We start from the raw sequence: 55,971 nt of genomic DNA on the forward strand, positions 1-55,971 counted from the left end.
TCAATGGCCGCTTCTCGAGGCCGTATACATGACCGCTCCCCGATCCGTTGCCGAAGCACCAAAAAGCCCTTGCCGAGAGGGGGCCGTCCATACATGACGTGGACACAGTTTCGCATTCTCGCGACACAATGCGCCCGAGCTTTTGCAAATCATCCGCCCTCAATAATGAGAGGGCGCAGGGAATGCCGGGTGCCGGCTAGCACCCGCGGTCTCGTGTGCAAGATGCACTCAAGAATGCGCACACGAGCATACAGGTACAGCCGGAGCATCCCGGCATTCCCTGCGCAATGGTTTGACGGCTTATGCCGCGCTCTCCCTGGAGACGAATTCCTCTTGCCTCCATCGCCGACGAATTGACGGTTCGCATGACCCGGTTGGGTATCTGCAAACCTCCGCCAGCTTGACACCAGCCACGGGTGCCAGGACCACACGTCTATATTTTGGCACTCGGTGAAACACGCCGAAACGAAGAAAAGCCTTTAAAACGAGTACTTTTCGCCTAGCCTGCTTCGAGGTGCTTCGGCGGGTTTCGCCAAAACTAGGGCCCGGCCCTAAGCCTTTCAGTGCCCTCGCAACAGAAAGCCTCAAAGCCGAGCCCCTTTGGTCTTAACCCTTAGGAGCCGAAACCGAAATGGATACTACCATCACCACCGAGCCCACCGGCAAGCGCGCGCGCAATGGCAGCGTCGTTCTGACTGATCGCCTTTGCGAGAGGCGGGTCGCCAAGCGGGTCAAGATTTACGACCGCAAATGCCCGGGCCTCTATGTCAGCGTTATTCCGGCCGGCGTCGCGACCTTCTTCTTCAAGTTCACCGACCGCACCACTGGCAAGCAACGGTCCAAATGGCTGGGCGTCTATACCCCCGAAACCTTCACGGTCGAGCATGCCCGCACCGAGGTCTATGCGCTGAAAACCCGGATCGGCAACGGCGAGAACCTGGCAGAGGGCTTACGGCAGCAGAAGGCGCAGAGATTGAAGCGGGGCAAGACCGTCGACGAGATTATCGAGGAGCGGATCGAGTGGATGAAAGCGCCGGTTCGCAAGCCGGACGGGGAAATGCGACCCCGGCTGGAAAGCTGGGAAAATACCGCCAGCCACTTGCGGCGCTTCATCAGCCCAAGGCTCGGCAAAAAGCTACCGGGCGAAGTTACCAAGCACGACATTGCGACGCTCTCGAATGATATCGTCGAGGGCAAGTTCGGGCTTCCCTCGGTCAGCAATGCGCGGCATATGCGCAAGGCGGCCTCGGGCCTGTTCAACTGGGCAGCGGAGGCCGGCCGCGACTATGTAACCGCCAGTCCTTGCGTAAACCTGCCGAAGCTCGACCCAGAGCATCCGCGCACGCGCGTCCTTTCCGAGGACGAGATCAGGATTTTCTGGCACGGCCTCGATCGTGACGATCTGCCGTGGGATCGCCGGACGAGGCTCGCGCTCAAATTCGAGTTGGTCAGTATGTTGCGGTCGGCTGAACTGCTCGGCGCACACCGAGACGAACTGTTCGACCTGGACGGCGACAATCCGCGCTTCGACGTCCCGCTCAGGCGCGTCAAGAAGCGGCGGGTAATCCAACAGCCTCTTTCCGATCTGGCGGTGGAGATTATCAAGGAGGCCCAGCGCGGCAGCAACAAGCAGTTCGTGTTCGCAAGCCCGCTGGGCGATATGCCGATGAACCGCAAGGTGATGGCAACGGCGCTGCGCGGCACGAAGATCAAGGGCAAGGTCAAAACGCCCGGCATCTGCGCGCTGCTCGGCCTAAAGCCATTCACGCCGCACGATCTGCGCCGGACGGCGGCCACGTTGGCTGGCGATCTGGGCTTTGATGATGCTTGGATCGCAAAGTGTCTCGACCATGCCGCGAGCAAGAAATCGGAGCAGATCGTGCCCACCGTCACCGGCAAGGTCTACAACCACTCCAAGCGGATGAAGGAGAAGCGCGCAGTGCTGGACGGCGTCGCGGCCGAACTGCGGCGCATCATCGGCAAGCCCACAGCGATGAAACAGGCAGAAACCGAACTGCGTCTCATCGCCTGATCTTTTGAGCCCGATCCCGTTTTGGGGTCGGGCTGTTCTCTTGAAACATGGTAAGCCGGCGTCTCTCTTGAAACATGGTAGGCCGGCGTCGGGAAAGGCGCCCCGCTCCATCCAGGCGGCGGATCGGCTGGAAGGTTCCGGCGAGGAAGCCCTTCAAAACTTTTGAAGAAGGATGAAGCGGGGCTTTTATGCTACTGTCATTCCGCAGCAACGAAGTGGCCTTCCCATGTCGCGTAAAGACGTCCTCTTGGAACAGATCGCCCGCGCGAAACGCTTCGTAGCAGCGATGAATACCGAGGCCGATCGAGAAAAGTTCGAAGGCTTGGCGGCTAGTTATCAAAGCGAGTTCGACACATTAGAAGCGGCGGAGGGCCAGTCGTCTCCTGTTGCCGCCGCCCCGACGTCCCAAACTGCCTCCCTCAGGAATGAGCCTGTCGCGGCGATGGACCAGACCGGCACCTCGGAACGCAGTTGGACCCCAACTTCCGCAAGCGATCAGGCGCCGACCACCGACTGAAACCACCGGCCCCCGGGGTTGCACGGCCGCCGGAATTAACCGTCTCTTAGCGGCAGTCATGCCGAACTAAGGTCGGGCTGTTGTTAGAGGGTTCCTTGGCATGCTTCGAGACGGCACGTATGCAGCGTGGTTCAAGACCCCGCTAGGCCAAGGCACCGGCATCGCCCATGTCCAAGACGGCAAAATCTGGGGCGGTGATAGCATCATGAGCTACAGTGGGTCTTGCGAGGTGGACGGAGATCGGTTCACCGCGATCATAACGACTAAACGGCACACCGAAGGGCACGCAACGGTCTTTGGCGCTGATGACCTCACGATGAAGCTTGAAGGAACGTGCGACGGCAAGATAGCCAGGTACGTAGGAACGGCCGAGCAGGTGCCGGGAGTGCTTCTAGAGGGAACCCTCATTCTGAGTGAGCAATCGTTGCCAGCGCCCGAGCCGACCGGCCCGCCGCCAACATTCAACCCTGACAGACTTCCGAAGCTTCCGAAGCGCTCCCGCTGATTGATTAGGTTGTGGCCGACGAGTTACCGGGAAAACGCGACACCGACCCATTTGGATCATTGCAAGATTTGGATTTCGTGCCTCATTCGCGATTGAAGGATTCGCTCTTCGGCGGCAGCCGGCGCGTTGGTAGCGAGCACCCGCTCGATCATCTTGAGGAATGCGAGCCGGTTCCTGATCACGGCCACTTGGCGCTCGATGCTCTCACCCACGGCTTACGCACTCGCAATACGACTTGGACATAAGATCACCTGTATCTAAAGCGTGACCTTGCACCCGGATCTATCCGGGAAAATGCGGAAAGGGAAAGGCCAAGCGCATTCGTTAACGGCCGGGATCGAGCGCGGCCGGCTTGCCGTTGTGGTTCGCGCCCGCTGATCACGATGGGCGATGCTTGTCGCGGAGCGGCACCCTTACGCCTTACATAGATCAGTGGCCCGATGCATGCTTGGCCTCGGAGCGCGAGAGATGTCCGTTTTTAGCACCAATTTTGAGCTGTTGTTAGGAGTACGACATGAGTAACGAGAATTTTGCTCGGCTTCGAACACATCACACCGCTCGCTTAATGTCTAATAATGGCTATTCCCGGACACTGGCCTAAGTCAGGCCGATAGCCCGTTAATCATTTTGCTGTTGAGCGAGGAATTCCTCGATAGTATCGCCCCATTTCTCTCGAGCAGCGAGAGAGCATGGCGCGATGGCTAGCAATTTTCGTATTGTCGAGTTTCCTTCAGAGCCCGTGTTCGCCCAAGCACAGACGTCCCGATTTGAGTCCAATCCTTGCTCCGGAACGCGCCTACCGAACGTTCATGATGGAGACAACTTAACGCTTGCTCCAGTTATACGAGCAATCACCTATCAAATACTCGTATTGTTTCGAAATAAATGCGTAAGCTGCAGTAGCGACTACTACCTGGAGAACCTGTCCAAATGTCCAATCACTTGCAAGGCCGCGCGGAGCAGCACCAAGCAGTTTGTTGACGGCCATACCGCAGAGCCTATCGAACCGATTAATGGAGCGGTTTGGAACGCTGCAATAAGGCCACCTAGTTTGACGAATTTTTTCATTTTGAATGTCGGCTGTTCGCACCTTTGAGACACGCCGACGGACGACCAGAACGTCTGCTTACCTAGGTAAACCGGAAGTGATCCGCCGGCGGGTCAGAATGACGCGAATGATGTGGTGGACGACGCCCGCTCCCGGTATCGAATGTTCGAACCGAAGCCGCTCAGTACCACAGGCGGGGACTGGAACAACAATGCGAGGAAGTATGGCGAAGGCCAAGAAGGTGATGCGGCGTGAGTACACCCGCGAGGACGTGAAGGCTCTGAAGGCGCACTCGAAGGCCAAGACGCCGATCGCCAAGATCTCCAGGCAGATGAAGAGGTCGGTCCCCGCGCTGAGGGCGAAGGCGCACCAGCTCGGCATCGGGCTCGGTCACCAGCGCTGAGGCCTGATTTGCAAACGGATCACCAAGGCGGCCGATAGTCTGTTTACAGATCAGCGCGAAGCGCTCGCCATCCACAAACGGAATGGCCGCAGATCGCTCTGCGGCCCACCGGTCAAAAGTATGCTTGTCCGTGCTGAAATAATGCCCCGGCTCTCGACTAACGACACCACCGAACCGGCCGTTTTCCCTCCCGGAATACTACGGTCACGGGACGTTCGTGTCCGGAAAGTCTTTTCCGGAAAAGGGCAACCTCTTTCCCGATCGGAACAGACCGTCAACGGCGGCAGCCGAGAGTGTTCTCTGAGCGCGGAGCGCTCGCCGGCTATACCCAAGTATGCTGGAACGAAAGCGACTGCCGTTTCATTTGGTGATCATGGATCGGATATTGTTCACGGTGATCGCGGCGGCCCTGCTGATACTCATCGGGTCGGCCACCATGCTGATCTACAGCACTGGGCATTCGGTCGCTCTACCGTCAGTGACGCAATGTGGCTTCTGGGGCCAGATAAGCGACGGGATGTCTTGCCGATGAAGCCCCGAGGTTCGAGGTCGACCAATCGCGGAGAGTAGCCATGTTGGCACTTGAGGTACTCGCGATCTATATAACGCCCTTTTGCTCTTGGGAGCGGCCATCAAATTCCTGATGAAGCGCTAGGCGTCGATCTATCGGACGTCCAATCGCAGGCCGGGCCGCAACCGCAGAGCACGCAAGGTGTTTCTGTTGGGTGGATGGAGGACCGATAAATAGGAGCGCGGATCACGGGATGATCCTTATCCAGGGCTCTCCTGGGATGGCTCGGGATGCAGGCCGCTCGTTTCTCCCGCAGCTCTGCGACGAGCCTCGCCAGGCCGTCGATGGTCTTCTGGTCGGTGATGTTCCTGGCGCTCCTCTTGTAGTGCTCGATCTGGGCCTTGCACTGCTCGCACATGGCCGTCTCCGCTGGCATTCACCACGCGTAACGCGCCCGGCAGCACCTCGGTTCATATCTCAGCGCGAAGCGCTCGCCGACTATAGGCCAAACCCGATAAACGGCGGTTATGGGGCTAAATCATGTAGCGAGAAGCGCTGGCCGCACATGCCCGGCTCCGTCATTCCCGAGCGGGAAGTTTCCCGCGGCGCGCGGTGTCCCAATTCCAATTCTCAACGATCCTTTGTTCGGATAGCCCAATGTCCGATCGGCTCAGAGACTGGGCCCGTTCCCTCAAGCGCGATGCTCACGCGATCTACCTTGCGGCCCGAGACCTCGCACCCCTTGGTACGCCAGCGTGCTCGCTATTTGCGTCGCTGGGTACGCTCTGTCACCCATCAACCTGATCCCGGACTTCGTCCCAGTGCTGGATACCTTGATGAGTTAGTGATTCTGCCGCTCGGCATCTTGGCGGTAGTGAGGCTGATACCTTCGGAGGTCATGGCCGAGAGCCGGGCCGCCGCTGCCGCGGCAGTAGACAAACCCGTCAGGCGCACCGCCGCATCTATGATCGCCCTGATCTGGGTGGCATCCATCGCACTGACCTACCGCTATTTTCGGACGCTCGATTTCAAACTGAGACACTACCCTGCGGCGGCATCCGGTTTGTCCCGAGTGGGAAAGTGACCGGGCGCCACGGTCGGGTGGCCTGCCATCAGGTCCTCCAGGACGAACGAGATGACTTCGATCAGCTCGACGTTGGTCATCAGCTTGATCTCGGCGTCTGGGCTATAAGGGACGGGAACCCGTTCTGTCTGGAAACGCACTTTTCTAACTGTGACTGATGCTGCGCGATGTCCGTGGATCGAGATGGAGCGGACATCAACCAGGCTGCGCCCCCCACGAAATACTGACCGGCACCAATGCGCGCGACCCAGCCGCCATCGTGCACAGGGCGGCGAAACACGAAAAGGCCAGAGCCCCGCAATTCGGAATCCCTGCTCTGTGTTAGCAGCTGGAACGGAAGGCGGTCGGATTCGTCTGCGGCAGGAGTCACTCCGATGTTCATGACGAAGGACCGGCGGCCCGCGATCCGGACGTGCGAGGATGGGCGATCTCAGTACTATGGGAAACCGGTGCAATCCGCGAATGCGAGGAGCACGGTTGGATGCAGGACCGCGCCGACCCGCACGCCCGAGAGCGCGCGCCCCCATTATCGCCCGAGAGAATCCTCCGCCCGGCGTCTCTCCGCAGGCGGCCGTCGCCGAAGGTCGGGACGTCCTGGACTCGCTCGGCGACACCTGCCCCGAGTCTCTGCCAACCTGATTGCGCTTGCTGCGATCGGCAGACGACCGGCGATTGCGATGGAATGTTCTTCTTGAAAGTCCGTGAGGTCAGTCGGATACTGGAGCAGGTCCTTGCCACCAGCAATCCCAGGAGGACGATCATGCCGATCCAGATCGTGATGGACCGCAGCGGCGACCGCCGTCACCCCTTCAATTCGGATGACGCACAAGAACTGGCGAAGGCGGAGCAGCGGTTCTACGAGCTGACCAATGCCGGCTTCACCCCGGCAGTTAGGACGGGTCCGGGTCAGATCTCGCAGCTACGATCGTTCGACCCCACTGCGGAAGAAACTGTCTTCTTCCCCAGGCTGGTCGGCGGGTAACCGGCCCGGCCATGTTCGGCTTTCGACTGTGGCGGCCGCCAGGCGGCCGCTCCCGCATAAGCGCGACGCGAGCCCTCTTCATCTGGCACGGCGCCGAGGGCACGCCCGAGGGCCGCTCGCTGCGGCTCTTGCGAGAATGGCTGTCGCCGGCGCAGCGAGAGCAGTTCGCCAGGAAGGGCTACTTCGAGGTCGTCGGAAGCGACAGCGGAAAGCGGTACAGGATCCACGCCGGGGCCTCGGTGAATGTGTGCGAGATCGACCAAAGAGGTCGCCTGCAGGAGGGGCTGTGTTTCATGCCGATCGGCGCTTTGCCGATCGGAGACGTCATGCTTGCCCAGAAGATCGCGCTGGAGACATGCGAGGGCCAGGCGCGCGCCGTGGCCAAGAGGTTCACTCCGAACAATTTCCATTTCAGGCAAAGCCGACCTCTCGGCTGAGAGCGCAAATCGGCGTCGCCATGTGGCGGAGCCGCTCTATGCCGACTTACGTTTGTGTTTGGCGGTGGGTTTATTCGCGGTTGCTTCCTTTGCTGGCTCCTTGCCGGCGATCGGTAGCAGCATCTCCTTCTGTCCGATGGTCGCCTTCTTGGGCTTCTTCGCGGGCTTGGAGCCTGCTCCGACCCCACGCTCCGGCGCAACGCCTTTATCAAATCGACCACATTGCCGGCGGCCGGCCGGTCCTTCGAGGTGATCGGTTTGGCGGCGCGCTTCCGATTGATGAGGTCAATCAGGGCCGTTTCGCACTGGACTTCGAACTTCTCGGGTTCGAATCGTCCGGACTTTTGGTTCACGATGTGCTTGGCGAGATCGAGCATGTCCTTGGTGGCTTTGACGTCCTGGATCTCATCGAAATACTCTTCCTCTGAGCGGACTTCATATGGGTACCGCAGCAACGTGCCGACGAGCCCCTTCTCCAGTGGCTCGAGCGCGATGATGTGCTCGCGGTTGGTCAGCACGACCCGTCCGATCGCGACCTTGTCCATCTCTCGAATGGTCTCGCGGATCACGGCGAAGGCGTCGTGGCCGACCCTGCCATCGGTCCGCAAATAGTAGGGCCGGATCAGATAGCGCGGGTCGATCTCGCTGTGGTCAACGAGTTCGTCGATCTCAAGGTGAAGTCGGTCGGAATACTAACTGGGCTGGCGACTTGAAGCGCGGCACCGTTCTTCGATAAATTCCTTACGGTGCAGTCTATGGCGCCGCCGCCGAATTCGATCGTTCCGGCCTTCAACACGCGCCGACGAGTAGTAGTCCGTTTTTCAACCATGACGTGGCGCCTGTCGGTTACCAAATGAACGGTGACGCTAGTCCGAACGGGTTCACTGAGCGTTGTGCCTCTTGACCCTTCTCATCTGGCTGCGCTGTTTTTTGAGAGACCTTCGTCTGTCTTCCCCCAATCAATACGACGCCTAGTTAGCTTCGACTGCAGACACTGCAGACGCTTCCGTCGCGAGCATAGATGACGGAGTGGCAGGCAGAAAGAGCCGGCAGAGCACTGGAATAACCAGCAAACTGCAGAACGGGGAAAGTAGCATGCCGCCAACGATTACACATGCAAGCGGCTGCTGTACTTGTGAGCCGATACCGGTTGAGAAAGCCGCCGGCACCAGGCCGATGCAGGCGGAAAGGCCAGTCATGAAGACCTGCCGCATTCGCGTCTCGCCTGCGGAAATGATCGCCTGATCACTGCTCATGCCCTGCTCTTCGAGATTTTTGCGGACGTAGGAGACGAGGAGGATGCCATCCATCGCGGCGACGCCGAACAGCGAGATGAAGCCGACAGCGGCGGACACACTAAAGTTCAGGCCGGCAATGTAGAGGCCCCAGATGCCGCCTGCGACGGCGAACGGAATCCCTGATAGCGCCAACAAGCTGTCCCGCACCGAATTGAACAGGCTGTAGAGCAGCATCAGGATCAGCACGAGGCTGAGCGGCACGATAATCAGCAGGCGTTGCTTTGCCTCCTGAAGTGCGCCGAACTCACCTGACCACTCCAGTGAATAGCCTTGCGACACAGGCACGTTCTTGCCGACGCGCTCCTGCGCCTCGGCAACCGTCGAGCCGAGGTCGCGCTCGCGAACACTGTACTTAAGCGGAATGAAGCGCTGGCTGTTTTCGCGGTAGATGTAGGCCGCGCCCGGCTCTAGTCGAATTTCGCCAAGGTCGCCGAGGGGCACGTAAGCGGGTGGCGACTTGTTGTCGGCGCTCGGCAGTGCAACCGGAATGGCGCGGATCGCATCAACGTTCGTACGGAACTCTGGCGCAAGCCGCACGGTGAGACCGAAATTCATTTCGCCTTCATAGACCCGCGACACCTCTTGCCCGCCGATCGCCGCCTGCACCACTGTGTTGATGTCGCCGACCGAGAAGCCGTAGCGGGCGGCGGTCTCGCGGTTGATCTTGATCACCAGGTTGGGCTGGCCCAGGAGATTGAATGCGCCTGGATCGCGCACGCCCTGCACCCTCCCGATCTCCTCCTTAACCGATTTCGACAACCGCTCCAGCTCGGCGAGATCACGGCCAAATATCTTGATTGAGTTCTCCCCTTTGACGCCGGAGACAGCTTCCTCGATGTTGTCCTGGATGTACTGGGAGAAGTTGAAGTCTACACCAACGAACTCGCGATTGAGTCGCGCGCTAAGCTCGTTGACCAGTTTCTCCTTTGTCAACCCGCTCGGCCACTGATTGAAAGGCTTCAAGGGAACGAAGAACTCAGCCAGGAATGCGCCGTCTGGATCAGTGCCCTCCTCGCCTCGCCCCTGCTCCGACACAACGGTCGCGACAGGAGGATAGCTGCGGATCACGTCGCGGATTCTTGCAACGGTATCCATGCCAGCCTCAAGCGCAATTGTCGGCGGCATCGACGCGCGGATCCACATATTGCCTTCCTCGAGCTTGGGCAGGAATTCGGTACCAAGACGTGTCCCGGCGAATAGCGTCAGCGTCAGGAAGATGCCAGCAATGGTTATCGAGCGCTTTCCATTCTTGATCGCCCGCGGCAGCAGTTTCTCATAGCCGCTGCGCATGCAGCGAACGAGAAACGTTTCGATCTCCTGGACCTTCGTGGGCAGCAAGATCGAGGCCATCACCGGCGTTACAGTGAACGTGGCGATCACCGCGCCGAGCAGCGCATAAGCGTAGGTACGCGCCATCGGCGAGAAGATTTGCCCCTCCACGCCCTGCATGGCAAACAGCGGAATGAAAGCCGCGATGGTGATCACCACGGAGAAGAGAATAGCCTTATCAACCTCGACCGCAGCGGTTAGGATTCGGTTCAACCGACCTGTGAAACGAGCGTCCTCACTTTCTGCATGTGGATCATAGTGCGCTAGATGGCGGAAGATGTTCTCCACCATGATAACCGTGCCATCGACTATGATGCCGAGATCGATAGCGCCGACCGACAGCAGGTTGGCCGACTCGCCGCGCGCGACGGTGATCATGACGGCCAGAAACAAGGCCACTGGAATGGTCGCGGCGACAATCAGCGCACAGCGGAGATTGCCAAGGAATACCCACTGAATAAGAAAGATCAGCGCGATACCGAATAACAGATTGTGCAGCACTGTCTCGACCGTGATCGCCACCAGATCGCCACGATCGTAAAACGGCACGATCTTGACGCCTACGGGTAAGCTGCCATCCGCGTTGATCCGGGCGACTGCAGCGCGCACGCGTTGCACCACCTCCATGGTGCGCTCCAGCTTCTGCATCAATACAATGCCGGTGACCGTGTTGGTGACGCCGTCGCGCCCCGACATACCGATGCGTGGACGGAATCCGATCCCGACTTTTGCGACGTCGGACAGCAGCACCGGCACACCACTCTGCTGGCTCAAAACGATATTGCCGATATCATCGAGTGAGGTAATGACGCCGATGCCGCGCACATTGGCCGACTGCTCACCGATGCTGATGGTGCGACCGCCGACGTTTGCGTTCCCGGTCGAGATCGAGCTGATGATCTGGGGCAGCGTCAGGCCGAATGACATCATTCGGTTGAGATCGACCTCGACCTGGTATTCCTTGGAATTGCCACCCATCACCGCGACGTCGGCAACACCAGGCACAATACGCAGCTTCCGTTCGACGACCCAGTCCTGGATCGTCTTCAACTCCATGACGTCCATGCCCGGCGGACCGGTGAGCTGATATCGGAATATCTCGCTGATGCCTCCGGCCGGCGAGATGACCGGCTGTACGCCCGGCGGGAGCTGCACATCCTTCAATCGGTTCACGGCTTGCTGGCGCACGAAATGGTAATCACGGCCGTACTCGAACTGCAGCCGGATGAATCCCAGCGCGAACACTGTGTTGGAGCGCGTGAATTTCAGCCCAGGCGTGGACGAGACGGCGATTTCGATTGGAATGGTGACGTAGCGCTCGACCTCCTCCGGCGATTGCCCAGGCCATTGCGCAATAATCTCGATGATCGGCGGCGCCGGATCGGGGTAGGCCTCGATGTTGAGCGCTTTGAAAGCAACGACCCCCGCGCCGATGAACGCAGCAAACGCGATCAGCACCAGCGAGCGCCGGGCGAGGCAGAATCCAAGCAGGCCGCGCAGCATGAACGCGCCGCCCCTATTTCACTTCGTTGTCGACGAAGATCGCACCGCGCCCGACAACCCGCTCGCCGGGTTTTAGCCCCGAGACGATCTGCACCAGACCATTGGTCTCGCCGCCGAGCAGGACTTTGCGCCGCTCGAACACGCGCGGCTCGCATTCAACCCAGACGCTCGCCGCATCGCCGTTGCGGATGATCGAGGCGACGGGCACCACAGGTAAGCTCGCCGGATCCCCCGTGGCGATGCGAAAAGTTGCGAACATGTCGGCCTTCAGGAGCCGTCCCGGATTGTCGATTTCCGAACGCACGACGATGCGCCGGGTCTGCTGGTCCGACGAGGCACCGACGCTGGTAATGCGCGCGGTAAACGCCTGCTCCGGGAAGGCAGAGACCTTCACCTGCAGCTCCTGGCCGACGCGAATGTAGGCTATGTCGCTTTCGGGCACGAAGGCTTTCAGCCACATCACCGACAGATCGGAGATCGAGTAGAGCGGTTCGGCCGCATCGGCACGGATGAACTGGCCCGGGCCGATCTTCCGATTCACCACAGTGCCGTCGATCGGCGCGTTGATGGGGATCAGCGGATTGATAATACGCTCGCGCTCGATCCGCTCGATCTCCTGTCCGTCGCGTCCGAAGATTACGCGCAGTCGGTTGCGAAACGCCTGCACCGCGCCCTGCGCCGTCGCAAAATCTGACTCGGCGGCCGCGTGCTCGTTCCGCGCCTGATCGACGTCGCGTTGGGCAGTCGCCTTATCGCTCATCAGCGACAGCTGCCGGTCCAGGGTGCGCTTGGCGAGGTTTAGCTGCGATTTCGCCTTTTCCAGCGCCTGCAGCGCGCTGATGAAATCGGTCTGCGCTTGCGCCACTTCGGGGCTGTCGATCTCGAACAGCGGCTCGCCGTTCTTTACGTCTTCGCCGATCTTCTTCAAAAGCTTCGACACGCGGCCCGAGAACGGTGACAGCACCGCGGTGCTTGCATCCTCGTTGAAGGCGATCTGACCAATCGCGGATTTCGTCCTGACCAACGCCTTTGCCGTTGCCGGCGCAATGTCCAGCTGGTGCATCTGGTCGCCGGTCACCGTGACACGGCTGACCGTCGGACCATCGGTATCGACCGCGCACGCGAGCCCCGGCAGCGTCAGCGATGATACCGCCAGCGCCGCGACGAAAGCCGCCTTGCGCAACGATGCCGGCTGGCGGCGCAAGGTTTCAAACTCAACATTCATTGCAGGTTCACCGGTTCAAAAAAGCGTTCTCGCATCGCTCGCGTCTCGTTCAGCGCATCGTTTGCGGAGGTTGCGGGAAGCCGGTTCCACCAGCCGCCGCCGAGCGCTTGAAATAGCGCCACGGTGTCGGCAAGGCGCGCGGCCTGGGCCTGCACGCGGGCGAGCGAGGCCTGCAGATAGGCCTGCTGTGCCGTCAGCAGCACTGAAATACTCACCTGCCCGCGATCGATCTGCGCACGAGCAAGCTCGATGCTGCGGCTGGCCGAGCGTTCGGCGGCGATGGCAGCCGACAGCGCCCGTTCGTCGGCAGCAAGCGCACGCAGCACATCGGCAACGTTCTGGCAGCCGGCGAGCACGGCGGTGCGATAGAGCGCGACCGCCTCTTCGGTCGCTGCCTCCGCCGCGCGCTGCTTCTGCTCGCGGGCACCCGCATCGAACACGATCTGCGCCGCGTTGCCGGCGAGCATCCAGAACGCCGTATGCGGCGTGAACAGGCCCGCGAGCTTCTCCGCGCTGCTTCCGGTGTTTGCGGTAAGCGCGATCTGCGGCAGGCGGTTGGCGATGGCCGCGCCAATCTGCGCATTCGCCGCGCGCAAATTGGCTTCGGCTGCGCGCACGTCCGGCCGTTGGCGCACGAGGTCCGCCGGCAGGCTGCTCGGCAGCGGCCGCGGCAAGCGGAACGAGGCAAGCTGGAACGTCGCCGGCACGAGGTCGCTCGGCAACCGGCCCGTGAGGAACGCCAGCAGATTGCGCTGCTGGTCGAGCTGCTTTTCCAAGGACGGCAACAGAAGCTTCGCCTGCGCGACCGCCGTCTCCTGCGCCACGACATCGGGCAATGCGATGTGCCCACGCTCGTTCTGCAGCTGCAGAACCTTCAGCGATTGGGTCTGGATATCGATCAATCGCCGCGTGGCCGCGATCTGCCCTCGCAGCGACGCCTCCTGGATGGCGGCGAGCGCGATGTTGGCCGACAACGTGACGAACGTCGCCTCGCGCTGGAACGCCTGGGCCTCGGCCTGCGCCTCGGCCGATTCGATCAGCCGCCGCGTGCCGCCCCACACGTCGGGTACGAACGCGACGCTGACCTGCGCTGTCTGCACGCTGTAGATGCTCTTGCCGGATGCCGAGTTCGTGTCGAGCGTCGCGGTCGGCACCTGCTGGCGGTTGCTGTCGAAGCTTGCGCTGAACACCGGGAACAGCGACGCGCGTTGCGCCAGTGTGTTAGCCTGCGCGATGCGCACCGCAGCCTCGGCGGCCTGCAGGCCGCTGTTGTGCGCAATGCCGTCATCGATCAGCCGGTTGAGCTGCGGCGAGGCTAAGCGCTCCCACCAGTTGCCCGGGATGTCGGTGGATTCCCTGATCACCTGACCGGGGAAGTATCCAGCGGCGGGCGGAGCCTCCGGCGATTTGAAGTCCGGCCCGACCGCACATGCGCTCAGCATGAGGGCTGACGCGACTGCGCTGAACGCCGCGATGTATCGCGGTTGTATCGAGATGCCGCGAAGGCTCGCCCGGACGACAAGGTCGATGCTCCTGAAGGGATCAATCATCAGCGCGATGTACTTCAGCCAGTTGGAGGTTGGCCGCAAGCCGATTTCAGCGCTGCTCAACTTGAGAACATCGTCAGCAATCTGCGTGCCAGCGGCCGCACAGCGCACCCGCCATTTTTTGCAGTCAACTCAATGGTTTGGAATCGCTGTTCACGGCTCGCCCTAGCGGGTTGGCGGCTTTCCGCCCAGGCCCTCAAAATCGGGTGCGGATTTTTGCTCATCAGCCTCCGCATAGCGCCGCCGATCGAGCCCGAATCTGGCCATTTTGTCGGCCAGCGTGCGGCGCGGAACTCCGAGCTTCTCCATGACCACATTGATGCGCCCGCCCGCTTCGATCAGGCTCTGCTCAATAGTAGCCTTCTCGAATTCATCGACCTGTTGGGCGAGCGTCTGGTTTGGCGTGGCGCCTGCAGGAGCCAACGTGGCACGATCAAGTCCAAGAACATGACGTTCCGCCGCGTTGCGCAGCTCGCGAATGTTACCCGGCCAGTCGTGGCGCATCAGTTTGTCGGATTGGGCGACAGTGAGCGGACGGATCTCGCGCTGATAGGCTTTTGCAGCCGCCGCGGCGAAATAGTCGAACAGCAACAGAATGTCGTCGCGACGTTCGCGCAGCGGCGGCACATGCAGCTCGGCCACGCATAGGCGGAAGTAGAGATCGGGGCGGAAACGGCTTTGCGCCGTCCTCAGATCGATCTTGCTCGCGGCGATCGGGCGGAAATCGACGCTGATGCTGCGGTTCGAGCCGAGCCGCTCGAGTTGCCGCTCCTGCAGCACGCGCAGGAGCTTGCCCTGTGTCGTCATCGGCATGCTGTCGATCTCGTCGAGGAACAGCGTGCCGCCATGCGCATGCTCGATGCGGCCGGGACGCGCCTTTGTCGCGCCGGTGAATGCGCCGGCGTCATGGCCGAAGAACTCGCTTTCCGCCATCGTTTCCGGGATCGCCGCGCAATTGACAGCGACGTAGTTGCCTTTGGCGCGGCGACCGAGATCGTGAAGGCAGCGCGCGATCAAATCCTTGCCGGCGCCGGTCTCGCCATAGATGACGACGCTGACGTCGGTAGCCGCCAGCTCCGTCACTTCCGCGCGCAGCTCGTCGGCTGCCCGCGAGACGCCGACGATGCGCGAGGAAAGCGTCGGCGGGATAACGGCCTGGCGCAGCTTCCGGTTTTCCAGCACCAGCCTCCGCTTCTCGCTGGCTCTACGGACGATCTCGAGCAGCCGCTCCGGCTCGAATGGCTTTTCAACGAAATCATAGGCGCCGAGCCGCATCGCCTCGACGGCGATCTGAATGTCGCCGTGGCCAGTGATCATCACGACGGGCAGATCCGGGTCCAGCTCTTGCGCATGCCGAAGCAGCGCCATTCCGTCCAAGCCCTCCATCTTCAGGTCGGTAACGAGAATGCCATCAAAATCGGCGTTGAGCCGGTCTATGGCAGAGGTTGCCGAAGCGTGCGCGTCGACCTCTAGCCCCGCAATATCAAGCCACTGGCTGATCGCCTGCCGCATGGCGGATTCGTCGTCGACAAGCAAGACGCGGATTTGGTCAGGCATGGATTGACACGTTTTCGGGCCGGTAATTTGGTAATTCGATAATCATTTCGGTGCCGCCTTCCTCGCGATTGCTTGCGCGAATCTCGCCGCCGAAGTCACGGACGATGCCGTAGGAAATCGACAGGCCGAGGCCAAGCCCCTTACCGATTGGTTTAGTGGTGAAGAACGGATCGAACACCTGGTCGAGGTGCACTTTCGGGATTCCTGCCCCGTTGTCGATAACCCTGATGCTGACAATCTCATTCTTGGCCTCGACATGGAGGCGGATTATAGGCTTGGCAACATCGGCGACGGCATGCAAAGCGTTCTGCAACAGGTTGACGATAACCTGCTCCAGCTGTACGGCGTAGCCCCTGACGAAAACATTGTGCGGCACGCTTGTTTCAACCATGGTGCGAGACAGACCGATCTGGCTTTCGATCAGCAGCATCGCGCCTTGCACGGCACGCTCGACGTCGACAGGTTCTGTTTTTCCCGGTTCGCTCTTGCGCGCGAATGTCTTCAAATGTGACGTGATGTTGGCCATCCGCTCCGCAAGGCCATTTATCAGGTCGAGATTGGCCGCCACCTTTGTAGCGTCGCCGCGGTTTGCATAGATCTTGGTGCTTGCGATAAAGGTGCGAATTGCCGCCAGCGGCTGGTTGATCTCATGCGCGATCGCCGCGGACATTTGTCCGAGTGCGGCGAGCTTCCCTGCCTGCATCAGTGAGTTCTGCGTGTCGCGAAGCTGCTCCTCAGTTCGCCGCCGCTCCTCGATCTCCGATCTCAATGCCGAATTGGTCTCGCGAAGTTCGAGCGTCCTTTCGGCTACCACCGATGACAATTTCGCGCTTGCCTTGCGCGCGGCAACGAGCGCGGCCTGCCGTTGCCGGAGATAAAGCAGCCCCGATACAGCGATCAGGGAAATCGCCGCGCCGATGATGGCGCCGTCGCGTTGATCGCTTTCAATGGTTGCGATATCCGCTAGGCGATGGATCGTCCAGCCGTATTCACGCAGCGGCATCGTCTGATAAAGATACGAACGGACGCCGAATGGCGTCTGCACCTGGACAATTCTACCGTCGCCACGATATTCGACCACTTTGAAGTCGATAGGCGCGCTATGATTTTCGGGATACGCGCTATCTCCGGGTTGCGGTTCGTTCGTTCCGTTCAGGAGCCCTGCTTTGATTCGCCGGTATTTGAACAGCGCGTCGCTCGAAAGAAACACGGTTCCATTGACATCGCTAACCAGCACGCGCTCGCCAGCCTTCTCCCAGTCAGCCTCGATACGATCGAATTCAACGCGCACAACCGCAACACCCGCCACGGGCGCGCCGCCCACCGCATGGGCGACGTAATACCTGACCCGCTCGGAAGATTGATCCACGCCGAGATAAGTGCCGCGTCCGGTCTTCATGGCGCTACGGAAATACGGACGGTCACTGACATCCCTTTCCCTTCGGGTCTCCAATGACATGTCGTCATCTGCCGCGAACACCTTGCCGGAAGGTGATATGACGTAGAGAGCGCGCGTGTCCGCCTCGCGACCAATTCGCTTCAGTTTGTCGCTGAGCCTGTCACGCAAGGCTTGATCCAACGGCGCCGCCAAGGCAGCCCGCACATCCGGATCAAACGCCAAGACTACGGGCAGGTGATCCTGCCGACTGATCTCCGCCTTCATCGCGTTGGCCACAAGCTGAATGCGGGGTTCGTTCACCGCCTGCAGTGCGCGCAAGCCGTTCTCGCGCCAGATCCTTTGGGCGAAATAGGAACCAGCAACGATAAGCAGCAACGCAATCACGGCGAAAGCGAACTGCCGCGCACGCCGTATCCAGGAAAATGAACGCAATGCAGACCTCTCGGAGCGTCTAATTCGTCGCGCGAACCTCAATACCGTATTGTATCTGTATGTGTGGTCATGGGCGAGGGAACGGCTGAGCAACGCTTAGGCCGCACCGTCCGCTTTTTGAATCATATTAACATTGCTAATGGCGGCAGGCACGCCGGCATGTCGGACCGCGGTACAGGTGATTACCACCAACTGAAGTCGATGCGCCATATCGGAATGTTAGCAGCACCCTGAAAAAGGCTCCGGAAAATATCGCTGTGTAGTCCGAAACGACGGCATGCAGCCGCTGGGCATAGTTAGCCGCCGGCCATCTTGGTGCGGACGGCTTTTAAGCTCCGGCGGTTCGGGCGATCGAAATCTTTATCGATTGAGCTTGATCTGGCTAAGCTCGGCTTTTGGTGGCATCGAGCCAGAGGCGACAGGAAGGCCGGCCTACCAACCGGCATCGCTATTAAAGATTTGCGTCTACGCATCTTCAACCAGGTGCAATCGAGCCGGCGACTGGCGCTGAAGCGCCAGTGCAACATCGCATTGGTTTGGCTGACCGGCCGCCTACTACCGGACTTCGAGACGGTGTAGGATTTCTGAACAGGCAATGGTGAAGCTATCCGCAAGGTCTGCCGTGAGTCCGTAACTGCGCCGGCGCCTTAAGTTCAGCGATGGCAGCAATTTCAAAGCCGTTAACACACGAACCCGGAACTTCAGGCCAAGACGCAGCGGGGCGACGCAGATCGACAAGAGCATCGTTCGCTGCCTCTCACATTTTGTGCTGCGCTCACGCCGCGATTACTCAAAACACCAATTATTCGGTGTTCGTGTTCGGCACTTTGATCCAGCTCTGGCGGCCTGAGCAAATCCCCGAGCTGGGGCCGTTCTTACGCCATTGCAGTTGCCAAACGTCTTCAAACGAGGGAACGTTGGCCGCGTCTTGGCATTGGAGCCAAAAGGAGGACGCCATGGTGCGGGATCCTTGGACCTTCGCGGCGGCTGTGATTGCCTTCGGCATGATGGCTTGGCTTGTTATTTGCAACCCTAAGAGCCACGCTCCACGAAACGATTTCCCCCAGTCTTTAAGCTTAAGCGCCGAGCCCGATTTGCGACTCGTCACAGAGCGCAGCCCGTACATGCGGACCGAGCGCTGACAACTAGCACCGGCCTCGGCGCTGGCGGGCTGTTGCGCTCGTGTCGTAGTTTCGGCACAGCCTCGGCACTATCGGCGACGATGGTGCGAAGGCGGCGCTGCAGAAGCAGATCGACGATTGGCACAAGACCGCGGCGCGCTACCGTTCGGAGCTGGACACCGGCGAAGGTTCGTAAGAACTCGCCAAACGCGCCAAGCACCAACGCGACGAGGCCACGGCAAAATATCACCACTACGAAATCGCTTCACCGCCTTCCAGATCGGAATCGTGCTGGCGACGGCCACCATCATCACCGGCATGATCGTGCTGGCCTGGGTTTGGCGTGTTGGCGATCGCCGGCATCGGCATCACCGCGCTTGGCCTATACGCGCCGCATCTGTTACATCTGCATTGAACGGCGGGCGTAAATTGCCGGCGATGCGATGCACCGAGTGAAGGATTCCTTCACATCATCGTCTTTGTGTACATCGAGACCAGCAAACACATTGGTGCCGAGCACGGGAAGGCGTTCGCAAATGTGTATAGCGCGATTAGTACGTCTTCTTCGGCTTCTTTTTCTTTTTGTCTTTGGTCGTAGCCTGTGCCATCGCCGCTTTTGGGCCGGTGGCGGCCATCGGTGCGGTTGCATCGGAGCCTGACTTTACCGCCGCACCACCGCTCGTGCCGCTGGCGCCGCCAGTTTGTGCCATGCCGCCGGCTGCTGACAGTGCCACCGCGATTGCGGCCACGGGAATGATCAATGCGCGCATCATAAACTCCCTTAAACGAGTTCCGGTCCCGAAAGACCGCCTGTTCCAACCGATCTCAACCGTCCAAGTTCCGCGACGGACGCCAAAAGCCCGCCAGGGCGCGAACCAGCGGGCTGTATCAGTTAGGCGCTCAGGTCCGGCCGCGAACGAACGAGCGTTAGCACCGGCGCCTTGGAGTACTCCCGCGGGTACGGATCCGCCCTTAACGCTGGTCTATTGGATTTGCGTCCTTCGTGGCTCGGGTTAGAGCCGGGGCGGAAGTTACCGCTTCCCCTCGGCTTAGTATTTCTGTAAACTGAAATTATGAATAAGTCGATTTCTGTAATCAAAAATTCTGTTGGGCGTCCCAAAAAAAAGGGCGGGGTCTATCCCGTAAGCGCCGTCCGACTTGCACCCGATATCTCCGCTTCCGTCGATGACTGGGCGTCGAAACAATCTGACAAACCAAGCCGCTCCGAAGCTATCCGCCGGCTTGTAGAGCTGGGGCTGAAGACGAAGGGCAAATGAGCGCGCCAAGAATCCGGGAACTCGAAAATATGGCAGCAAAGCTGTCAGCCACCGCACGCAAGCTCCCGCCGGGGCAGGAACGCCAAGACGCATTTCGGGAGATCAGCAAGTTTCGCGATAAAATAACTGCCTTAAAAATTGCCGAACGATCAGCACAAGAGCCGAAGACCCAACACAACTGAGCAAATCGCGATTGGGCGCGAATAGGCCATGCTCTCAGCGATGCATTATCCGCAATGGTTGATGGTTGCCGGAGCCATCTTGGTTGTGCTCGGATTTATTGGCTTTGCATTTCAGCGAAACGGGAATTGTGAACCGCCCTCTCACGGCTGAGGCGAAGGCGAAATACAACGGGGGCGCTATGGTTTCATTTTTGATTGGGTGTTTTAATGATCGTCGCCGTCGGCGCAATCTGCTTTGGGCCGCCGACAATCTCGCCACCAACAGTCGACTAGCAAATCTGCTTAACTTGCTCGTGGTGCTCGTTTGCCTCGGCGCGATTGTGCAACGAGTGCTGCCGCCGACATTTTAGCCAATGCCCCGGCTTGTGAGCAGGGGCTGAACGCCCGCCCGCAAGTTGCTCCTGTCTGGCGCGCAGGCGCATTGTAGCGAGCGCTCCGTTGACCCGCATTCCCGGCTTTCCTGTGCATAAATGCAGCCCATGCTCAAATAGGTCGAGTTCTGCATTCCGACCGCCGGCAAAGTCGTGCCCAGCAGCCCGGATTGGATTCACGAGATCAAATACGACGGCTATCGTATGCGCCTGGAGCGCGAGGGCGACTGTCATCTCCGGGTTAAATTTAGGCATCAATGTAGCTCAGAGTCGTGACCGGGCTAGGCTGGATGATATTTTATACGTTACTTATCTACTTCATAGCCGTGGGGCTGGCGTGGTGGTGGCGTTCGTGATCTGGCTATTCCAATCGATCTCACCGACCTGACGCAGTAATCCGTGGCTGCCCCGGCTGAGAGGCTGAGAGGCCGGCGTCCTTGGCCCATTCCAGGCTGGCGATGAGCGTCATCTCGGGCAGCGCCAGCAACCAGGCGTTGCCCCTAATACTGTGAAGCATCTGCTTTCGACGGCGTAGCGGCTATGGCTGGAGTTGTTGCTTGCCAAGACCTCCTAAGGCGATGCGCGCAGGGTCCTCATCACGTGGCCGCCTCTCGGGCGCTACACCAACAGCAGCCCGCCATGGAGCTCATGCGACCATCGCTGAAATTCGAATTCCCGTAATCGGCGACATAGAGGTTGAGCGTGCTGGGATAGTCGTTAGGGTCGCTGCTCGGCGCGAGCTCGAGGTCCTTGATATGGGCCGACGTGTTGGTGTTGCGGAATCCCTCGAGCACGTCGATCTTTGTATGATATTGCCGCTGCGGTCGTTGACCCAGATGTCCGGGCTAGAGCCGCCGCCGACATAGAAGACGTCGTGACCGGCGTCATAGCACAGCGCCTCGGGATGCTTGATTGCTGCGGGCAGATTGAAGGTCGAGAAAACCTGCGTGCGCAGTGCAAGACACGTCCACTAACAACCATCGTGGACAAGAAGCCGACCACCACCAGCACTGTCATTGTTGGCGACGGCAAGGTGTTCAAAACAGGCACGGCAGCTGAGGCCGAGATGACGGGGGGTGGCGAGAAGCGATAACACCCGCTCCGTCCGCTCCAATCCCCGGAAATGGCCCAAAAGCAAAGGTCGGGTGCCAAGACGGTTCGCTACTTCGCGTCCCGTCTATGCCGCGACGAAGGGCTCCTCCCCTAAGCTGGCGGCTCTGGCGCTCACGCGCTGCAGTCGTTTCCGCTCGCAGGGCCACTCGTCATTTCAAAATCGGCCACGGGGGACGGGGAACGGTTTCTAGGTTAGCTGGTTGATCGCCCGTGTCGATCTGGAGAAATCGACATGGTCTAGATTCCTTCGGCCTCAGTCGCCCCCGCGCTGGGGCCGTTCCTTTGGGCGGTACATGCGAAACAGCTTCCGGAAATCCTTGTCCCGCATCATAGCCAGGAAAGCCGGGGGAAGTCGTCCGGCCGCCCGGCAGGCCTCTTCCCGCACGCTTCATCGCGCTATCAATATAGTTCCATTCTAAAGCGCAGTATCTTCCGTTGGCCTGTCTTGTATGCAACTTGCGGGCCGATACTATCCGGGCGGTGCAAGCGCGAATGCCCAACTGCGCAGACGGTGCCAGATGACGTCCATTGCCGATCCGATTGCCGGAACGCCCCGTGGCGACAGCAGGGGGACTTTCGCGAAGGATGATGCCGCGGCCGTGGTTTCCGCGCCGGCGATCACGCTGGCGGTGGCCGGCGAGCGCGAATTGCGGCTCGACCTGTGTCGCGGGCTCGCGCTGTGGCTGATCTTTGTCGATCACTTGCCGACAAACATCCTGACCTGGTTCACGATCCGCAATTACGGATTTTCCGACGCCACCGAGATCTTCATCTTCATCTCCGGCTACACCGCCGCCTTCGTCTACGGCCGCGCGATGCTGCAGGCCGGATTCGTGGTAGCGACCGCGCGCGTCCTGCGCCGGGTCTGGCAGATCTACGTCGCCCACGTGTTCCTGTTCACGATCTTCCTCGCCGAGATTTCCTACGTCGCCACCCGTTTCGAGAACCCGCTCTACAGCGAAGAAATGGGCATCATGGATTTTCTCAAGCAGCCGGATGTCACCATCGTCCAGGCGCTGCTGTTGCGATTCCGCCCCGTCAACATGGACGTGCTGCCGCTCTACATCGTGCTGATGCTGTTTCTGCCGGTTATCCTGTGGCTGATGAAGTGGCGGCCCGATGTCACGCTCGGGCTGTCGGTGCTGTTGTACGCGCTGACCTGGCACTTCGACTGGTATCTCACGGCCTATCCGAGCGGCTTCTGGATATTCAATCCGTTCTGCTGGCAGTTGCTGTTCGTGTTCGGTGCCTGGTGTGCGCTGGGTGGGGCGCAGCGCATGTTCCGCATCCTGGCATCGCCGGTGACGATGTGGATCTGCACCGCCTACCTGGTGGCCGCATTCTTCGTCACGCTCACTTGGCACATTCCGCAGCTCAGCTTCCTGATGCCCAAGCGGATCGAGCGGTGGATGTATCCGATCACCAAGACCGATCTGGACGTGCTGCGGTTTGCCCATTTCCTGGCGCTGGCGGCGCTCACCGTGCGCTTCCTGCGTAAGGACTGGTCGGGCCTCAAATCGCGCTGGCTGCGACCATTGATCCTCTGTGGCCAGCATTCGCTTGAGATATTCTGTCTCGGCGTCTTCCTGGCCTTTGCAGGGCATTTTGTGCTGGCCGAAGTTTCCGGTGGTGCTTTCATGCACGCCCTGGTCAGCGTTGCCGGAATCCTCATCATGTGGGGAATGGCGTGGGTGATTTCGTGGTACAAGCATTCTGCCGACAAGGATGGGTCGAAGACGAAACGCACCGGCGGCAATGCCGATCTGGCTGGAGGCGGCGCATGACATCCGGTTCTGGAGCCGTGCTGGTTCTTATGCTGCTCGCCGGTCTTGGCGCGGCCGGCGTCGCGCGCGCCGAGGATCCACCCCAGACCTGCGAAGTTCCGGCCCATCTCCTGGCTACCGACAGCGTGCTTCCGAAGGTGGTCGACACCGTCAAAAATGCCCGGCCGCTGACCGTGCTGGTGGTCGGCAGCCGCTCGTCGACGATCGTTTCCTCGGAAGCCAGCGCCTATCCCGCAAAGTTGCAGGCGGCCCTGAAGGAGAAGCTGCCGTCGATCCCGGTCAACCTCTCCGTAGAACTACAGACCGGAAAAACCGCCGAGGAAGTGGACGCCGGCCTCGTTAAGCTGGTGGAAGCAAAAAAGCCTACTTTGGTCATCTGGCAGACCGGAACCGTCGATGCTATGCGGTCGGTCGATCCCGACGATTTTCGGCGCGCGCTCGACGAAGGCGTTGCTGCGCTGCAAAACGCGGGAGCCGATGTGGTTCTGGTCAATCTGCAATACAGTCCACGCACGGAAACGATGATTTCGGCGCCGCCGTACCTCGACAACATGCGCGTGGTGGCGCAGCAGCACGACGTTCCGCTGTTCGACCGTTTCGCCATCATGCGTCACTGGAATGGTGCTGGAGATTTCGACCTGTTCAGTACCTTTCATGGCACCGGCATGGCCAAGCGGGTTCACGCCTGCCTTGGCCGCGCGCTGTCGAAATTCGTGCTGAATGCAGCCCGCCTCGATACGGCGCAGCAGAATTGAGGAAGTAGGGTTAATTAGGAACCAGCGTTGATGAGTTGTCACTGCCCTTTTCGTTTGTCCAGATGGCTGGCCGCCTGCGCCGCGGGGCGCTCTTGATGACTGCCTCGGTGTCGCGGCTGCAGACGTCGGTGATCGACATGCACCCGGACCTGGTGATCTGGCTGATTCAGCCGCTGGCCGACTAAGGCGACGCTGCTGCCCAGCCTAATCTCGGCTTGCTATATCCCAACGGCCAAGGCGTCCCGCAGGACGCTAGCATTGAAGTGGGTTCCTAGCCGCTGCCGACCAGGGAGTTGGCGCTGCCCAAATCAATTTCAGATGCCTATATGCAAAAGGCCAAGGAGTGTTGCAGGACTACTCTATGCGCATTGGCCGACATCGCGCGATCACAACGCGACCTACACTCGAGACTTGGTCGAAAGACAGATGACCCGCGCTCAAGTCGCCGAGGCGCAGAAGCTCGCACGCGAATGGAAAGCCGATCAGTAGCTGGCCGCCATCGCCATGCTCGCCGACCAGCATTAGCCACTTTATGGCGGTCTCCCAACCTGATATATTGCGAAAAATCCCTTGATCCCATGACACAGCTCACGCCCCCATTGCGCGGACAACCCCGGTGTGAACCACGCCCGCACTAAGGGGGCAGTGGCGAGAAGCGATAACCCCCACTCGGTCCGCGCCAATCCCCGGAAATGGCCCAAAAGCAAAGGTCGGGTGCCAAGACGGTTCGCTACTTCGCGTCCGGTCTATGCCGCGACGAAGGGCTCCTCCCCTAAGCTGGCGGCTCTGGCGCTCACGCGCTGCAGTCGTTTCCGCTCGCAGGGCCACTCGTCATTTCAAAATCGGCCACGGGGGACGGGGAACGGTTTCTAGGTTAGCTGGTTGATCGCCCGTGTCGATCTGGAGAAATCGACATGGTCTAAGATTCCTTCGGCCTCGGTCGCCCCGGGCTGGGGCCGCTCCTTTGGGCCACCAGAATTCACCATGAGTGGGTGATGGGCGTGCGTGACGGGCTACAACGCGTTCTTTGCTGACGACGTCAAAACGCCAGGACCGGACCCGATAGCACCTCGAGCAGCGCCGTCGCCGCGCCGGCGTCAAACGCCGCGGCATTGGCCGGTGAATTACTGGCGCGCTCATGCCGACACACTCCCGCACATCGATGGCTTCTTGAGTTGACCCTTGCGCTCGCGTCGCGGTTCGGCAATCGTGCGCGCATTAATTGGCAGGAGGCACATGAAAGCATGGAGCAGGCGGAGCAAGCCGAGCACGCTTCAGGCTCGAACAAGAAAATCGCGCTGCTGATCGCCGTGATCGCGTTGTTCTTGGCGCTGTCGGAAACGCTGGGCAAGGGTGCGCAGACCGAAGCCATCAGCAAGAATGTCGAGGCTTCGAACCTCTGGGCGTTCTTCCAGGCCAAGAGCATTCGCCGCACCACGGTTCAGGCCACGGCGGAACATGCCAAGCTCAGCCTCGGGAGCATCGGCGACGATGCTGCGAAAGCGGCCCTGCAAAAACAGATCGACGACTGGAACAAGACCGCGGCGCGTTACCGTTCGGAGCCGGAAACCGGGGAAGGTTCGGAACAGCTCGCCGCGCGCGCCAAGCGCGCCGAGCACGAGCGCGACCTTGCGACGGCAAAGTATCACCACTACGAAATCGCCTCGGCCGCCTTCCAGATCGGCATCGTGCTGGCTTCGGCCACCATCATCACCGGCATGATCGTGCTGGCCTGGGCGTCAGGCGCATTGGCGATCGCCGGCATCGGCATTACCGCGCTTGGCCTCTACGCGCCGCATCTGCTGCATCTGCATTGAGCGGCTGGACTCTATTCGTCATCATCCGCAAAGGCGGTGATCCAACTCCGCGGCGTCAGCTGTTGGCATAACGGCGACCAGAGTAGGGATCGCCCGGTCCCGGCTACGTCGAGGCTTCGCTGGGGCTTGCCGTGCTGGGGCGCCGAAGCTTTGGGGGAGGCGGCAAGCCGGCGATGACAATTGGGAGCGAGCGGCTTGAGCTGCATTAATCGGCTTTGTTACCCTGATAATCGGGCTTCAGCAGGTTGCCGCGCGCGGGCTCGCTTCCGCCATACATCAATCGGAAGTTCGTGGTGTGGTCCTGGCTCTGTGGCCAGAGGGAGGACCTGCAATGAGATGGTATGCCCGCTGCGACAATAGTCGTTGGGTCTGCGAGGAGCATCCGGACCAGCCGTAGTTAGGCGCGCGCGTGTACCTGCGGCGCTGCCGGAGCGCCCTGCCCGGTCTGCAATCCATCCGATGAGTCCACCGCGCCGGATCTTCCCGAGGTATTTCAGGCGGACGTCGAAAGCGCTGCGCAGTTGCCGCGCGACACTGGCGTCGACATGGATGATCCGGACCGGCCGGAGATCGAGCATTTCGGAAACTGTCCTGTCTGCGGCGAGCTCATCGACATGCGCGAACTTGCCCAGGTGATCGCGCATATGCACGCCACCGCGAACGGGCAAACACTAGGCGTGAACCCATAACCTGCCGGGCGGACCGCTCGCCACCCGAGCTGGTTCGTGGGCCCGCGACGCCTACCTGAACGGCTGTTCAGGAACCTGTTCCCGTTTTAACGGAACGTGTGGAGTTCTTGAAACGTTGACTGCGCCCATCCACCAATGCGGAGAGATCGCATGTTGAAGAAATCGTTGATCGTCGCCGGCACAATATTGTTTGCTTCGTCTGCGTTCGCGCAGTCGCCGACCACGAAGAACGCTCCCGGCCAGCAGATGCAGAAAGCACAGGAAAGCGGCCAGCCGTCCACGGGTCCGGGCGCTTCGGAATATACACCGGGCCACAAGGTGAAGGCTGCCAAGAAAACCGGAGCGAAATCTACCGGACCGGGTGCCTCTGAATACGCGCCGGGCCATCAGAAAACGACCGGCTCATCCACGACCACTAAGAAGTAGTAAGCTCTCTTTTCCGGGCAAAAGGAATGACTCGGCAACGTAATGGTGCCGGGCCTTGTGAGAGGCTTCCAATTATAATGTTCTGGGGATTTCCAGTGATAGTTGCGACACTACCGATGTTAGATGCGGTCGCGATCGCCAACAGGTAGGGAATGGGGTTTCGCTTTAGCCGTGTCACGAGTTCGAGCACGAGCGGGGTCATCACCAAACAGATCGCATCGTTGACCAAGAATGCTGAGAGAACCCCGGAAGAAAAAATTACCGTTCCAAGCAACGTTATCGGCCGTCTAACGTGGGCTGTGGTCCAGTAGGTGATGACCCGAAAAAAACCTGACGAGACAGCGGTTCCGCACTCAGAGCCATATCGTGCCGCGCGGGGCACGCAGGACACAAGGTTTCGTATGGAATGCGTGTCCGTTCGCGTCATTCGCCCTGTTTTTTCGGTTGGCCACGCCCTTCCGGTCCACCCCGATCAGCGGACATACTCAGGGTACGTCGGCACGTCTCAAACGTGCCATCAACGGAAGTCACCGAAGAACTTCGATTCTATGAGGTTGTAGATCGCGCTCGAATATCCGGGCCGTAAGTGCGCGCTGAACACGCGTTCATGAACCTAACAACGGGTTCTCGCGTTTGCTTCCAGGGCAACAAACAAGGAATCAAAAAACGGAGCAACGTCCATGCGTAAAGCGCTCTTGGGTGCGGCAGGTGCACTAGCTCTTGCCTCGCCGGCAATGGCCAACGGAGTAACGCCCTATAGCGAAGTTCCGAGCTATGGGCGGGAGACTCACACGTACGAGTACCGGACGCCGCCACCTGTCGTTGTCGAGGAGACGGCTCCCGTTGTCGTGGTTCGCCGGCCCGTCATCGTAGCGCCGCCGCCAGCGGTGATTGATGAATATCCGGTCTATGCGGCACCGCGCGTCTATGTGGCACCTCCTGTATATGCGTATGCTGGTCCGGGTTGGCGTGGCGGATGGGGCTATCGACGTCACTTCCGCGGCGGTTGGTAAAGTCTCGAATATGTAAGGGAGTAGGCGTCCAGCGCTTCGGCTGTTTCGGGGAGCGTCTCGGGCCACACCTCGCTGCCAATGCCGGTTCACGGACTGGCGCTGCCCTCTCTGTCGAGTTGGGCCATTCGCGACAATCGGCAATGTCCGAGCGACTTCCGCTTTCGCCCTGAAAGCCGACATCCATACCAAGCTTCGGCATGTCTCAAAAGGGGCCAATACCGGAACTGACAAGCCTTATTCGATCACCTCGTCGGCTTGAAGGAGCAACGCGCGCGGCAGTTGCAGGCCGAATTGCCGTGCAGCTTTTTGGTTCACGACCAACTCAAATTCGGTTGGGGCTTGAACAGGCAGTTCGGCAGTATTGGCACCGCGCAAGATTCTATCAATATAGGATGCTGCGCCTGCGATATTCTTGTCGATATTCACCCGGTACGACATGAGGCCGCCGGCGTCGCAGAAGGCGCGAAGCGGGTAGATCGCCGGTAGCCTGCACTCTGCAACCAGCGCAGTAATCTGAACACGTCGGACAAAAGTGATCGCATCCGGCAGAAAAATGAGCCCACCATTCGGCTCATCTTTGAGCGAGCGAATAAGACGATCAGTGTCGGAGCTATCACCGCTCGGTGTCTCAATCGAGGCAATCCCTACTTTGCTCGCGACTTCATCAATTGACTTGCGAAACGCTGAGGAATTGTTGCCCGGTTCAGGGTTATATACGAGCCCTATGTGCTCGACGTTTGGCGCCACTTCCTTGATCAGGGAAACCCATTTACCGCCGAGGGATGGTTCAAATGGCGTAAAGCCAGTTACGTTGCCCCCGGGCTTCGAGAAGCTCTCGACGTAATGCATTCTGACTGGATCGCTGACCATCGCGAAAACGGTCGGAATGTTAGAATGTTCGGCATGCAGTGCGGCCATAGATGTGTTGCCCACTGCGAACAGAACATCAGGCTGCAAAGCGAGGAGCTCCCGGGCATATTCCTGTGAGAGATTGGTATCGCCCTGAGTTATTCGATATTCGATCTGGAGAGTTTGGCCGAGTATCCACCCCTTCTCTCTGAGAGTTGTTTCGAGAACGTTAGCTTGAGTTGGCGTGGCCATGAGAGCCCCGACACGACGCGCACGGCCTTGAGCGCTCGCGCGGCCGACGTTGGCGAGCATCGCAAGACCGAGAATGAACTCCCGCCTCCTCATGCGCTCCCCTTAGAATTTAGATGCGCTAATGATATCGCGCCGCAGAAGAGGCGGATAGGGCTTGTGTCCGCGTTGGGTCATTTTGAGACCTCGGCTCGGACCTGATCGATTTCCGCTTTACCCCCTAAGAACAGCCTTGACCTGACGGGAACGTCAGCTCCGCGACGGGCCAAGACCGACCTCTTGGCCGGTAACGATCATGCTCGTTTGCGCCAAATCCGGAAGCTGCCAAGCGTTCAGCTCCATCCCCTAGGGGCCAGTAGCCGAGACTAATGCAATGCGCGACGTGTCCGGGCGACCCGCCCTTTTTGACTTCACTTGATGTTCTAGTTGGACGATCATCGAGGTATGAGCAAGCTCGTACGGCTGTTCGACGACCGACTTGCTAGTTAGCAGGAGAGCGGCTGCAAAAAGCGTTGCCACTGCAGCTGTCGCAAGCTGTAAAGGCATTTGCGGCCTCCAAGTTCATTTAGGCCATTGCGGCGAACAGCAAATAGGCCACATAGGTCGCCGAAAGAGCCAAACCCACTATTCTCGCCTCTTGTCGTCCGTCCATCTGCTTCTCCGATTTCAATTCCAAAAAATGACCTTCCCCACAAACGAAAGAAGCCCCGGTTCATTGAACCTCGCCGGGCTTCTTACGTTCGGTTTCACCACTTCTGGCGATCGAACCAGTCGTTGATCTCTTTTCTGGCTTGGTCCTTGGCGTAGCCATACCGTTGCTGCAACCGGCCTTCTAGCTGGTCCTGGCGGCCATCGATGACGTCGAGATCGTCATCGGTAAGCTTTCCCCATTGCTGTTTGACCTTACCCTTTAGCTCTTTCCAGTTTCCCTCAACGCGATTCCAATCCATCTCCGTCCTCCCTCGTTGCTGGGAATGATAACAGGGCACGGTACGCTTTCGTTCCGATCCGCAAGCCCCAGCAACAGGCGCGTTGGTTCCCCAATAGGGCCAGCGCAGATCAAGTTGGAGGATGACGCGGCATTCCGAGAACTGCAGCCCATTTCCGGCGCCAAGCTTTCGATGCAGTGTCATAGTGGTGCATCTCTGCATCGTCTGGTGGCGGCCACCGCCCCTGCCGGATAAGCATCGCAGCGCAGCAGCGCCGCGTCTCGCTGCTGCCTTCTGTGCAGAGGAACCAGTGCTCACGGTTTCGAATTGTGCATTCAAGAGGAAACACAGGAGCAATTCATCAAACGTGCTCTTGATCGTGTGATTACGGGAGCAGTTTATGCACCAGCTTATCTATCTCATTGGATTGATCGTGGTGATCCTCGCCGTTCTTTCCTTCTTCGGTCTACGCTGAGCCAGAACCATGACCACCATCGAAGAAGAACTGGCTTACTCCAGCCCCGCACCCTTTCTGGCCTGGACGCCGGCCGTCGCCGGCGCGTTGATCGCCGCAGCCTTCTCAACGGTCCTGATCGCCTTCGGCACCGCCATTGGCCTCGGCGTCGGATCGGCCGCACCGAGCTGGCGCGACGCTTCGGTCGCACTTTGGCTGCTGTCGGGCTTCTATTTGATCCTGGTGGCGTTGATCAGCTTTGGACTCAGTGGCTATGTTGCCGGGCGCATATCGTCGAATCGGCCGGCGACAGACTCGGGCGGCATCGAACTCCGGGACGGCCTGCATGGCCTGGCTGCCTGGGCCCTCGCCGTCGTTCTTACCGTCCTGATCAGCACCCTGATCGCTAGTGCGGCCGCATCGCGCGCGTCCAGTGCGCAAAACATGCCTTCCGCGACGGCGGCGGAGCCTTTGCTGAGCTACGAGCTCGATCGCCTGTTCCGGCCAGCGCGACGCAATCCCAATGCCGAGACCGGCATGGAGCGCGCGGAAGCCGGCCGGATCTTGCTAACGTCGTCCAGCCATAGCGGCGTCGCGGCCGAAGACCGTACCTATCTCGTGCAACTGGTGAACGGAATTGCCGGTCTCGCCGGTCCGGATGCCGAGCGCCGCGTCGACAACGTCATCGCTGCCTCAAAGACAGCAATCGCCCGCTCCCGTCGCAGCGCCATCATCGCGGCCTTTTCGGTCGCGGCATCGGTCCTGCTGGGCGCTGTTGTTGCATGGCTCGCGGCCTGCGAAGGCGGACGGCATCGCGACGGAGCGGCGCCTGAATGGCTGGCTACCCGTTCTCTCGCACCGGGGAGACCAACCGTCCGTTAGTGTCGCCGCACAGCGTTTTCACCAGCCAGGTCAAAATCCGACGTGAGCTGAAGTCCTTTTTGGGTCATTTTCCGACTTCGGCTCGGTCCTGAGCGATGTCCGCCTTCCCCGCTCTGAACAGACTGAGCCTCACGGGAACATCAGATCAGCAAAGGAGCCGGTATCGGACATTAAGCGAGCGGTGCTTGGAACGGCGTCTGCTAACCTCGCTTGCGATTAGTCACTACCTGCTATCAGCGCCAAAACCTGTTAACCGGCGCAGCAGTCGCTCCAGCGCCACGCCAATGGCAAGGCCAGCGACCACGTCGCTTGCCCAATGCGCCAGCAGCACGACGCGCGTTGCCAGCAAGCCCGCTCCGATACTCCATACAGCGTTGCGTTCCGTTCGGGGCAGCCTGGCTGCCGCGCTGGCGAGCGCCCCGACGTGAACTGCGTGTCCTGAGGGGAAGGCGTCCAACGGATTTCCGGAAATTGGAACGCCATGAAGATGCCCAAGCACCGTCAGCCTATCGGGCCGTCGTTTGTTGAAGATCGCCTTGAGCAGGTGCGGCAGGACACTTGCTGCGACGGTCGTGAGGAGAACATGATTGGCCGCCAGCCGCTGCCTGGGACGTTGTCGCGTATACAGCCACCAGGCCACGGCGGCTGCAACAAGCAAGTTCTCATCAGCGCCCCATGTCGCGATCTCTACCGCCCTTTCGATGCCAGGCCTGGTGTGCCACGCGATTGTCCGGGCGATTTCGAGGTCAAGATTGGTTGGTGAAATCTTGAACGGCATGCCTAGCAACGTCATGAACCCCTGCCCGTTCCCATTGATCAGGAACATAAAAGCCGCAATCGCTTTAAAATGCCATGGAGTACGCAGTGCGATTCATCGCCGGGGGCCTTGTGGTGCTGGCATTTGCAAGCCTTGCTGATGTGCTGCGCCCCAAGAGTTTTGCAGGTCTTTTCAGCGCGGCTCCTTCGGTGGCATTGGCGACACTTGCGCTCGCATTCATCAAGCAGGGCGCCGACTACGTCGCCATCGAAGGCCGCTCTATGGCTATCGGGGCTCTGGCATTTGCGCTGTTCGGCTTCATCGCATGTCAGCTGATCATGCGATTCAGTTGGAGCAGCTTTGCGGCCTCGGCCACCGCGCTTCTGGTTTGGTTCATCGCGGCGCTAGGCATCGAACAGCTATTGATCGGATGACGTGAGAAATGATCCGGCTCAGGTTTTCGGCGCTGAAGGAGACCCGCTGGTTCGAATATCCGGTGCGCTTTGCGCTGGGTGGCCTTGTCACTTGTCTGGCAGGCCTCGTCGCGGATTTTGGCGGTCCGGCCCTCGGCGGTCTTTTCCTGGCATTTCCCGCGATTTTCCTTGCGAGCGCTCCCCTGATCGAGTCTCACGAGCGGCGGCGAAAACAAGAAAAAGGCCTGTCCGGTACACGCCGGGGCCGGCAGGCTGCGGCCCTCGACGCCGCCGGAGCGGTATGCGGCAGCCTTGGCCTTTTTGCATTCGCTATTGTGATGTGGCTCACGACGGCGGCACTGCCATTTTGGAGCGTTCTGGCATCGGCGCTGGCGGCCTGGATCGTGGTGTCAGCGACCGCGTGGCGGATGGGTTACTTCATTTGACCAAAGTCACACTAATGTCGTCGGAAGGACAGACATTTTTTACGACTCTGAAATTGGCGTTGCCGTAGCCGACATCTTCCGCGTTTCTATTCCGGGACACGGAGACGACGCTGAGCTTGTCCACGGAAGCAACGCGCCCGGCATCTCCGAGCTCCAAGATGCGGAATTAGCAAATCCAAGAAAGCGCCTGTCGCGGCACTCGATAGGCGACGAACAACGAGGTTTTCGCGGACACGCTGGACGGCTGCTTCCAATTCCCAGAAGCGTAGACGATCCCTGCGGCCACCCGGAGGATTTGGTCTGGAGTCCGCTTAGGGTCAATCGCGTCATTTTGGTCGTCGGCCGACTACTTCCGGTCTTCCCCTGTAAACGGACGTCGTCAGGGCCAGTGAGCATGTCTCAAAAATGCCAAGAACGGACATGAGTCGGCGTTGAAGCCGAGGCTCCGCCGGCGACGCCGATCACGGACCATGTCAGCTACAGATTGGAAGCGGCACTTTGGATCCAAACTTCAATGCTCTGTATGTGAATATTGATCGCTTCTTCGACGCTGACATGTTGGTCACGGCTGTTCATGTTTGCATGCGCAATTGTTAGATCAATATCCACCCACATGGATGCCAGTGTCCCTGCCGGAAGCTCGTCGATTGCTGCACGCCGTTCCGGCCGTCGGTCGAGTTCATCGGGATCAAGCTTTTCAAGCAGGTCGACCATCGCTTGATAAAGCTTGCCGTATCGCTCGCTCATCTCGAAGAATGGCGCGAGTTGCTGGTGATCGAGATAGTCCTGCACGGTTCCCGAAGTACCGTAGATGCCTGCGGTGTGGGGATGCGGCGTCAGATGGCCGAATGATTCCTCTCCATCCGGCGAGACCCATCGCGCCAACGGATAAATGCGGCAGGCAAGCGGCCGATCCGGGTGCACGCTGCAACCGCGCTCTCCAAGGAAGCCGCAATCGCCATTTTCGTTCGTCCGCAGGACGGTACCGCCAGCCTCCGTATGGTTTGCGATAAACTGCGTCGTCGAGATGCCGAGATAGCGCGCAAGACGCAGGATTTCGTAGGGGCTGACGCGGATCGCCTTGTTCCGGCAGCACCGATTGCAGGCGTGACAGGCGTAGGAGAACGGACTGTCACGCTTCATATTGAAGTCGACGCGGGAAACCAAATCGCCGTAGGCCATGATGTCGCCTCCTATGGAATACGGATGTAGGGCCCGCGTGGGACGTCTTATTGTTTGATTGGTGCAGCCCGGATCTTGTCAACGATCTCCTTGGTCAGGTCGGCGCAAGCGCGCATCGGCTCGTTTTCCGCGCATTTGACATCCACCGTCGCTGCACCGTCGCTTTCGACATCGACCCTGATGCGGCCGGCCTTGCCTTCGCGACGTCCTTCTTTGCCTTCCCACTTGCCTTCTGCTTTTCCCTCGCCCTTGCCTTCACCTTTGCCTTCGCCCTTTCCCTCCATTTTTCCTTCACCCTTGCCTTGCGCGTAGGCGTTGGAGCGCATGCCGAGCGCAACGCCGAGCGTGGCAATGCCTGCGGCAAGAGTCAGGGTGGCGCGGCGGGACACGCCGGGTTTGGAGGTGTCATCGTTGTTCATTGTGGTCTCCTCTGGTTGATCGCCCCGGGATGGTGCGAACGGATTGATGACGGTGGCGCAGCGTTCATGAGGACACCGCGGAAAGTGCGACAAGGGCCAGCAGCAGCGCCGGCGGCATGACGATCAGGCCGAGCTTGAGGAATTGCCAAGCCGCGACAAATTCTCCCTCGCGGCGCAGCGCGATGAGCCACAGGATGGTGGCGAGCGAACCGGTGACGGAGAGGTTTGGTCCGAGATCGACCCCGATCAGGATCGCGCCGGTGACTTGCGCCGGCGCCTGCGCGGCCTGGCTGGTGGTCGCAGCAACCAGCCCCATAGGAAGGTTATTGACGAGGTTCGATGCGACAGCGACGCCAATACCGGCGATCCACGATGTGGTCTGCGGCGAAGCCATCGCGGCGTCTTTCAGGGTGCCAGCCAGCGACGGCAGCACGCCGGTCCGGTTCAGCCCTTCGACCAGGATGAACAGCCCCGCCGCCAGCGGCAGCACCGACCAGGAAACGTCTTTCAGGATTGGCATCGGCGACTGCCGGCCGACCAGCAGCACGATGACGGCCATGGCGGCGCCGGCGACGAACGTCGGCAGTCCGAGATCGCGGCCGAGCGCCGACGCGCCGAGCAGCACCACGGCGGTCAGGGCGATCCCGGCTGCCGCGAGCTGGCCGCCAACCGTCAACGGCGGCATGTCGCCGACGGCAGCGACGGCCGCGCCGAGCCGGCGGCGCTGCGTCAGCCGCAACGCAATGTAGGTCGCGGCGATCGCGACCGCCGACGGCAGCGCGAAGCAGCGCAGCCAGTCGGATAGCGGTGGCATCTGCGCGCCGAACACCACCAGGTTGGCGGGGTTGGAGATCGGCAGCACGAAGCTTGCCGCGTTGGCGATGAAGGCGCAAATAAACAGGTACGGCAGCGGTTCGACTTTGGCGGCACGCGTCGCCGCATAGACGGCCGGTGTCAGCACCACTGCCGTGGCGTCATTCGACAGCAGAACCGTCACGGCCGTGCCGACGACGTAGACGATCAGGAACAGCCGCTTCGCCGAGCCGTTCGACCATCGCACCGCTTGCGCCGCCAGCCAGTCGAACAGGCCTTCCTTGCGCGCCAACTCGGCCAGCAGCATCATGCCGATCAGGAAGAAGTAGACGTCCATCCCCTTGGCGGCGGCCGCCAGCGCATCGGGCCATGGCAGCAGGTCGAGTAGCACCAGGAGCGCAGCCCCCGCCGCCGCCCAGATGAACTCCGGCAGATTCCAGGGCCGCGCGATCACGCCGAAGGTCGCCAGCCCCGCGATGCCCCAGGTCGCTGCGGAGACGCCGGCCATCACCGCGCTCCCGCGGTAAGCGCGCCGGCAATTGCCGGGTCCGACGAACGATGCGGCCAGGCGCAGGCGGGGCGGAGCATCGATGCGAAGCCCAGCCACAACGCGATCGATCCCAAGGCGAAGCTGCCGAGGATGAGGAACATCGCGCTGTAGCCAATTTCCTCGGCGATCCATCCCCCGATCGCGGGACTGAGCGATGCGCCGAGCCCCTGCACGGTCATGACGGCGCCATGTCCCACGTTGACGCGCCCGGTACCATCGAGGATGCGCGCGACAAGACCGGGCACGGCCACGCTCTGAAGTCCGGCGCCGATCCCGTCGAGGATCTGCACGGGATAGACTCCCCACTTGTTCATGACATGGGCCGCGATCACGCCGCGGACCGGCAGCGCGATGAATGAGACCAGCAGCACCAGCCAGTAGCCCTGCTTCTCGGCGAGCCGCATCGCGATCAGGGAAGCGAGGATCATCGTGCCCTGGGCCACGACGATGGTGATCGCGACGAATCCGGCTGGGTCGCCTTGCCTGTTCGCGACGACGGCGAGCCCATAGAGCGGCAGCATCGCGCCATTGCCGAGATGGAAGCAGGCCAGGGCGGCGGCAAGGATCAGCAGCGGCTTGCATTCGAGAAGCACGGCGATGCCGCCGACCTTGCCACCCTCGCCGACGGCAGGATGGAGACCGCGCGCCTCATCGTCGTCGATCGAGGCGCCCGGTATCGTCAACACGGAGGCGATCGAGAGCACCCCGAACAAGGCGGCCAGCCAGAACACCGCGGTGAACCCGAACTGCCATCCGAGCAGACCCGACAGACCCGCGCCCACCACGTTGCCGGCATGATTGAGCGCCTGATTGTATCCGGTCTGCCGGTTGAAGCCGGCCTGACGAACGATGCCGAGCGTGATGCCCGATACGGCGGGCCCTATCGCCGCGCCTGCCACGGCGGTGGCGACCTGCGACACGGTCACCAGCCAGAAGTCTTGGGACAGCAGGATGAGGCCGGACGCGATCACCGTACAGATACCGGGGACGAGGACGTAGAGCTTCTTGCGTCGGGTCGCATCGACCAGGGCGCCCGCAGGCGCGGTCATCAACATCCCGGCCACGCCGCCGACGGTCATCACCGTTCCGATCAGGCCGCTCCGCCAGCCATGCGCCAACAAGAAGACACCGAGAAACGGGCCGATGCCCGCCTGCATGTCGGCCATGAAGAAGTTCAGCGACAGCAGCGGCCAGATGGCCTTCGATGCCGGCTTGTTCGAGGGTTGGGTCACGCTGCACTCCGGTCGGTCGTCGAAAGCGCGGTCGCTTCGCGGCGCGCGATCGGGGTGGCTCACCATTTCCTTCCATTCCTGTTCGGCCCCAGCTGGGTTCCCAAAAGATGCCGCTCCGGCCACGCCCCGATGCTGCCGGCGTCGCTGCCCGTCGAGTTGCGCTCGGCCGCCACATGCGACGCTACATCGATGGTGTCGGTGTCCTGATTGCGCTGCTGATCGATCACCCGGACGCTGAGGCGGAACGGCCCATCCGGCGCAGTAAGCCCAGCGCGGAACAAGCCGCCGTTGCCGCCGTACATTGGTCGCCACGCCTGATCGTCGATTTTGAATTCGGCTTGCGCGATCGGAACGGCGCCCCACGCGGAGGCTCTGACCTCACGGCAGACGTTTCCCGGGCCGGAATGCGGCGCAATCGCGAGCCGTCGGTCGGCCGGCGAGGTGATCATAACGAACGGCCACGACGATTCGAGGGTCTTGAAGCGCCAGCTGACGGCGCCGCGGTCGACGGCCGCGAAGGCGAAGCCGACGTCGCCTTCCTCGATCTGCCCGGTCGAGCGCGCGGCGGCATAGATGGTCCGGCCGTCGTGGCTGATTTCGTTGTAGTGAGTGTGACCCATGCTCACCAGCGCAACGGGGCCTTCGTCGAGCATCGCCGCAAGTTCGGCGGCCTCCTCGCCCAGATCGGCGGGATAGGCATGCATGAACACGACTGCCGTCCTGCCGTCGCGCTGCGCGGCGTCAAGGTGACCACGCAGCCAGACCAGGCGCGCGGCGCCGAGCCGGAAATCCGGACCACCGGTCCCGCGCGACACGACGTCAAGAAAGACGCAGCGGCAACCGGACGTCTCGACGACGTAGGGCAGCTTTCGGATGTGAAGGCCGCCATAGAAATTGTCGAGCGATCCCGGCTTGAAGTCGTGGTCGCCCGGTATCGCATGCCATGGCGCGATCAGGCGCGAGACCTCGTGGTGGACGATGCGGAATTGCTCCGGCGTGCCGTCGTCGGCGTTGTCGCCGGGCAGGTAGACGAAGTCGATTTTGCCACCGGTGTTGCTGTTCACCTCGTCGACGATGCGGCGCAAATCGACATGGTTCAGCAAACCAGCCTCGGTGATATGCAGATCTCCGATCTGCAGGAAACGCAGCGGTTTTTCGGTTTCGTGAAACATTGCATCCATCTCAGGGGCTACCAAAAAGTGCCGATCGCCGCGCGGTGACGCGAAATCACGTCCGGCGCGCGGCAATCGTTATCCGGCGTGCGCGTGTTTTGGGTCGGGTTTGGGTCCGGGCTTCTCGCCGTGCTGCTTCGGCCCCTTGTGATCCGGGCCTTGCTCGGGCTTCTTCGGGCCGACCGCCTTCATGGTTTCGGCTGAAGCGCCGATCTCTCGAGCTTCGACGACCGTTCCGAACGACGTCGTCGCACCTTCGCCGGCCGCGGCAATCTTTGCACCCTTCACCAGCAGCTCGGAAAACCTCTCGGCCTCATGCGGCGGCAGCCTGATGATGCGGCCATCCTCGAGCACGGCCCCGCGGGTCTCGCCCTTGGGTCCATGAATCGATCGCTTGACGATGCCTTGTGCGGTCAAGGGGCCGTGTTTGGCCTTCTCGAAGGCATCGTCGTCTTCGCGCGCGTCCGGACCATCGTCGAGAATGCGGCCCTTCGGGGTATCGATCGCGACGGCGGCCACCATCTGGACGCCGCGCGGCCGAACGCCACGCACCTTGACCTGGCTGCCGGGACGGACGTCGCGCAGCAGACGCGCCGACAGATGCGGCGGCACATGCACCTCCTCGCCGTCGGTCAGCAGAAACCCGTCCGCGCGGCCATGCTTGTTGACGAGAAACTGATCTACGGTGCCGGTGATTTCGGGCAGATGGTCGGGATCGATCCAGTGCATTTGCAAGCTCCTTGCGTGCGAGTGTCCTGACAACCTCTTCGCAAGGCGCATGCCAACGGCTTAAGCCGCTGATTTATCGTGAGTTATCGAAGCGGAGGCGATCAAGAACGTCGTCTTTCACGACGCCCGCCGTCGTAAAAGCGGACGCTTCAACGATGGGATAATCGTCCAGGCTCTCTAATCCCGGGCGTTGTCCCTGATGCTGGAGCGGATGCACGGGAGGACGGGCCCAGTGTTCGTGCGGCCTCAATCCGGGTCCTTGCGTTTACCGAGACCGAATTTCTTGGCTTTCGCATGCAGAAGCTGTCGGTGAATGCCGAGGCGCCGCGCGGCCTCGGCCTGATTGCCCTTCGATTCCGCCAGCGCTTCGGCGATCAACCGGCGCTCCAGCTTTTCGACGGCGGACGGAAGGCGGCCATCCTCGCCGCCGTTCTCGTCGGCATCCGGTGCGGGCGACGCCGCCAGGAAAACGAGATCGCTCTCCGCTACGATTTCGCTGCGGCACATCACCGCGACGCGTTCCATGGCGTTCCTGAGTTCGCGCACATTGCCTGGCCAGGCATGACTGGCGAGCCGCCGCGCAGCTTCCTCTGACAACTGCTTTTTCGGCGACGAGACCAGTGCAAGAAAATGTTCGGCGAGCGGCAGGATGTCGGAAGGCCGTCCGCGCAGCGGCTGAAGTTCGATCGGCACCACGTTGAGACGATAGAACAGGTCCTCCCGGAAGCGCCCCTGCTTCATCCATTGCTCAAGATCGCGATGTGTGGCCGCAACGATACGGACATCGACCTTTTGTGGCTTGCCGCCGACCGGCGTCACCACGCGCTCCTGGATGGCGCGCAGGATCTTGGCCTGCATCGCGAGGTCCATGTCGCCGATTTCGTCCAGAAAAAGAGTGCCGCCGTCGGCTTCGCGGAAGGCGCCCTTGCGCTCGAGGATGGCGCCGGTGAAGGCACCCTTGACGTGACCGAAGAGTTCGCTCTCCAGCAAATCCGGCGGGATCGCCGCGCAATTGAGCGCCATGAACGGGCCGTTGGCGCGCGCGCCGACGCGATGGATGGTCCGGGCGACAACTTCCTTGCCGGTGCCGGTTTCGCCGGTGATGAGAACGGTAGCGTCGCTGTCGGCCACCAGGCCGATGGTTTTCTGCACCTCGCGCATGCCGGGGCTCGAGCCGATCAGGGTTTCCGGAAGGCCATCCGCGTCGGAGAGGTCGGTGGTTGGAGACCTTCGAGCACGCGACCTGATCATGCGGGTCAACAACGAGGCCAGGTCCTCCCGACCAACGGGCTTGGTCAGGTGGTCGAACGCACCGAGCCGCATCGCCTCGATGGTGTTTGCCGCCGTTGCGTAGGCCGTGATGATGGCAACGGGGACATTCGCCCCATCGGCGGCGGCACGCAGCCGAGTCAAGACCTGGAGACCGTCCATGTCCGGCATCCGCAAATCCAGCAGCACGGCATCAATCTTGTTCGCGCCCGCAATGGCGAGCGCTTCGCGTCCGGAGGCCGCATCCAGCGCTTCATGTCCGAGATCGCGAACGGCCTGCGAAAGTCCGTCACGCAGGTCCTTTTCGTCGTCGACGATAAGCACTGTGGTCATTGGTGCGGCCCCATCGGAATGTCCAGGGTAATCGTCGTTCCGTCGTTGCGGTGCTGAACGCTTGCGCTGCCTCCGTGAGCTTCAGCCACCTCGCGAACGAAGGCCAACCCCAGTCCGGTTCCGTCAGGACGTCCGGTTGCGAACGGTTCGAACAAATGCTCGCGGATTTCCTCGGGAACTCCCCTGCCGGTATCCGACACCGACAACCGCAATCGGCCGCCCTTGAGCTCCGCGCGCAGCACGATCGGCGCTCCGTCGCGCGAATTCTGGATGGCGTTGAGGATCAAATTGTCGAGCGCACCGCCAACGGCAGCGGTGTCGAACTGAACCGGCGCAAAACAGTCCGGAACGTCCACGGAAATGGGCCTCCTCCGGGCCTGTTCGCGAAACAGGGAGGCGTGGGCGGCAAGAAACTTGCGGACGTCCGTGACCGGTTCACGCTTGATCTCGGAGCGCTGCACCGACCGAAGCAATTTCTGCAGCAACTGATCCATTCGGCCTACCTGCTGGACGACGACGTTCAGGGCGTCGGTCGATCTTCCCCGATCGGCCTCATTGGCAAGCGCGTTCTCGGCCTTTAACCGCATCGCGGCGATCGGGTTTCGTATCTCATGCGCGACGCCGGCGGCGACCCGCCCCAATGCGGCCAGGCGCTCGCCTTCCGCGACGCGCTGCTGGAGGCTCTCCGTTCTGCGGCGGGCTTCCATGGCTTTTGCGCCAGCTGCGTTGATGGCTTTCACAATGCGGTCGAGATCGCGTTGCCCCGTCAACTGCAGGACCGGCAGGTCTTCCGCCCCAGTCGCGAGCGCCGATTCCACCGCACGTAGCCGCCGCGACCAGCGCCATAGAACGCGCGCCAGCAAAGCCGCGGACCCCAACAGCACGATCAGCAGAAAAGCCAGTCCGGTGGTCGCCAGCAGAAATGGCCGGTCCCCAACGGTGACGACGCGGGTCATCGTCCACGCAGCAACTCCAGCCTCCATGTTAGCAAGCGGGCACGCTTGGATCAGGAGTACTTGCGACCGGGAATCCCGTTGCCACTCGAACGGGCGCCACGCCGCGGCCGAGGTCTCAGCAACCTGCCGAATGGTCGGCTCCTCCGCTTGCGGAAGGTCGGTCTTTTGCCCGCTGCCCTCGTAAGTCGGGTACGCATACGCGAGCGAACCTAAGCCGCTCTGCCACACACCGCCTTCCACACCAGGGAAAGAAGTAAGTGCACGGTCAACGGCGACAGCGTAGTCGGCTTTCGCCCCAGCCCTAACGGTCGCGCCAGATGAGCCAACCTCGCGAACGATGGCCTCACAGGCTCGGGCGATGTTCGTAGCTGCTCGATAGGTTCGCTGGGTCGTCGTCTCTTTGTAAAGTGCGACAAGCATTGCGCCCACGACCAGAGCGCCGACGAGAAATAGCCCCCAGCAGACTGCAAACCAGGCGACAATCGAACGGGGCAGTATCACCTCCCAAGCCGTCGCGAGGACAGAGCGTATTGGATACGCGAGAGCCGATTTATAACCAAGTTCATCCAGAAAGGCAGTGTTGCAAATGTCCGTTGAGGGTCAGTTTCGGGCCTGGCCGTCGTCCAGACCAATGGCCGCTTTTTCCATCGAGAGCAGACGTGAGCGGCAGGCCGACCCAGGTCTGTTTGGATGCCACAACCTGCTATTCGCCTACCCGCACTCGGCGCCATCCTCGACATCCATCGGGTTGGCCACGGCTGTTCACGAGTCGCAAAGTGCGGTGTCGGATCGAATTGTCCGCAACGCTCGGCCCGCCCGATATGTTCGGAGGCCGCGGCCTAGGCTCGCCCACCTTCTTTGGGCAGTGGCGGATCCCGCCGCTCTCCCACAGTGCCGGGCGCAGTGTCCTCGGCCTCTCCCCGCGGACGCTGCGCCTCGTCCAGCAGTTCTTCCAAAGTAGTATTCTTGAAACGAAGCCGCTTCAGCATGGCGTTGCTCCCTCGGACGCTATTTTGGCGGATGCAGGCCGGGTGACGTTAGCCACTCATTGATGTGTGCAGCTAAATGAACATCGCGAGCTTTCTTTAAGAGAAGCTCGCGCTCCTGACCGGGAGGAAGTATCTTCGCCTGCGCCTGGGCTCGTTGAGCCTCTTGGAGAAGGGGCTCCTCAAGCGAAGCCATTTGCTTAAATCGACGGCGCTTCATGTCGGGCCTCATCCTCAATTCCCCTGCCCAACATTGATCTATTAACCCTGCGCGCGGTGACGGGTTTCCGTCACTTATGACACTCTCCCAAACGAATTAGGACATCAGCTAGGAACGATTGATCCCGGCGGGCGTTGGCAATATTCTCGTTCTCCCATGATGCCACGTTCATCCTTGCCAAGCGTGGCCGCCCCCGCTTGAACCAAATAGGAAGACATCATCAGGGCCTCGGCCTCACGCTGCTGGGCCGTTTCGTTTGGGGGCGCTCGCGGAGGGGAATTTAGGACACTCCGTATCGACGGGCGGCATCGCGTAGGTACTTTGGGAGGGACAAAGGCCCGCGGGTACGCGGGACCGCCCGCCTTTAGCGTATTTCGCGATCGCGTTTTTCGCCTTTGCTTCCTCGATCGGGCCCGATTTCCCGGGCCATAAACAGCCCTACAGGCGGGTAAAATGGATGCTTTGACGAGCAAGCCGGCCGTGGAAACATGGCCCGTCGATCGTTTACGGCCCTATGAGCGGAATTCGCGCCGGCATTCGCCCGAGCAAATCGAGCAGATCGCGGCGTCGATCCGGCAATGGGGCTGGACGATGCCGATCCTCGCGGCCGATGACGGCATGGTTTTAGCCGGTCACGGGCGCCTAGCCGCCGGCAAGCTGTTGGGATTTACCGAGGTCCCGGTCATCGTCGCGCGCGGTTGGACCGACCAGCAGAAGCGCGCCTATGTCATCGCCGATAATCGCCTGACCGACGCGAGCGATTGGGATGACGACATGCTGCGGCTCGAATTGGCCGACCTCGTGGAAGGCGGTTTCGAGATCGCGCTGACCGGCATCACCGAGGACGATCTATCGAAGCTGTCCGTCGGCGTCGGCGAGCTTGAGCAGATGCCGGAACTACCGGACGGCGATCGGTCGCCGTTCCGGGACATGACGTTCATCCTTTACGGCGAGCAATTCGGGATCGTCGAGCGCGCCATCGCCAGGGCGACCAAGCCGCGCGACCCGGACAATCCCAATCGATCGCCGCAAGGCAATGCGCTCGCCGCGATCTGCGCCGAATATCTCGGGCGCGTACTGATAAATCGAGATTGATTGGTGCGGCTTACTCGATGTCCGCTACGCCCCGATACCAACCAAATACCGCGGCGCAGCGAAACGACGCGATGTGCCGAAATGCAATCGAAATCCCATTGAAGTCCCTCGAGGACAGGTAGAAATCAACGACTCTCTGAACGAGGGGCTCTCATAACTGGGTATGAATACTGGGGAGCAATGAATTTGCTATCAGTCTGAGCGTGAAAACCGACCAGCTCCGGCGCATGCGCGCCGGAGCTGAATAAAGAATCGTTTGCAAGCTTCACTTAACAGTCACGTCCTTTCGTGTCCCGCCTTCGATGATTACAAACTCGAAATTGCCGTCAACTCTACTCGCTCCGCTCAAGCTCGGATCCACTTCCGTGAGATAGACGATCGCACGATCAGCCGAAGCCTCTGTGACCTGGGCGACATACACGCGCTCGTCCGCAGTGGCATGTCTACGCGGCGTGACCAGTACGACTGGTGCCTGCTTCAGCCCTCCTGGAAAACTGAAGATGAGTTCGAAATCACCCAGGTTGCGTCTCCTGGCTGCGATATCGAAGCCACTTGCGCTGATGTAGGAAACGTGGCCGATCCATTGCCCTCTCTCATTACGGTGTTCAAGCGAGCCCACCGCAAGCACGCGTGATGCGGCCACGGGCACTGGTGTAGGCCCCTGAGCCGCGGCGGTAGCTGTCAAAGCGAAGAGCGCAGTTACAATTGCCAGAATGTGTCTACGCATGGGCTTTCCCTCTAATGACTTCGTGTGGTTTACGGATTGTGCGGCTGCAATGCCGCGCGACTAGCATAGCTGTTTGCGTTGTCGGGGCATGAAGCAGTCGAAATCAATTTGGCTTGATCGTGCTTGTGGCGTCCAATCACGTCGTGAACATCAAGCAGCTTCTTTCGGTCTCGGTCGGCATCTAGCTACGCGCTTACGAGTCCACGCCTTAAGGAGCGCCATGGGAGAGGCTAAAGAAATCCGCGTCGCGCCAATCTCGAAGAAAGATGCCGACGCGCTCATCATCCGGCTGCACTACAGCCACAAGAGCGTCAACAATGCTTTCCTCGCGCTCGGCGTATTTTTGAGCGGCCGCCTCGAAGGCGCGATGACATTCGGCCCGTCAATGGACAAGTCGAACATCCTTGGACTCGTGCGCGATACCGCATGGAACGGCTTTCTCGAATTGAACCGGCTGGCGTTCTCGGAGGCGCTGCCCCGCAATTCCGAAAGCCGCGCGCTTTCGATCGCGCTGCGGATGATCAGAAAGCACTATCCGCACATTGAATGGGTGATCTCGTTCGCCGATGGATGCCAGTGCGGCGACGGGACGATATATCGCGCAGCCGGCTTCGTGCTCACCGGGATCAAGCTGAACAAAAGCTTGCTGCGACTGCCCGATGGGAGCGTGACGCACAAGATGACGCAAGTGACCGGAAAGAACCGCGCGGCGCACTTTGCCAAAACCGGCGGATCATGGTCGGGCCAGGGCGTGCCGCTCGATGGCTATCAGATGCGGTATATCTATTTTCTCAATCCAGAGGCGCGGGCGCGGCTCGTCTGCAAAGAAATCCCATACGCGGAGATCGAGCGGCGCGGCGCCGGCATGTATCGCGGGATTGCGCGTGGTAAGCAGGCGATGGCCGATCACCAATCGGAACAGCGGCGCGGCAGCAGCGACCACCACGCTCCAGCTTGAGACCGACATGTCGGGTTTTGGAAGAGAAGCAGAAATTATGTGCTCATTCCGAGCCTTACCGGTTGTGACCGAAGGGCGACATCCCACGAACAAAGACCCTTTTGCCGTGTGCGCTGCGTGGACAGGCGCGCTCGCAATGCTCGGCTTTGTGTCCTAATTCCCACACTGCGACTAAAAGAGGGTCTGTTTGTTTCTTTTCGAACAGACAGCTCAAGTCTGTTCCGTCCAGCCTGCATTGTTGGATTGGAAACAGTCATCGGTTGGGAGGCGAAAATCGAACGTTTCCTGACAACTGACATGCCGCGCGATGAATATGTCGAGCGGTGTAAGCAACGGGCCTTCGATTATCTCGACCGAGGCGATCTTAAAGACGCAGTCGCCTCGTTGGTCAGTAATATGAATGCCCGTCCCGATTGCGAATTGCCACACTACTTGGCAACGCTTGGCGTTTTGCTCCTAAGGGGGAACGATGCGCCCGGCTTGAGGACGCTGATCGAAGGAGTGAGGTGATGGTCCGATGATCAATACGTGGGGTATGAAGGAGCGCGACACGCGCGACACGGCTCTCCTCCATCCAGATTTTTGGTTCGCCAGGGCGCCAAGGGCTGGATGGTTTACGATCGGCAACAAGCGGGACGAGGACATCGAGACACTGCGTGCCGCATCCAACAAGGCGGAGCTGGCACTAGCACAGGCCGAGAACGACCTGTTGCGCCAGCGCGTACTCGACCTAGAAACGGCGCTTGCTCGCCAGGAGAGTGCCGCCAAGTCTGCCCAGACAAAGGCGATCAGCGAAATTGCCCGCCTCAAGGAGAAGAACACGGAGCTGCAATCCCAACTTCGTCAAATGTGGGACTGGTACAACAACGAGATCGCAAATGGGGGCGGTCTGACGTTCAAGGCAAGCAGTCTAATCGCGAAGGCGCTGCATCCCGACGCCACGCCAAGCGAGGAGGTCAGGCTGGAAGCGTTCAAGGCGTTCTCGGCGTGGAAGGGCGACAGGGACGCGGCGCGACGGCGCTAGTTCGACCCGCCCCCGGACGAAACTTTTCCTCCCACCCGCGTTGACGGGTCACTATGGAATATCAAGACGGGTTACCCCGGATCAGTCCGGTTTGGCGCCGGAGAACTTGACCACCTTGCCCCACTTCTCGGTCTCATCGGCGATGAGCTTCCCGAAGTTGGCGGGCGAACCCGCAAGCACCGTGCCGCCCATGTCGGCAACCCGCGCCTTAATCTTAGGATCAGCAAGACCCGCATTGATCTCCTTGTTGAGCCTGTCGATGATTTCGAGGGGCGTGTTTTTAGGCGCGCCGACACCCTGCCACGCGCTCGTCTCGTACCCGGGCACAAAATCGCCCACCGTCGGGAGGTCCGGTAGCAACTCCGAGCGCCTTGCACTTGTCACCGCCTGTGTCGTTGTTTAACGGGCATCCTTACGATTGGAGGGAAAGCAGTTTTGCGATTAGCCCGGCGGTCAACAGAGTAGCGTGACCATCTGGCGCTATGGCGTAAACGATCGCGCGGCGGGTATGCGCCGCCGGGTCTTGCTCGATCTCGCGGCCGGCTTGCATCGCCGCGAGAACGGTGGGCCGCCGCTCGACACGGTATTGACCGCGCCCGAGGAACAGCGATGCGGTGAAGTGATCCGCGCGGCGGATCGCCTCGATCGCGCGGGTCTCGATCGCGTCGAATGTCATCGGCTGATCCCCATCGAAAGCGCGGCGACCGCCAGCGACATGTATTCCGCGATCGGCCTATCGACGTTCATATCAGTGCTCACTAGGCAGCAGGATGACATTGCCCTCGACCCAAATCGTGATCTGATCGAGAGGGAAATCGGTGAAGTCGATGTCCTCGGAATAGATCACGGCGCCCTTATCGTTGCCGTCATCGCAAACGAGGCGCGCGCTTCCGTCATCCATGACGTGCAATCGCCAGACCTGAAATTCCTCGGCCCCAATCTTCGGTTCGAGTTTGAAGGCAAGCGATCTTGTCGAGCAGCCAATACGCGCCGCCCTTCTCGGCGAGATACTGCACGCCGTCCGTGTAGAGCATGCGCCGGTTGAGACCGTGGCGATACCATTCGGCGGTGCCGGTGAAGTGGGCCAAATCGGCCGGCGTTAGCTTCGTCATTTCCACATACGCCTTTCTCTTCTTTGCCCCCGGCGGCCGGCGCGAAAATGGGCGAAAGCCCCCGGGGGAATGGCCCAGAACTAGGCCACTGGTCGGTGGTTGGAAGATCCTTTTGGCCCCGTCCCGAGGGAAATAATGGCAGAAGATCAAAAGCTTAATGGCGGGCCCACGGCGCCCTTAAGGGCGCCACTGGTGGGCGAGAATGCGGCCGGCGGATCGGGCCGGGCGAGCGCCCAAAACGCGCTGCCGGGGCCGGATACCGGCGCCGCCGGGCGCGGCCAACTGATCACATCGGCCCTTGCCGCGCGGCTCCTCATGGTGAGCCCGGAGCGCATCCACCCGTCGGGCCGCGCCGCCATGCCCATGCTTCAACGACCGAGCGGCGCATTCATGGAAGTCACGGACCAATGTGTCGGGTGAGGCTGGCTTGCCCCGCATCTTCGCGAACGGCTGGCGGCGGCGCTGCGACCCATTCGATGCCCAAGATCGCGCGCGGATCGCAATCGACGCGATAGTCGGCCGGCAGTCCTTGCGACTGAGCCGTTTTAACTAGCGCGCATTCTTTACGCTCGATCGCCAGGAGATCGGCGAGAATTTCCACCTCTGCCTTCCGTCTCTGCTCGTCCGTCAAAGCGTTCGGATCGTTAGCGACTTCGTCGATTTCGCGGTCCAATGCCGCAATTAGCGCGTCCCGATGCAGCCATGCGAGTATCGCCAGCCCATCGGGCAACTCGACAAAACCGATCGCGCTTGGATCGGGGTTGAGAACTTGGACTTGATAGTTGCGGGTTGCAACCGAAATTGGCTCGCCATGCTCGATTGCTTGATCGGCCCGGGGGCGCGCCACCATCGGCAGACTGTCCGACTTGATCGCGCATGTTTTCCTTTTCAATAGAGGACGGCCGAGGCCGCGAGCGAAGGCTATGGAGATCAACCTTCAACTGGCAACCGCGACGACGGTGCCCCTCGATCGCGTCTAGGATACTCCCTTTTGAAGGTCGGAGGATCGATCTTGACCATCTGGCCGATACAGCCGGCAGGACGAGCGGCGACGGCTTGCTCGATGTTGCGGATCAACTCTGCGGCTCTTTGGAAGATAACGCCCCGATCGTCGCGGCGCGCCGTCAGGCGGCGCGTTCGTCGAGCTTTTCATCCAGCCTGCGCCGGTCTTGAACCACCTGTGGCGCGTCATCGCCGAGACCGAAGCCGCCATCGCCACGTGGAGATTGCAACTCCTTGATCCTGTTCCTCTGTCGCTGAGTATCGAGCCGCAATTGCTGCTCGTCCTCGACGATCACCCGAACGAGGATGCCGGCGTCGTCGCGCTTCTGCTCAACCTCGCGGTACTTCTCGCGCGCCTTGTCGGGCAGGACTTCCATGGGGTCACCGCTCCGCACCGCCATCATTGCTTGTAGGGTCCTGTAACGACGCTCGCGTAGGGCGAGGCTGACGAAGCGGTGGTAAAGCCGGCATCGTTTCGGAAGGAATTGGGCGTCATGATGTGCCTCACTGATCGTTGCCGTCTCGAAGAAAGCACATCCTGTTTGCAACGAAATCGGGGTAGCTCAGTTCAAAACCTGCCAGAAAGAATGCGATTGAGATACCGCACTCCGGTCTTGAGAATTTGCCAAAACAGTCGAAGGCGCGGATCGGTATGGGGGCATTCGGGGTCGGCGCGATAGCGTTGCCATGCTGTGGCTTGATACCGGCCGAGATCGCGATGAACACATTCTGCGCGATGATTTCTACTCCCATGTAAAAGTTGAGAGCCACTTCAACGATCAGTCTATGTTGCATTGTGATCGCGGCCTGCGTTTCCGGCGACCGCTGCCCCGGACGGGTGCGCAGCATTTCACGTAGCCGGACTAAATCCTCCGGCGAGAGCGAGGCGAGATCGATCCGGACCGGCGCAGTCACCGTCACCTCGCCCACATCAGATCGTCCAGCCGATCATTCAGCACCGGATTGGTACTCACTTGAGAGTTCTCAAGAGAGGCCGCCCGCCTCGAGAGAGGCCGCCCGCCGTTCGGCTCTCGCCTTGCGCCCGTTCGGCCGGCGCGGCGCGCGGACAATTGTCTCGGGCGCGAACGCTTGCCGATGGCCGCACGAAGCGCAGCGCAACGGCTTTGATGCAAGATCGATCGTCGCGGCGGTGATCGTGCCGGTGTGGCCGCACTTGGCGCAGCGAACGGGCCAGGATTGAGCGAGGGGGAGCATGGGCCTGACGTTTATGCTAGTCGCATTACGGTTATGCTTGTCGCATTACGGTGTCACGGGACGCCGTCGGTGCCCTTTTGCGACGCGTGCGAGAATGCGACGCGCCCTTTCCGAATTGGTCGATCCCCTTCCTGTTCTCACTGTTGGTTGGTGGATGCTTGAGCGAAGGGCACAGGACGACCAGCCCCGGCATAAATGTCGGGCTGGTCCGTGCCCTTGCGATCTGTTGGCCGGAGCCATGCCGTCGCTTCGGGCCATGATCGCGCGGGAGTGCGGATCATGTTGGCGCGCTACTTATCGCGGATGTCTCCCTCCGCGCTGACCACCCTCCGCGCCTTTCGGACCGGGCTTTGCAACGAGGTCAGGCCCCGTGGTGTTGCGTTGTCGCGCGCCACCGCCACCGTCGTAACCGTCCAGCGGCGCGCCCAATTAGAGTGGTGTGCCTCGACGACGACGCAAGTTCATCAATGCGAAGCAGTTCTCCATCACACAAAATGATATGCACTGATTTGCTTTCTGGCCACGGTGTAAATCGCGGCTTCCTCCCACCAATTGTGTAAATCGAATTTTCTCCAAAGGGATTGCGCGTTTATCGAGTGCAAGGCCGTCGCCTGTGCCAGATCGGTTCCTCTCTGCCGGCTTTTTTATGACGCCATGTTGACACTGGAAGCGAAGCAGAAAAATTTACACAGCGATGGTCGCAAGCATTAGCGACCAGCGGCGTCACTGCCCGCATCCGAGACCAGCGAGCGGCTCCTCAAACCAGATCAGTTGGACGGTGGTCCCCGGGATCATCATCCTCGGGTGACGTGCGGTGGCTGTCATGCGTACAGAATTGGCGATGCGCGTTTGCCCGAAGTGCGATGAGGAAAGGCCGGAGACTGAATTCTATTCGGTGGCCCGCGACGGATACGAACCGTGCCTGATGCGTACCTGCAAGAGATGCAACGGGGACCGCGAGACGAAAAACAGTGCACCGGATGACGAGCCTCGGCCTCGACGCATGCTGAACGAGAAGCAGGTTCTTGCGATCGTTCCGGTCGGGCGCACCACGCTTTACCGAATGGAGAAGTCCGGCCGGTTTCCGCGATCGACCTACATCTCGCCGAACCGTCGGGTCTGGTTCGAGGACGAGATAGTGGCTTGGCAGAACCTCGTGGATGAATTCGATCCGCGCCGAGGGCGGGGCCGCCAACGCTAACACCAAGCGCGCCCTCGTCGTCGCTAGGCGACATAGATCCTAACCGTCAACCATAGCGCCGGTTTAGAATGCGCCTCATCCTCTGGGCGCATTAGTTTCGACGCACCTGAAACTCAACAAACTAGCTTATTAGGTCTGGATCGCTGCTACATCATTGATCACCGCGACATACTAAGGGGATGGTCCGCTATGCGCAGCGAAACTCCCGTTCACATACCCATTTGCATAAGAACTAGATTGTAACTGCGCACGCCCATCTATCGGTTGTGAGGGCTCAAATCATGACGAAGCAATTTTCGAGGCGCATCATGACCGATGTGCTCGTCGTCTTAGTATCTGTAGCGATGATCACGATTGCAACGACATCCATGAGCGAGCCCATTTTGGCCGGCATCGCTGCTTCCATTCCGAGCCCATTCCATCTTGCGATGGAAAGGACAATCGCAACCGCTGAACCGAGCACTCCGAAGCTTGCCCACGCGCAGCCGAGATGCCGGCTTCGTTCCGCTCCTCTCCAATGGAACGTCGATTGGCCTTTCCGGCCGCCTGCGGCTCCCGGTTGACAAATTCGATCCGTGCCGGGGGCGGCAAAGTTCGGCCCGGATGAAACGCACCATGTCCGCTGTCGAGGTTAAACCGGACACCGAGTGGTGTTGAGGCTGAATTCCGGTTTGACCCACAGCAGACAGTCCGCCGACAGTCATTTCAGGGGGACTTGCGGGACACCGGAACATGCTCTGCTTCAAAAGGCGGATCGGACGGTCGCGTAATCGGGAATATCTCCCGCACATGCTTTGCGAGCATCTCACAATAGGCTTTGGCATAGCCCGGGAGCGGACGCCGTCTGTTCCATAGAATCACCATTCCTTCACGTAGTGGTTTGCCCCGGTACGCCACGCCGACGATCCGCAGTTTGTGGTGCCGAATTCTCAACTGTGACGGAATGATCGCGACCCCATGCCCGGCTTCGGCCAGCGCAAGCAGGGTGTGTGGCGTGTGGCTTTCCAGGAATATGTTTGGTTTGAGATTGGCGAGGCGGCACGCAGCATCAAAGGATTTCCGGACCACAAAACTCGAATTCAGAAGGAGCAACGGATAGGGTGCAAGCTTGCTGATCTCGATCGTGCGCGTCTTGCTTAGCATCACCGACGGATGGCATGCCGCAAGCAGATCAACATGCTGCAGCGACAGGCTGGCTAACCGTTGATCATTGGGGTCGACGATGTGAGCGAGATTTTGTCCGAGATGGATCTCGCCGCGCTCCAGCATTTTCATGGTGCAGAGGCCGGCAGCTTCGATCAGCTTGATTTGCACGTTCGGATAGCGCTGGGCATATAGATGCAGAAAAGTTGATAGCACACTCTCGATGTGCTGGGGCGAGGCACCAACCTTGAGCACGCCGGTGTCGCCGCGCTTGAGCAATTGAGCGCGCTCATCGATTGCACTGGCGTAGTTCAGGAGAACTCGGCAATCACTGAGCAGCTGTTCTCCTTCGCCAGTCAACACCAGCCGGCGGCCGATCCGGTCAAAAAGCTTTAGGCCAAGTTCGTGTTCGAGAGCGGTGATTTGCCGCGAAAGAGCGGGCTGGGCGATATGCAACCGCAGCGCGGCCCTCGATACGGTGCCGAGCTCGGCGACGGCTACGAAGGTTCGTGCGTGTCGCAGATCCATTCTGTCTGCTTATGCCGGTTCGGCATAGATGGCTAGTGGAAACTAACATTGGACGTCCGGCAAGGGCTTCGGCACACTGACCTGATCGTGGCCACGACGTCCCTTAATCCTCACGCCTAGGGAGGGTCCCATGAAGCCCATTTGGCCAGTGCTAGTTGCAGGGATGAGCTTGGCGTTCGTATCCGCTGTCAATGCTCAGACTTGGCCGACCAAGCCATTGCGGGCCATTGTCCCGTTCGGTGCCGGCAGCACGACCGATATCATTCCGCGCGTGGTGTTCGAGCAGCTCTCCTCTCAGCTCGGGCACGGGATCGTCGTCGAAAACCGCAGTGGCGCGGGAGGAACGATCGGAGCGGGTTTTGTCGCCAAGGCTGATCCCGACGGCTACACCCTGCTCGTCAACTCAAACGCCCACACAATCGCACCATCCCTTTATCCGAACCTCAGCTACGATCCGGCGCGCGATTTTGCCGCCGTGATCTCCTTGGGTACTTTGGCGGGCGTGCTGGTTGTATCACCGCAAAAGGGCTTCAAGACAGCAGGCGATCTCGTGGCGGCCGCCAAAGCAAAGCCCGGCGCCTTGACCTTTTCGTCGGTGGGCGTTGGCACCGCAACCCACCTGAGCGCCGAACGGTTCCGTATCAGCGCGGGCATCGATGCGTTGCACATTCCGTTCCGAGGCGGCGCGGAGGCCATGTCTGAGGTGATGGCCGGTCGAGTCGACTTCTTTTTCGGTCCGGTCGGGCTTGTTTTGCCCCTCGTTCGGGACGGCAAGCTCACTGCGCTCGCAGTGAATGGTGTCAAGCGCTCGACTACCCTGCCAGACGTACCAACGACGCTGGAAGCCGGCTTTGCCGACGCCGAATATCCGATCTGGATCGGCGTTTTCCTGCCGGCGAATACGCCGCGCGACATCGTCGAAAAATTGTCTACCGAGACGCTCGCGGCGCTGCAGAGCTCCAAAGTGGCGGCAAAGCTGTCCGCACTGGGAGTCGACCCGATCTCCATGACGCCATCGGAGTTCGACGCCTATGTCCGGAAGGAAATCGCAGTCAATGCTGCGCTAGTCAAAGCCATCGGCATCAAGGTTGACTAAGAAGAACGACGACCACAGCGCATCGGAAGGCAGTTTGACCATACCCGAGATAGAGGCTGCATATCGATTTGATGATGGAGTTGGCTACGAGCGCTTCATGGGTCGCTGGAGCCGTGGCGCAGGTAAGGTGTTCCTCGACTGGATCGCGCCGCCTCCGGGTGCGCGTTGGCTCGACGTTGGTTGCGGCACCGGCAGCTTCACTGAATTGGTCGTCAATATGTGCTCGCCTGCCTCGGTCTTTGCGATCGATCCAGAGCAGGCACAGATCGATCACGCACGCCGAGGGCCTGTGGCAGATCGAGCTCATTTCAAGGTCGCAGATGCCCGAGCGCTGCCCTTTGCCGATTGTACGTTCGACATTGTTGCCTCCGGCCTGGTTTTGAACTTCATCCCCGATCCGGCCCAAGCCCTGTCGGAAATGATGCGGGTTGCGCGCAGAGGCGGGGCCATCGGCGGCTATGTCTGGGATTTCGCAACCGAACTTTCCCCGTCCTGGCCGCTGCGCCTTGGATTGCGCCAACTGGGCGCTTCAGTCCCGCCGGCGCCGGGCGCTGGAAACACCGGTCTCACTGCGCTGAAGACATTATTCGAGCGTGCCGGATTGGAAGGGGTCGTAACCAACTCGATCGACGTCACAATGCGGTTCGCTGATTTTGATGATTTTTGGGCAACGCAAACCCCAAGCTTCAGTCCCATTGCCAAGAGTATTGCCAAGTTGCAGATGAGCGACCGAACGAGATTGATCCAGGCTGTTCGGACGAAGGTACTTCGCGGCGACGGCACCGTTGAGTACTCTGCGCGAGCGCACGCAGTCAGCGGACAAGCACCCGGGTGAGCATACCGGTCTTGGGCCGTCTCAATTCCGCACTTGGCCCTGAGCTGAAGAAGCTCGAAGTCTCCCGCACGTCCGCTGTGACGGCTAGACCGGACCTCTCATCGCACCGCTTCCTACCGCCGCTTGTGACCCGATGCGGACATCCGCCGATTGCCACATTGGTCGCGATCTATCAATACTGTCGTTCAACATCGGGTGAGATCACCTTTCGTCACCACTTGGATGGAGGTTCTTCGTGGACGTCAGATTAAGCGTGCTTGTAGCAACAATACTGGTCTCAGGTCTGCCCGTGGGTCCGGCCTTTGGCCAGGGAGCCTCGTCCGATTCCTCGGCCTATCAATATTCACAGCCGATCGAGCCCACATTTTACGATATTTCTTATGCCACCCTGTCGCCGTCGCAGAAGCTCGACCTGTATTTGCCGGCGGCCCAGGACAGGCCGGCCCCAGTAGTGATTTGGATTCACGGCGGCGCGTTCCGAGTCGGCGACAAGCACTCCATGCCACGACGCAATTTCGGCCCCCCACCCACACCAAAAGGACCCGATGGGCCTTATCAAATCCAGGTCCCGGATGTCGCCGCGCTGACCCGCAAAGGCTATGCGGTCGTGAGTCTCAATTACCGCCTCCTTCGCCGCCCCGGCGACGCGTTTGTCGACTACGCCCTTCCCGCGGTTCAAGACGGCAAGGCCGCCCTGCGCTTTCTTCGTGCCAACGCAGCGAAGTATGGTCTTGATCCTGAGAAATTCGCGGTCTGGGGCAATTCAGCCGGAGGCTTCATCGCCGCGATGTTGGCTTTAACCGGACACGAACCCACTGTCTTCGACGATCCGGCCCTT

General features: G+C 60.5%; 55 protein-coding genes and 7 pseudogenes (1 of these 62 only partly in view). 31 read left to right on the forward strand and 31 right to left on the reverse strand.

The genetic code is table 11. The annotated features are described in order from the left end of the window. Positions 1-631: 631 nt before the first annotated feature. From IVA95_RS30100 to IVA95_RS30120, 5 genes and pseudogenes are all read left to right on the forward strand, one after another. Positions 632-2,032 carry a site-specific integrase gene (locus IVA95_RS30100; RefSeq protein WP_247513797.1) on the forward strand — a complete coding sequence of 467 codons (1,401 nt, stop codon included), beginning with the start codon at positions 632-634 and terminating at the stop codon, positions 2,030-2,032. Between the two features lie 226 nt (positions 2,033-2,258). Next, positions 2,259-2,549 carry a hypothetical protein gene (locus IVA95_RS30105; protein WP_247513798.1) on the forward strand — a complete coding sequence of 97 codons (291 nt, stop codon included), beginning with the start codon at positions 2,259-2,261 and terminating at the stop codon, positions 2,547-2,549. Between the two features lie 100 nt (positions 2,550-2,649). Beyond that, a complete protein-coding gene (locus IVA95_RS30110; protein WP_247513799.1) occupies positions 2,650-3,054 on the forward strand; it encodes a hypothetical protein in 405 nt (134 codons plus the stop codon). A 1,271-nt stretch (positions 3,055-4,325) separates the two neighbouring features. Next, positions 4,326-4,505, forward strand: coding sequence for a hypothetical protein (locus IVA95_RS30115; protein WP_247513800.1), 180 nt, complete (start codon positions 4,326-4,328; stop codon positions 4,503-4,505). Positions 4,506-5,673: 1,168 nt separating this feature from the next. Then, positions 5,674-6,100, forward strand: a pseudogene (locus tag IVA95_RS30120) (YkvA family protein). On the opposite strand, the gene IVA95_RS38880 reads toward IVA95_RS30120, so the two are convergent. After that, positions 6,058-6,180 carry a hypothetical protein gene (locus IVA95_RS38880; protein WP_256470316.1) on the reverse strand — a complete coding sequence of 41 codons (123 nt, stop codon included), beginning with the start codon at positions 6,178-6,180 and terminating at the stop codon, positions 6,058-6,060. The pseudogene IVA95_RS30120 and the gene IVA95_RS38880 sit on opposite strands and share 43 nt — an antisense overlap. Before the next feature lie 294 nt (positions 6,181-6,474). Here IVA95_RS38880 and IVA95_RS30125 point away from each other — a divergent pair. The 3 genes and pseudogenes from IVA95_RS30125 (at position 6,475) to IVA95_RS30135 (ending at position 7,519) form a co-directional block, all read left to right on the forward strand. After that, positions 6,475-6,739, forward strand: a pseudogene (locus IVA95_RS30125) (hypothetical protein). Positions 6,740-6,860: 121 nt separating this feature from the next. Next, positions 6,861-7,082 carry a hypothetical protein gene (locus IVA95_RS30130; protein ID WP_247513801.1) on the forward strand — a complete coding sequence of 74 codons (222 nt, stop codon included), beginning with the start codon at positions 6,861-6,863 and terminating at the stop codon, positions 7,080-7,082. Between the two features lie 11 nt (positions 7,083-7,093). Further along, positions 7,094-7,519 (forward strand): hypothetical protein, encoded by a 426-nt coding sequence (locus tag IVA95_RS30135; protein WP_247513802.1) that lies wholly within the window; start codon positions 7,094-7,096, stop codon positions 7,517-7,519. 36 nt (positions 7,520-7,555) lie between these two features. On the opposite strand, the pseudogene IVA95_RS30140 reads toward IVA95_RS30135, so the two are convergent. From IVA95_RS30140 to IVA95_RS30170, 7 genes and pseudogenes are all read right to left on the reverse strand, one after another. Next, positions 7,556-8,193 (reverse strand): annotated as a pseudogene (locus IVA95_RS30140) (Ku protein); the annotation flags it as partial. Then, positions 8,190-8,348, reverse strand: a pseudogene (locus IVA95_RS30145) (PilZ domain-containing protein); the annotation flags it as partial. The pseudogenes IVA95_RS30140 and IVA95_RS30145, both read right to left, overlap by 4 nt. A gap of 142 nt (positions 8,349-8,490) precedes the next feature. After that, entirely contained in the window at positions 8,491-11,649 is a 3,159-nt protein-coding gene (locus IVA95_RS30150; RefSeq protein ID WP_247513803.1) for a CusA/CzcA family heavy metal efflux RND transporter, read from the reverse strand. Positions 11,650-11,662: 13 nt separating this feature from the next. After that, entirely contained in the window at positions 11,663-12,874 is a 1,212-nt protein-coding gene (locus IVA95_RS30155; RefSeq protein ID WP_247513804.1) for an efflux RND transporter periplasmic adaptor subunit, read from the reverse strand. Continuing rightward, positions 12,871-14,316, reverse strand: a complete 1,446-nt coding sequence (locus IVA95_RS30160) for an efflux transporter outer membrane subunit (protein ID WP_247513858.1) — start codon at positions 14,314-14,316, stop codon at positions 12,871-12,873. Before IVA95_RS30160 ends, IVA95_RS30155 begins: the two co-directional genes overlap by 4 nt. Before the next feature lie 270 nt (positions 14,317-14,586). Next, positions 14,587-15,978 (reverse strand): sigma-54 dependent transcriptional regulator, encoded by a 1,392-nt coding sequence (locus tag IVA95_RS30165; protein WP_247513805.1) that lies wholly within the window; start codon positions 15,976-15,978, stop codon positions 14,587-14,589. Further along, positions 15,971-17,752: an ATP-binding protein gene (locus IVA95_RS30170; RefSeq protein WP_247513806.1), complete on the reverse strand. Its 1,782-nt coding sequence runs from the start codon at positions 17,750-17,752 to the stop codon at positions 15,971-15,973. Before IVA95_RS30170 ends, IVA95_RS30165 begins: the two co-directional genes overlap by 8 nt. Positions 17,753-18,150: 398 nt before the next feature. On the opposite strand from IVA95_RS30170, the pseudogene IVA95_RS30175 reads away from it, so the two are divergent. Both IVA95_RS30175 and IVA95_RS30180 read left to right on the forward strand, forming a co-directional pair. Further along, positions 18,151-18,512, forward strand: a pseudogene (locus IVA95_RS30175) (transposase); the annotation flags it as partial. A 497-nt stretch (positions 18,513-19,009) separates the two neighbouring features. Further along, positions 19,010-19,345 (forward strand): annotated as a pseudogene (locus IVA95_RS30180) (DUF4337 family protein); the annotation flags it as partial. 136 nt (positions 19,346-19,481) lie between these two features. Here the strand turns inward: IVA95_RS30180 and IVA95_RS30185 are convergent. Then, positions 19,482-19,700: a hypothetical protein gene (locus IVA95_RS30185; protein ID WP_247513807.1), complete on the reverse strand. Its 219-nt coding sequence runs from the start codon at positions 19,698-19,700 to the stop codon at positions 19,482-19,484. 503 nt (positions 19,701-20,203) lie between these two features. On the opposite strand from IVA95_RS30185, the gene IVA95_RS30190 reads away from it, so the two are divergent. The 9 genes from IVA95_RS30190 (at position 20,204) to IVA95_RS30235 (ending at position 27,344) form a co-directional block, all read left to right on the forward strand. After that, entirely contained in the window at positions 20,204-20,389 is a 186-nt protein-coding gene (locus tag IVA95_RS30190) for a hypothetical protein (RefSeq protein ID WP_247513808.1), read from the forward strand. A 104-nt stretch (positions 20,390-20,493) separates the two neighbouring features. Next, positions 20,494-20,739 carry a hypothetical protein gene (locus IVA95_RS30195; protein WP_247513809.1) on the forward strand — a complete coding sequence of 82 codons (246 nt, stop codon included), beginning with the start codon at positions 20,494-20,496 and terminating at the stop codon, positions 20,737-20,739. An 823-nt stretch (positions 20,740-21,562) separates the two neighbouring features. After that, entirely contained in the window at positions 21,563-21,853 is a 291-nt protein-coding gene (locus tag IVA95_RS30205; protein ID WP_247513810.1) for a hypothetical protein, read from the forward strand. Between the two features lie 538 nt (positions 21,854-22,391). Beyond that, entirely contained in the window at positions 22,392-23,657 is a 1,266-nt protein-coding gene (locus tag IVA95_RS30210) for an OpgC domain-containing protein (RefSeq protein WP_247513811.1), read from the forward strand. Further along, positions 23,654-24,412 (forward strand): GDSL-type esterase/lipase family protein, encoded by a 759-nt coding sequence (locus IVA95_RS30215; RefSeq protein ID WP_247513812.1) that lies wholly within the window; start codon positions 23,654-23,656, stop codon positions 24,410-24,412. The genes IVA95_RS30210 and IVA95_RS30215 overlap by 4 nt, the downstream gene beginning before the upstream one ends. A 35-nt stretch (positions 24,413-24,447) precedes the next feature. After that, positions 24,448-24,597 carry a hypothetical protein gene (locus tag IVA95_RS30220; RefSeq protein WP_247513813.1) on the forward strand — a complete coding sequence of 50 codons (150 nt, stop codon included), beginning with the start codon at positions 24,448-24,450 and terminating at the stop codon, positions 24,595-24,597. A 1,059-nt stretch (positions 24,598-25,656) separates the two neighbouring features. Further along, on the forward strand, positions 25,657-26,229 hold the full coding sequence (locus IVA95_RS30225; RefSeq protein WP_247513814.1) for a DUF4337 domain-containing protein: 573 nt from the start codon (positions 25,657-25,659) through the stop codon (positions 26,227-26,229). Positions 26,230-26,774: 545 nt separating this feature from the next. Then, positions 26,775-26,918, forward strand: coding sequence for a hypothetical protein (locus IVA95_RS30230; RefSeq protein WP_247513815.1), 144 nt, complete (start codon positions 26,775-26,777; stop codon positions 26,916-26,918). Between the two features lie 150 nt (positions 26,919-27,068). Then, complete coding sequence (locus IVA95_RS30235; RefSeq protein WP_247513816.1) at positions 27,069-27,344, forward strand: hypothetical protein; 276 nt, start codon at positions 27,069-27,071, stop codon at positions 27,342-27,344. A 58-nt stretch (positions 27,345-27,402) separates the two neighbouring features. Here IVA95_RS30235 and IVA95_RS30240 read toward each other — a convergent pair. Then, a pseudogene (locus IVA95_RS30240) lies at positions 27,403-27,678 on the reverse strand (SLC13 family permease); the annotation flags it as partial. A gap of 346 nt (positions 27,679-28,024) precedes the next feature. Here IVA95_RS30240 and IVA95_RS30245 point away from each other — a divergent pair. Continuing rightward, positions 28,025-28,357: a hypothetical protein gene (locus tag IVA95_RS30245; protein WP_247513817.1), complete on the forward strand. Its 333-nt coding sequence runs from the start codon at positions 28,025-28,027 to the stop codon at positions 28,355-28,357. A gap of 234 nt (positions 28,358-28,591) precedes the next feature. Here the strand turns inward: IVA95_RS30245 and IVA95_RS30250 are convergent, their stop codons facing one another. After that, positions 28,592-29,551 (reverse strand): ABC transporter substrate-binding protein, encoded by a 960-nt coding sequence (locus tag IVA95_RS30250; protein WP_247513818.1) that lies wholly within the window; start codon positions 29,549-29,551, stop codon positions 28,592-28,594. 650 nt (positions 29,552-30,201) lie between these two features. Continuing rightward, entirely contained in the window at positions 30,202-30,405 is a 204-nt protein-coding gene (locus tag IVA95_RS30255; protein ID WP_247513819.1) for a CsbD family protein, read from the reverse strand. 463 nt (positions 30,406-30,868) lie between these two features. Here IVA95_RS30255 and IVA95_RS30260 point away from each other — a divergent pair, with 463 nt between their 5' ends. After that, the gene (locus tag IVA95_RS30260; RefSeq protein WP_247513820.1) at positions 30,869-31,720 is read left to right on the forward strand and encodes a hypothetical protein; all 852 of its coding nucleotides are present in this window, start codon (positions 30,869-30,871) and stop codon (positions 31,718-31,720) included. Positions 31,721-31,943: 223 nt separating this feature from the next. Here IVA95_RS30260 and IVA95_RS30265 read toward each other — a convergent pair whose 3' ends face one another. Further along, positions 31,944-32,546, reverse strand: a complete 603-nt coding sequence (locus tag IVA95_RS30265) for a phosphatase PAP2 family protein (protein WP_247513821.1) — start codon at positions 32,544-32,546, stop codon at positions 31,944-31,946. A 38-nt stretch (positions 32,547-32,584) separates the two neighbouring features. Here IVA95_RS30265 and IVA95_RS30270 point away from each other — a divergent pair, with 38 nt between their 5' ends. Then, positions 32,585-32,911: a DUF3147 family protein gene (locus tag IVA95_RS30270; RefSeq protein WP_346658077.1), complete on the forward strand. Its 327-nt coding sequence runs from the start codon at positions 32,585-32,587 to the stop codon at positions 32,909-32,911. Positions 32,912-32,919: 8 nt separating this feature from the next. Next, a complete protein-coding gene (locus IVA95_RS30275) occupies positions 32,920-33,336 on the forward strand; it encodes a DUF3147 family protein (RefSeq protein ID WP_247513823.1) in 417 nt (138 codons plus the stop codon). Between the two features lie 477 nt (positions 33,337-33,813). Here the strand turns inward: IVA95_RS30275 and IVA95_RS30280 are convergent, their stop codons facing one another. The 8 genes from IVA95_RS30280 to IVA95_RS30315 form a co-directional block, all read right to left on the reverse strand. After that, positions 33,814-34,518 (reverse strand): YkgJ family cysteine cluster protein, encoded by a 705-nt coding sequence (locus IVA95_RS30280; RefSeq protein WP_247513824.1) that lies wholly within the window; start codon positions 34,516-34,518, stop codon positions 33,814-33,816. A gap of 47 nt (positions 34,519-34,565) precedes the next feature. After that, a complete protein-coding gene (locus tag IVA95_RS30285) occupies positions 34,566-34,937 on the reverse strand; it encodes a hypothetical protein (RefSeq protein WP_247513825.1) in 372 nt (123 codons plus the stop codon). 64 nt (positions 34,938-35,001) lie between these two features. Further along, positions 35,002-36,258, reverse strand: coding sequence for an arsenic transporter (locus IVA95_RS30290; RefSeq protein ID WP_247513826.1), 1,257 nt, complete (start codon positions 36,256-36,258; stop codon positions 35,002-35,004). Beyond that, entirely contained in the window at positions 36,258-37,532 is a 1,275-nt protein-coding gene (locus IVA95_RS30295) for an MFS transporter (protein WP_346658078.1), read from the reverse strand. The genes IVA95_RS30290 and IVA95_RS30295 overlap by 1 nt, the downstream gene beginning before the upstream one ends. 59 nt (positions 37,533-37,591) lie before the next feature. Further along, on the reverse strand, positions 37,592-38,704 hold the full coding sequence (locus tag IVA95_RS30300) for a metallophosphoesterase (protein ID WP_247513827.1): 1,113 nt from the start codon (positions 38,702-38,704) through the stop codon (positions 37,592-37,594). A gap of 78 nt (positions 38,705-38,782) precedes the next feature. Further along, on the reverse strand, positions 38,783-39,433 hold the full coding sequence (locus tag IVA95_RS30305) for a hypothetical protein (RefSeq protein WP_247513828.1): 651 nt from the start codon (positions 39,431-39,433) through the stop codon (positions 38,783-38,785). A 246-nt stretch (positions 39,434-39,679) separates the two neighbouring features. Beyond that, a complete protein-coding gene (locus IVA95_RS30310) occupies positions 39,680-41,035 on the reverse strand; it encodes a sigma-54 dependent transcriptional regulator (RefSeq protein WP_247513829.1) in 1,356 nt (451 codons plus the stop codon). After that, positions 41,032-42,411, reverse strand: a complete 1,380-nt coding sequence (locus IVA95_RS30315) for a HAMP domain-containing sensor histidine kinase (protein WP_247513860.1) — start codon at positions 42,409-42,411, stop codon at positions 41,032-41,034. The genes IVA95_RS30310 and IVA95_RS30315 overlap by 4 nt, the downstream gene beginning before the upstream one ends. A 1,239-nt stretch (positions 42,412-43,650) precedes the next feature. Between IVA95_RS30315 and IVA95_RS30325 the strand changes: the two genes are divergently transcribed. Beyond that, entirely contained in the window at positions 43,651-44,292 is a 642-nt protein-coding gene (locus IVA95_RS30325) for a ParB/Srx family N-terminal domain-containing protein (protein WP_247513831.1), read from the forward strand. 265 nt (positions 44,293-44,557) lie between these two features. Here the strand turns inward: IVA95_RS30325 and IVA95_RS30330 are convergent, their stop codons facing one another. Next, the gene (locus IVA95_RS30330; protein ID WP_247513832.1) at positions 44,558-45,019 is read right to left on the reverse strand and encodes a hypothetical protein; all 462 of its coding nucleotides are present in this window, start codon (positions 45,017-45,019) and stop codon (positions 44,558-44,560) included. A gap of 88 nt (positions 45,020-45,107) precedes the next feature. On the opposite strand from IVA95_RS30330, the gene IVA95_RS30335 reads away from it, so the two are divergent. From IVA95_RS30335 to IVA95_RS30345, 3 genes are all read left to right on the forward strand, one after another. Further along, the gene (locus tag IVA95_RS30335; protein WP_247513833.1) at positions 45,108-45,977 is read left to right on the forward strand and encodes a hypothetical protein; all 870 of its coding nucleotides are present in this window, start codon (positions 45,108-45,110) and stop codon (positions 45,975-45,977) included. 243 nt (positions 45,978-46,220) lie between these two features. Further along, on the forward strand, positions 46,221-46,487 hold the full coding sequence (locus IVA95_RS30340) for a hypothetical protein (RefSeq protein WP_247513834.1): 267 nt from the start codon (positions 46,221-46,223) through the stop codon (positions 46,485-46,487). A gap of 7 nt (positions 46,488-46,494) precedes the next feature. Continuing rightward, complete coding sequence (locus IVA95_RS30345) at positions 46,495-47,001, forward strand: hypothetical protein (RefSeq protein WP_247513835.1); 507 nt, start codon at positions 46,495-46,497, stop codon at positions 46,999-47,001. Positions 47,002-47,082: 81 nt separating this feature from the next. Here the strand turns inward: IVA95_RS30345 and IVA95_RS30350 are convergent, their stop codons facing one another. From IVA95_RS30350 to IVA95_RS30380, 7 genes are all read right to left on the reverse strand, one after another. Next, entirely contained in the window at positions 47,083-47,385 is a 303-nt protein-coding gene (locus IVA95_RS30350; RefSeq protein ID WP_346658079.1) for a tripartite tricarboxylate transporter substrate-binding protein, read from the reverse strand. A gap of 28 nt (positions 47,386-47,413) precedes the next feature. Next, entirely contained in the window at positions 47,414-47,677 is a 264-nt protein-coding gene (locus IVA95_RS30355; RefSeq protein WP_247513837.1) for a hypothetical protein, read from the reverse strand. A gap of 72 nt (positions 47,678-47,749) precedes the next feature. Further along, positions 47,750-47,902, reverse strand: a complete 153-nt coding sequence (locus tag IVA95_RS30360; RefSeq protein WP_247513838.1) for a DUF6876 family protein — start codon at positions 47,900-47,902, stop codon at positions 47,750-47,752. Beyond that, on the reverse strand, positions 47,895-48,113 hold the full coding sequence (locus tag IVA95_RS30365) for a DUF6876 family protein (RefSeq protein ID WP_247513839.1): 219 nt from the start codon (positions 48,111-48,113) through the stop codon (positions 47,895-47,897). The genes IVA95_RS30360 and IVA95_RS30365 overlap by 8 nt, the downstream gene beginning before the upstream one ends. Before the next feature lie 397 nt (positions 48,114-48,510). Then, entirely contained in the window at positions 48,511-48,786 is a 276-nt protein-coding gene (locus IVA95_RS30370) for a hypothetical protein (protein ID WP_247513840.1), read from the reverse strand. A gap of 451 nt (positions 48,787-49,237) precedes the next feature. Further along, positions 49,238-49,492 (reverse strand): hypothetical protein, encoded by a 255-nt coding sequence (locus IVA95_RS30375; RefSeq protein ID WP_247513841.1) that lies wholly within the window; start codon positions 49,490-49,492, stop codon positions 49,238-49,240. Between the two features lie 127 nt (positions 49,493-49,619). Beyond that, positions 49,620-50,045: a hypothetical protein gene (locus IVA95_RS30380; protein WP_247513842.1), complete on the reverse strand. Its 426-nt coding sequence runs from the start codon at positions 50,043-50,045 to the stop codon at positions 49,620-49,622. Positions 50,046-51,333: 1,288 nt separating this feature from the next. Here IVA95_RS30380 and IVA95_RS30385 point away from each other — a divergent pair. Next, complete coding sequence (locus tag IVA95_RS30385; protein ID WP_247513843.1) at positions 51,334-51,531, forward strand: AlpA family phage regulatory protein; 198 nt, start codon at positions 51,334-51,336, stop codon at positions 51,529-51,531. 274 nt (positions 51,532-51,805) lie between these two features. On the opposite strand, the gene IVA95_RS38885 is transcribed toward IVA95_RS30385, so the two are convergent. Further along, positions 51,806-51,937: a hypothetical protein gene (locus tag IVA95_RS38885; RefSeq protein WP_256470315.1), complete on the reverse strand. Its 132-nt coding sequence runs from the start codon at positions 51,935-51,937 to the stop codon at positions 51,806-51,808. Positions 51,938-52,236: 299 nt separating this feature from the next. Further along, the gene (locus IVA95_RS30390; RefSeq protein WP_247513844.1) at positions 52,237-53,202 is read right to left on the reverse strand and encodes a LysR family transcriptional regulator; all 966 of its coding nucleotides are present in this window, start codon (positions 53,200-53,202) and stop codon (positions 52,237-52,239) included. Positions 53,203-53,476: 274 nt separating this feature from the next. Between IVA95_RS30390 and IVA95_RS30395 the strand changes: the two genes are divergently transcribed. The 3 genes from IVA95_RS30395 to IVA95_RS30405 form a co-directional block, all read left to right on the forward strand. Then, positions 53,477-54,298: a tripartite tricarboxylate transporter substrate-binding protein gene (locus tag IVA95_RS30395; RefSeq protein ID WP_247513845.1), complete on the forward strand. Its 822-nt coding sequence runs from the start codon at positions 53,477-53,479 to the stop codon at positions 54,296-54,298. Then, entirely contained in the window at positions 54,291-55,133 is an 843-nt protein-coding gene (locus IVA95_RS30400) for a class I SAM-dependent methyltransferase (protein ID WP_247513846.1), read from the forward strand. Before IVA95_RS30395 ends, IVA95_RS30400 begins: the two co-directional genes overlap by 8 nt. A 235-nt stretch (positions 55,134-55,368) precedes the next feature. Continuing rightward, positions 55,369-55,971, forward strand: partial view of an alpha/beta hydrolase gene (locus tag IVA95_RS30405; RefSeq protein WP_247513847.1) — the 5' portion only. The gene runs 309 nt beyond the window's last position; 603 of the gene's 912 nt are visible here — the first part of the coding sequence; its start codon is at positions 55,369-55,371; the stop codon falls past the right edge of the window.

It is taken from the genome of Bradyrhizobium sp. 157, from assembly GCF_023073815.1.
In the GTDB taxonomy this organism is placed as follows: Bacteria; Pseudomonadota; Alphaproteobacteria; order Rhizobiales; family Xanthobacteraceae; genus Bradyrhizobium.

What these genes read in the sequence shown, in the direction of transcription:
- IVA95_RS30100 (WP_247513797.1), top strand. Translation starts at nt 632, where the DNA reads ATGGATACTACCATCACCACCGAGCCCACCGGCAAGCGCGCGCGCAAT.
- IVA95_RS30105 (WP_247513798.1), top strand. Translation starts at nt 2,259, where the DNA reads ATGTCGCGTAAAGACGTCCTCTTGGAACAGATCGCCCGCGCGAAACGC.
- IVA95_RS30110 (WP_247513799.1), top strand. Translation starts at nt 2,650, where the DNA reads ATGCTTCGAGACGGCACGTATGCAGCGTGGTTCAAGACCCCGCTAGGC.
- IVA95_RS30115 (WP_247513800.1), top strand. Translation starts at nt 4,326, where the DNA reads ATGGCGAAGGCCAAGAAGGTGATGCGGCGTGAGTACACCCGCGAGGAC.
- IVA95_RS38880 (WP_256470316.1), bottom strand. Translation starts at nt 6,180, where the DNA reads ATGACCAACGTCGAGCTGATCGAAGTCATCTCGTTCGTCCTGGAGGAC.
- IVA95_RS30130 (WP_247513801.1), top strand. Translation starts at nt 6,861, where the DNA reads ATGCCGATCCAGATCGTGATGGACCGCAGCGGCGACCGCCGTCACCCC.
- IVA95_RS30135 (WP_247513802.1), top strand. Translation starts at nt 7,094, where the DNA reads ATGTTCGGCTTTCGACTGTGGCGGCCGCCAGGCGGCCGCTCCCGCATA.
- IVA95_RS30150 (WP_247513803.1), bottom strand. Translation starts at nt 11,649, where the DNA reads ATGCTGCGCGGCCTGCTTGGATTCTGCCTCGCCCGGCGCTCGCTGGTG.
- IVA95_RS30155 (WP_247513804.1), bottom strand. Translation starts at nt 12,874, where the DNA reads ATGAATGTTGAGTTTGAAACCTTGCGCCGCCAGCCGGCATCGTTGCGC.
- IVA95_RS30160 (WP_247513858.1), bottom strand. Translation starts at nt 14,316, where the DNA reads ATGCTGAGCGCATGTGCGGTCGGGCCGGACTTCAAATCGCCGGAGGCT.
- IVA95_RS30165 (WP_247513805.1), bottom strand. Translation starts at nt 15,978, where the DNA reads ATGCCTGACCAAATCCGCGTCTTGCTTGTCGACGACGAATCCGCCATG.
- IVA95_RS30185 (WP_247513807.1), bottom strand. Translation starts at nt 19,700, where the DNA reads ATGCGCGCATTGATCATTCCCGTGGCCGCAATCGCGGTGGCACTGTCA.
- IVA95_RS30190 (WP_247513808.1), top strand. Translation starts at nt 20,204, where the DNA reads ATGAGCGCGCCAAGAATCCGGGAACTCGAAAATATGGCAGCAAAGCTG.
- IVA95_RS30210 (WP_247513811.1), top strand. Translation starts at nt 22,392, where the DNA reads ATGACGTCCATTGCCGATCCGATTGCCGGAACGCCCCGTGGCGACAGC.
- IVA95_RS30215 (WP_247513812.1), top strand. Translation starts at nt 23,654, where the DNA reads ATGACATCCGGTTCTGGAGCCGTGCTGGTTCTTATGCTGCTCGCCGGT.
- IVA95_RS30225 (WP_247513814.1), top strand. Translation starts at nt 25,657, where the DNA reads ATGGAGCAGGCGGAGCAAGCCGAGCACGCTTCAGGCTCGAACAAGAAA.
- IVA95_RS30230 (WP_247513815.1), top strand. Translation starts at nt 26,775, where the DNA reads ATGGATGATCCGGACCGGCCGGAGATCGAGCATTTCGGAAACTGTCCT.
- IVA95_RS30235 (WP_247513816.1), top strand. Translation starts at nt 27,069, where the DNA reads ATGTTGAAGAAATCGTTGATCGTCGCCGGCACAATATTGTTTGCTTCG.
- IVA95_RS30245 (WP_247513817.1), top strand. Translation starts at nt 28,025, where the DNA reads ATGCGTAAAGCGCTCTTGGGTGCGGCAGGTGCACTAGCTCTTGCCTCG.
- IVA95_RS30250 (WP_247513818.1), bottom strand. Translation starts at nt 29,551, where the DNA reads ATGAGGAGGCGGGAGTTCATTCTCGGTCTTGCGATGCTCGCCAACGTC.
- IVA95_RS30255 (WP_247513819.1), bottom strand. Translation starts at nt 30,405, where the DNA reads ATGGATTGGAATCGCGTTGAGGGAAACTGGAAAGAGCTAAAGGGTAAG.
- IVA95_RS30260 (WP_247513820.1), top strand. Translation starts at nt 30,869, where the DNA reads ATGACCACCATCGAAGAAGAACTGGCTTACTCCAGCCCCGCACCCTTT.
- IVA95_RS30265 (WP_247513821.1), bottom strand. Translation starts at nt 32,546, where the DNA reads ATGTTCCTGATCAATGGGAACGGGCAGGGGTTCATGACGTTGCTAGGC.
- IVA95_RS30275 (WP_247513823.1), top strand. Translation starts at nt 32,920, where the DNA reads ATGATCCGGCTCAGGTTTTCGGCGCTGAAGGAGACCCGCTGGTTCGAA.
- IVA95_RS30280 (WP_247513824.1), bottom strand. Translation starts at nt 34,518, where the DNA reads ATGGCCTACGGCGATTTGGTTTCCCGCGTCGACTTCAATATGAAGCGT.
- IVA95_RS30285 (WP_247513825.1), bottom strand. Translation starts at nt 34,937, where the DNA reads ATGAACAACGATGACACCTCCAAACCCGGCGTGTCCCGCCGCGCCACC.
- IVA95_RS30290 (WP_247513826.1), bottom strand. Translation starts at nt 36,258, where the DNA reads ATGGCCGGCGTCTCCGCAGCGACCTGGGGCATCGCGGGGCTGGCGACC.
- IVA95_RS30300 (WP_247513827.1), bottom strand. Translation starts at nt 38,704, where the DNA reads ATGTTTCACGAAACCGAAAAACCGCTGCGTTTCCTGCAGATCGGAGAT.
- IVA95_RS30305 (WP_247513828.1), bottom strand. Translation starts at nt 39,433, where the DNA reads ATGCACTGGATCGATCCCGACCATCTGCCCGAAATCACCGGCACCGTA.
- IVA95_RS30310 (WP_247513829.1), bottom strand. Translation starts at nt 41,035, where the DNA reads ATGACCACAGTGCTTATCGTCGACGACGAAAAGGACCTGCGTGACGGA.
- IVA95_RS30315 (WP_247513860.1), bottom strand. Translation starts at nt 42,411, where the DNA reads ATGCTTGTCGCACTTTACAAAGAGACGACGACCCAGCGAACCTATCGA.
- IVA95_RS30325 (WP_247513831.1), top strand. Translation starts at nt 43,651, where the DNA reads ATGGATGCTTTGACGAGCAAGCCGGCCGTGGAAACATGGCCCGTCGAT.
- IVA95_RS30330 (WP_247513832.1), bottom strand. Translation starts at nt 45,019, where the DNA reads ATGCGTAGACACATTCTGGCAATTGTAACTGCGCTCTTCGCTTTGACA.
- IVA95_RS30335 (WP_247513833.1), top strand. Translation starts at nt 45,108, where the DNA reads ATGAAGCAGTCGAAATCAATTTGGCTTGATCGTGCTTGTGGCGTCCAA.
- IVA95_RS30345 (WP_247513835.1), top strand. Translation starts at nt 46,495, where the DNA reads ATGATCAATACGTGGGGTATGAAGGAGCGCGACACGCGCGACACGGCT.
- IVA95_RS30355 (WP_247513837.1), bottom strand. Translation starts at nt 47,677, where the DNA reads ATGACATTCGACGCGATCGAGACCCGCGCGATCGAGGCGATCCGCCGC.
- IVA95_RS30360 (WP_247513838.1), bottom strand. Translation starts at nt 47,902, where the DNA reads ATGGATGACGGAAGCGCGCGCCTCGTTTGCGATGACGGCAACGATAAG.
- IVA95_RS30365 (WP_247513839.1), bottom strand. Translation starts at nt 48,113, where the DNA reads ATGACGAAGCTAACGCCGGCCGATTTGGCCCACTTCACCGGCACCGCC.
- IVA95_RS30375 (WP_247513841.1), bottom strand. Translation starts at nt 49,492, where the DNA reads ATGGAAGTCCTGCCCGACAAGGCGCGCGAGAAGTACCGCGAGGTTGAG.
- IVA95_RS30385 (WP_247513843.1), top strand. Translation starts at nt 51,334, where the DNA reads ATGCTGAACGAGAAGCAGGTTCTTGCGATCGTTCCGGTCGGGCGCACC.
- IVA95_RS38885 (WP_256470315.1), bottom strand. Translation starts at nt 51,937, where the DNA reads ATGGAAGCAGCGATGCCGGCCAAAATGGGCTCGCTCATGGATGTCGTT.
- IVA95_RS30390 (WP_247513844.1), bottom strand. Translation starts at nt 53,202, where the DNA reads ATGGATCTGCGACACGCACGAACCTTCGTAGCCGTCGCCGAGCTCGGC.